This is a genomic window from Streptomyces sp. NBC_01092, from assembly GCF_045039535.1.
Taxonomy (GTDB): Bacteria; Actinomycetota; Actinomycetes; order Streptomycetales; family Streptomycetaceae; genus Streptomyces.
The window spans coordinates 9,172,020-9,229,690 of record NZ_CP108659.1; the positions used below are offsets into that span (position 1 = coordinate 9,172,020).

Sequence of the window (57,671 nt, forward strand, 5' to 3'; positions counted from 1 at the left end):
TACGAGAGCGACCCGCGCCGCTGGGCGGTCCTCGGTGACGACTGTGTCTGGCAGCAGCAGCCGCTGCCGAAGGGCGTCCTCGCGACCTTGACCCGCTTCTACGAGATACCGGCGAGCGGCGCCAAGGGCCCGGTCCGGCTGAGCGCCGTCGTCACGGTGCACCGCACGCCGGAGCAGGCCGACTGGGAGAACGCCGAGGTCCTGGAGGAGATGATGCGCTGCCCCGCGCAACGGCTGCGCGCGGACGAGACCATCACCTCCCTGAACGACGTCCCGAACTCCCTCGGTGACTCCGGCAACGACTACGCCGACGACACCCTCACCGAACTCGGCGCCTACACGGCATCCGACGTCGGCGGCCCCCACCCCTACATCTGGGAACAGACCCGCATCGGCCAGTTCACCCTCGCCGTCTCCGCCAAGGGCGCCAAGGGATGAACCCGCACGGAGTTGTTCGACCGGCTGCGGGATCCGCACTCCGCCGACGCGGGCTTCACCGGACCGCGCCTGGGCACCTGGCACATCATGCGCCCGGCCTTCCTCCAGCAGGCGGGAACCGCGGGCCAGGACTGGCTGTTCGGCACGCCCTTCACCGACCCCGGCAGTGTGTCCCGCACCTTCGGGGCCGCCCATCGCGCGAGATACGGCACGGCACCCGGCCGCTGGTCCCCCGAGGCGTACGACGCCGTGGGGCTGGTCGCGCGCACCCTGGAGAGGCTGGGCGGCGCGGCCGGCATCGAACCGGGGGCCGTGGCCGGGCACCTGTTCGACGCGCCCTACCGGGGACTCGCCAAGACCCTCCGCTTCACCACCGACGGCAACAGGACCCTGGAGCAGGGGCCGCCGTACTACTTCCTGTTCCAGGCGAAGGGGAAGGCGTTCCGCTTCCTGGGACGCAGCGACCAGGTCGGATGAGCGCCCGCCGGCGCCGGCCCCTGCGCCGTCACGGGTACGACACGACCGTGGACGGCACCGTCGAGGTCCCCGACGTCGGTGCCCCCGTGTCGTTGATGACGCACTCGTACTGTCCGTTGCCGCCCAGCGAGACGACGAGCAGGTTGTGGAAGCGCACCCCGGGCCGCACCGGGGCGGCGAAGCCGTGGTGCTGCACGATCGTGGGGTCGACGTTGTAGTAGCAGTAGCTGCCCAGTCCCCAGCCCTCGTGCGACGTCACGCCGTCGCCCACCTTGTAGGCGGCGTAGCCCTTCATCGAGCCGTTCTGGATGGCGGCCTGGTTCGGGGCGTCGTAGGCCTTCTCGTTCTGGAAGAAGACCGTGCGGCCGCGCTCGCCGTTCCACTGCACGTCGTACTTGTTGAAGTGCTCCACGAACAGGCCCGTCGCCAGGACGTCGTCGCCGTTGACGACGACGCCGTAGTCGGCCCTGTTGGTCTCCCAGCCGACGCCCTCGCCGTGGTCGGCACGCCACACCCACGTGTGGTCGACGACGGTGTGCCGGCTGTTGATCACCATGCTGGTGGTCGCCTTGCCCGCGCCGGCGCCGCCGATGCGGACGAACACGTCCTGGACCGTGGTCGGGTTGGCGGAGTGGTCCCTGGACGCGCCCTGCGGCCCGATCTCCAGCAGCGTCGCGGAGTTGACCGGTCCGGCGTCGACCAGGAACCCGGCCAGCCGCACGCCGTCGACGTCGGCGACCTTCACGGCCGTGACGCCGTTGTCCGGGATGAGCGTGGCGTAGCCGAGGCCCAGGACCACGGCGTCGGGCCGGTCGACCTGGATCGGCCGGTCGACGTGGTAGATCCCCGGGGTGAGCAGGAGGTGCAGTCCCTGCGCGAGTGCCTCGTTCAGCGTGGCCGCCGAGACGCCGGGCCGGGCGACGTAGAACTGCGACAGCGGCAGCGAGGTGCCTCTCGGGGTGCCGTTGCCCCAGGTGACGCCGCGGGCGTTGGTCCGCTTCTCCGGGAGGAAGACCCGGAACTCGCTTCCCTGGACGTACAGGAACGGCTTCTCGCGCGAGACCGCTGTGGTGTCGAGCGTGGTGTACGGCGGGTTGGGGAAGCTCTGCGCGGGGGCGCCCTCGACGCCGGAGAACACCATGTTCCACACGCCGTTGAGCCAGCTGCCGATCGCGCTGTCGCGGGTGTACCACTGCTGCTGCGAGTACGGCCCGACCTGGCCGTCGATGCGGCTGTCGGCGATGTAGCCGCCGCTGGCCCAGCCGTAGCCGGTGGGGGAGAGGTTGAGGCCGCCGCGGACATGCATCCGGCGGAACGGCGCCGCCTGCGCGACGGCCCACCGGTTGGTGCCGTTGGCCGGGACCAGGGCCAGGTTCTCCGCCGAACGCCAGAAGTTCTGCGTGGCGTTGCCGTTGAACCAGCCCGCGTCGACCGTGACGTCGCCGTTGATCGTGGTGTCGTCGGGGGACAGGCCCAGGCCCATGATCGAGGTGTAGAAGCCGAGCTGGGCGTTGAGGCCGTTGTAGGTGCCGGGCTTGAACAGCAGCGCGTAGCGGCCGGTGCCGAACTGGGCGGACTCCTGCTGGCGGAACACCTCGTCGAGCCGGGCCTGGATGCCCGGGGTCGACGGGTCGAAGACGAGGACGTTCGGGCCGAGGTCGCCGCCGCCGGGCAGGGCGCGCGGCTTCCTGCGGGCGGACGGAGCCGCAGCGGACGGCGTGGCCACGCCGAGGACGGCCGGTGTGGCCGCGGCCGCGGCGCCCAGCAGCGTACGGCGGCCGATCGAGGGCGGCCGGGAGTGCGGGGAGGAAGCAGGCATGGGGCGGCTCTCCTTGTTCAGGAAGTGAACATGGTGGGGTTTGGGAGCGCTCTCTCGCCGGTGAATGGTTCAGCTGTAAAACGAAGGAGTCAAGAGTTAGGACCAGAGTCCGGTGACTGTGTCAAAAGCCTTGACGCGGACGCTCCTTAGGGCTTAACTCACGCTCTAAATTAAGCAGGAGTACTCCCGGAAGGGACACCAGGAGCCATGCGCACAACGCGAGCCGCGGCCGTAGCTGCCGTCACCATGTCTCTCGCCCTGGCCGCAACGGCCTGCGGAGGCGGTTCGTCGACCGATGGCGGGGGGTCCAACGAGTCGCCGAAGACCCTCACCTATTGGGCCTCCAACCAGGGCGCCAGTATCGAGGTCGACAAGAAGGTCCTCCAGCCCGAGCTCGACAAGTTCGAGAAGCAGACCGGCATCGAGGTGAAGCTGGAGGTTGTGCCCTGGTCGGATCTGCTCAACCGGATCCTGACCGCGACCACCTCCGGCCAGGGCCCCGACGTCCTCAACATCGGCAACACCTGGAGCGCCTCCCTCCAGGCCACCGGGGCACTGCTGCCGTGGGACGCCGGGAACTTCGACAAGATCGGCGGCAAGGACCGGTTCGTCGACTCCGCGCTCGGCTCGACCGGCGCCGAGGGCCAGGACCCCGCCGCGGTGCCGCTGTACTCGATGTCGTACGCGCTCTACTACAACAAGAAGATGTTCGCCGACGCGGGCATCTCCAAGCCGCCGGCCACCTGGGACGAGCTCGTCGCCGACGGCAAGAAGCTGTCCAAGGGCGGCAAGTGGGGCCTGGGCGTGGAGGGCTCGAACCCTTCCGAGAACATCCACCACGCCGTCGTCTTCGCCAAGCAGCACGGCGCCGACTTCTTCACGGCCGACGGCAAGCCCGACTTCACCTCCGACAAGGCCGTCGAGGGCGTCAAGCAGTTCGTCGACCTGATGGCCAACGACAAGATCATCGCCCCGGGCAACGCCGAGTACGCGCAGAACCAGTCCGTCAGCGACTTCGCCAAGGGCAAGACGGCGATGCTGCTGTGGCAGTCCGCCTCCGCCAACCTCAAGTCGCAGGGGATGAGCGAGGACGCCTACGGCATCGCCCCCGTGCCCGTGCAGTCCGGCACCCCCGGCACCGGCACGAGCGTCAACTCCATGGTCATGGGCATCAACCTGGCCGTCTTCAAGAACACCGACAACATCGACGGCGCCACGAAGTTCGTGAAGTTCCTGACGAGCGACGACGAGCAGAAGATCCTCAACGAGGCCTACAGCTCGATCCCACCGGTCAAGGGCGCGCAGTCGGAGCAGTCCTTCAACACCCCCGCGAACGCGGTACTCAAGGACACCCTCGCGGGCAGCGCCATCGCCGCCCCGCAGGTCGCCGACGAGTCCCAGTTCGAGACGGCGGTCGGTACGGCCATCAAGGAGCTGTGGGCCGACGCCGCCGCCGGACGCCCGGTGACCACCGACTCGGTGAAGGCGGCCCTGGAGAAGGCCCAGCAGCAGATGCCGACGAAGTGAGCACGATGACGACCACGGTGCCGCCGGAGGCCGCCGTGCGGAAGACCTCCCCCGGGACGGCGAGCGGTCCGCGCCGCCGCCCCGGGCGGATCCGCCGCATCGGACTGCCTTACCTGCTCCTCCTGCCCGCCCTGCTCCTCGAACTCCTGGTCCACCTGGTGCCGATGGTGATCGGCATCGTGATGAGCTTCAAGGAGCTCACGCAGTTCTACATCCGCGACTGGACCACCGCGCCCTGGAACGGCATCGACAACTACAAGATGTCGGTGGACTTCAACGCCCCCGTCGGGGAGGCCCTGCTCCACTCGTTCCTGGTCACGGTCGCCTTCACGCTGCTGTCGGTCGGCCTGTGCTGGCTGATCGGCACGGCCGCGGCGATCTACATGCAGGACACCTTCCGCGGCCGGGGTCTGCTGCGCGCGCTGTTCCTGGTGCCGTACGCACTGCCCGTCTACACGGCCGTCATCACTTGGGTCTTCATGTTCCAGCACGACAACGGCCTGGTGAACCACGTCCTGCACGACCAGCTCGGCCTCACCGACAAGCCCTCCTTCTGGCTCATCGGCGACAACAGCTTCATCGCGCTGCTCACGGTGTCGGTGTGGAAGGGCTGGCCGTTCGCCTTCCTCATCGTCATGGCGGGCCTGCAGAACATCCCGAAGGAGCTGTACGAGGCCGCCGCGCTCGACGGCGCCGGCATGTGGCAGCAGATCCGCCGCATCACCCTGCCGTCGCTGCGCCCGGTCAACCAGGTCCTCGTCCTGGTGCTGTTCCTGTGGACGTTCAACGACTTCAACACGCCGTATGTCCTGTTCGGCAAGACCGCCCCGGAGGCCGCGGATCTCATCTCCGTGCACATCTACCAGGCCAGCTTCGTCACCTGGAACTTCGGCTCCGGCTCCGCCATGTCCGTGCTCCTGCTGCTGTTCCTGCTCGTCGTGACGGGCGTGTACCTCTGGCTCACCTCGCGCGGACGGAGGACCGCAGATGCCTGACCCGTCCATGGCGCCACCGCGCAACTCGCCCATGGCGCCGCCGCGTTCCTTCCTGTGGTCCCGGCGCATCTTCCTCACCCTGCTCACGGGCTTCGTGCTGGTGCCCGTGTACGTCATGATCTCCAGCTCGCTCAAGCCGCTCGCGGACGTCACGGGCAAGTTCCGCTGGCTGCCCAGCAGCCTGACCATCCGGCCGTACATCGACATCTGGTCGACGGTCCCGCTCGCGAGGTACTTCGTGAACTCGCTGATCGTGGCGGGCGCGGCGACGGTCTGCTCGGTGGTGATCGCGGTCTTCGCGGCGTACGCGGTCAGCCGCTACAACTTCCGCGGCAAGCGCGTCTTCACCGTCACCGTCCTGTCCACGCAGATGTTCCCGGGCATCCTCTTCCTGCTCCCGCTGTTCCTCATCTACGTCAACATCGGCAACGCCACCGGCATCGCCCTGTTCGGCTCACGCGGCGGCCTGATCCTGACGTACCTGACCTTCTCGCTGCCGTTCTCGATCTGGATGCTGATCGGGTACTTCGACTCGGTGCCGCGCGACCTGGACGAGGCGGCGCTGGTCGACGGCTGCGGACCGCTCGGGGCGCTGTTCCGGGTGGTTGTGCCGGCCGCGATCCCCGGCATCGTCGCGGTCGCCGTCTACGCCTTCATGACGGCCTGGGGCGAAGTGCTCTTCGCATCCGTCATGACCAACGACACCACCCGCACCCTCGCGGTGGGCCTCCAGGGCTACTCCACGCTCAACGACGTGTACTGGAACCAGATCATGGCCGCCTCGCTCGTCGTCAGCGTGCCCGTGGTGGCGGGCTTCCTCCTGCTCCAGCGCTATCTGGTCGCCGGCCTGACGGCGGGCGCCGTGAAGTGACGGGCCGCCTTCCAGTGACCAACACCCCCCATTCCGAAGGGATTTCTGTGTCCGACCGTATCGACCTCGCCGCACTCCCGAACGACTTCCTGTGGGGCACGGCCACAGCGGCGTACCAGATCGAGGGAGCGGTGGCGCAGGACGGCCGTTCCCCGTCGATCTGGGACACCTTCTCGCACACGCCCGGCAAGATCGCGGGCGGCGACAACGGCGACGTCGCCTGCGACCACTACCATCGCTGGCGCGAGGACATCGGGTTGATGCGCCAACTGGGCACGAACGCCTACCGGTTGTCGGTCGCGTGGCCGCGGGTGGTGCCGGGCGGCGACGGACCGGTCAACCCCAAGGGCCTCGCCTTCTACGACGAGCTGGTCGACGGCCTGCTGGAGGCGGGCATCACCCCGTCCGTCACCCTCTACCACTGGGACCTCCCGCAGGCGCTCCAGGACCGGGGCGGCTGGCCCGAACGCGAGACCGCCGAGCACTTCGCGCAGTACGCCTCGGCGGTCGCCGCCCGGCTCGGCGATCGCGTCACCCAGTTCGCCACGCTCAACGAGCCGTCCTGCTCGGCCTGGATCGGCCACCTGGAAGGCAAGATGGCGCCCGGCCTGACCGACCTCACGGCCGCCGTCCGCGCCTCCTACCACCTCCTCCTCGGCCACGGCCTCGCCACACAGGCGATCCGCGCGGCCGCGCCCGGCGCCGAGGTCGGCATCGTCAACAACCTGTCGACGGTGTACGCGGCCGGCGACCGCCTCGAGGACGAGGCCGCCGCGCGCCGCCAGGACGGCCACGTCAACCGCTGGTGGCTCGACCCGGTGCACGGCCGCGGCTTCCCGGCCGACATGGTCGAGACATACGGCGTCGACCTCCCCGAGCGCGACGGCGACCTGGAGACCATCGCGGCCCCGCTGGACTGGCTCGGCCTGAACTACTACTTCCCGGCGTACGTAGTCGACGACCCCGAGGGCCCGGCGCCCCACGCCCGCGCGATCCGCCGCCCGGACGTACCGCGCACCGGCATGGACTGGGAGATCGACGCGAGCGGCATCGAGACGCTGCTGCTGCGCCTGACGGACGAGTACGGCGCGCGCAAGATCTACGTCACCGAGAACGGCTCCGCCTTCCCGGACGTCGTACGCCCCGACGGCACGGTCGACGACCCGGAGCGCCAGGACTACCTGGTCCAGCACCTGGCGGCCTGCGCCTCCGCCGCCCGCAAGGGCGCCCCGCTGGCCGGGTACTTCGCCTGGTCGCTGCTCGACAACTTCGAGTGGGCGTACGGCTATGCGAAGCGGTTCGGGCTGGTCCATGTCGACTACGACACGCAGGTGCGGACGATCAAGGGCACGGGGCGCCGCTACGCGGACATCGTCCGAGCCCATCGAAGCCAGGCACGCCGGGCCGCCTGACGCCGACCGCGGTGGGCGTGGGGGCGGGAGCCCACGCCCACCGCACCGGGACGGCCCGGGCTCTCCCTCGGCCTGCCGTGCGTCAGGCCAGTGCCGCCGGCCCCGGTACGAAGTCCGGGTCCACCTGGGCGGCCATGTCCTGGCCCGTCCTGGCGTCCGCCCAGGCGCGGGCGTTGCGCAGGTGGAACTCGACCGCGTGGCGGTGGGCCGTCGGCCAGTCCTTGGGGTGGGCGTCGACCGCCTCGCGCAGGACGTTCAGGGCGTGGACGTTGGGGGACTCCAACTCGCCCTGTTCCCGGCCCTGTTCGGCCGCGCGGATCCAGGAGGAGTGGTGCAGGTGGGTGAGGAGGTCGTCGCCGACCTTCTCCTTGAGGAAGAGCAGGTCGTCCTCGCCGGTCACCTTGTTGCCGACCACCGCGACGCGGATGCCGAACTCGCGGGCGTGGTCGCGGTACTGGCGGTACACCGAGACGCCCTTGCGCGTGGGCTCCGCCACCAGGAACGTTATGTCGAAGCGGGTGAACAGGCCCGACGCGAAGGCGTCCGCGCCCGCCGTCATGTCGACCACCACATACTCGCCGGGGCCGTCGACGAGGTGGCCGAGGTAGAGCTCGACCCCGGCGAGCTTGGAGTGATAGCAGGCGACCCCGAGGTCGCTCTCGTCGAACTCGCCCGTCACCATCAGCGGCACCTCGCCCACGCGATGGACGTGCCGTGCGTGCAGCTCGTCGTCGCCGAGGAGGGTCAGGAGGCGGGAGCCGCGGCCCGGCGGGGTGGTCTTGATCATGGTGTCGGCGGAGGGGATCCGCGGGTTCGTGCCGCGCAGGAGTTCCTTGATGTCCCGCACGTGGGCGCCCAGCGGCGGGACGTCCAGGGTGGGGCCGGTGTGGCCCAGGGCCTCGGCTAGGTGCTGGTTGATGTCGCCGTCGATGGCCAGCACGGGCGCACCGGAGCGGGCCAGATGGCGGGCGAAGAGCGCGGACAGCGTCGTCTTGCCGCTGCCGCCCTTGCCGACGAACGCGATACGCATCAGCGGCCGGTTTCCAGGGCAACGGTACCCTTGTTGAAAATGGATGCCATGTGGCCAGGTTCACCTCGGCTTGCGATCGCTGTCAAATTGCTTGAGCTGTACGGGGGTTGCGGGGGTCCCGGGGAGCTCCAGGGGGGCGTCGTGATCAGTGCTTGTGCTTAATGCATATGATGTGCAAGTGCACGACTACAGCATCAGGGCGGCGGGCCCGAACGACCTCGACGGTGCGCGAGCCCTGATGCTCGACACCGTCTACCAGGACTTCGGCACCGGCTATGTGCCCCGCTGGCACGCGGACATCATCGACCCTGCCGCCGCCTACCTCGCCCCGGCCCGCCACACCCTCCTCGTCGCGCTCGACCCGCGCGACAACGGTGTCGTCGCCACCGCCGCCCTCGACTCGCGCGGCCCTGCCCACCCGCCGAACCCGCGTGACCTCGCCGAGCGCTATCCCTCCGGCGCGACTGCGCAGCTGCGCCGCGTCTATGTCCGTGCCGAGCACCGTCGGCGCGGCCTCGCCCGGCGGCTCGTCGCGGAGCTGCTCGCCTTCGCGGCGGCCGACGGCGGCTACCGGGCCGTCTATCTGCACACCGACCCGGCCGTGCCCGGCGCCGAGAGCTTCTGGCGCTCGCTCGGCAAGGTAGTGCACGACGAACGTGAGGAACCGGGCGGCGGCAACGGCGTCGTCCACTTCGAGATACCGATGGAGCGATAGACCGTGCGACCCCGACTCCGCCCGCTCGTCGCCCTCGCACTGGCACCCGTCCTCGCCGGCTGCTTCGCCTCCAACGGTGGAAGTGAAACCGGCACCGACGACGGTTCCCGCCTGCGCGTCGCCCTCGCCTTCCCGCCCGCCGAGAACCTCTCGCCGTACGGCGCCGACTCCACCATCCTCAGCCGCCTCGGCGTCACCGAGGGCCTGACCGCGCTGGACGCCAACGGCACCGCCACCCCTGCCCTCGCCGCCTCCTGGCGCCAGGAGGACGACCGCACCTGGCTGTTCACCCTGCGCGAGGCCACCTTCCAGGACGGCTCGAAGGTCACCCCGGCCGCCGTCGCCGCCGCCCTCGCCCACGCCGCGCAGGCCAAGCCCGCACCGGCAGCCCTCGCCGGCGTCACCCTCACCGCGAAGGCCCAGGGCGCGGGCGGCGTACGGATCACGACCGGCGCCCCCGACCCGATCCTGCCGCTGCGGCTGTCCAGCCCCTCCCTCGCCGTCCTCTCCGCGAAGGCGTACGAGGAGAAGGGCGACGTCGATCCGGTCGGCACCGCCACCGGACCCTACGAACTCACCAAGGTCATGGGCGCCACCGCCGCCACCCTCGACCGCTACGACGACTACTGGGGCGGGCGCGCCCAGGCCACCGGCATCGACGTGAAGTTCGTCGCCGACGGCACCGCACGCGCGAGCGCCCTGCGCACCGACCAGGTCGACCTCGCCGAGGCGATCCCCGTCGCCCAGGCCGCCACCCTCGACAAGGCCACCCGCGAGGCGACCGCCACGACCCGCACCACGAGCCTGCTCCTCAACAGCGGCAAGGGCCCCTTCAAGGACGCCGCGCTGCGGGCCGCCGCCCGCCAGGCCGTCGACGCCTCCGCGCTCGCCAAGGACGTCTACGAGGGGTACGCCGACGCGGGCGCCGGCATCTACGGGCCCGCCGTCACCTGGGCCGCGGGCAAGCGGACCGGGCCGGTCGGGCGGGCCGGGGCGGGGAAGCCCGACGGCGCGCGCATCACCCTCGCCACGTACGACAACCGGCCCGAACTCCCCGAAGTCGCCCAGGTGCTGAAGCAGCAGCTGGACAAGGCCGGGTTCGACGTGACGCTGGAGGTGCGCGAGTACTCGCGGCTGGAGAGCGACGCGCTGGCCGGCAAGTTCGACGCGTTCGTGCTCGCCCGCAACACCCTCGTCGACACCGGCGACCCCGTCTCCGTCCTCGCCAGCGACTACACCTGCGACGGCGGCTACAACATCGCCCGGCTGTGCGACAAGGACGTCGACCGTGCCGTGGCCAAGGCCGAGCGCACGACCGACACCGCCGGGCGGCAGGACGCCGCGATGGCCGCAGAGGCCCGCATCCTGGGCACCGACGCCGTCGTACCGCTGGTCCACCAGCGCATCATCACCGGCGTCGGCACCGCCGTCAGCGGCGCGCTCCTCGACCCGTACGAGCGCACCCTCGTCGGCATCGGCACCCGGCGCTGATCCGTGCGGCACAGCGCGGCCACGTTGCTGTGGCGGGCCGGGATCGCCGTCGCCCTCATCACCGCCATCGGCGTACTGCCCTGGCTGTCGCACACCGACCCGGCGCTGACCGTCCTCAAGGCCCGCTCCGCGGACCGGGACCCCACGCCCGAGGTGCTGGCCGACATCCGTGCCCAACTCGGCCTGGACCAGGGCCCGTTCCCTCTGCTCGGGGACTGGCTGGGCGGGCTGTGGCGCGGGGACGCCGGCCGGTCGTGGATCTCCGGCAGCGAGGTCACGCCCGTCGTGCTCCAAGCCCTCGGGGTGTCCCTGCTGCTGATGGCGGTGGCCGTCGCGGTCGCCGCCGTCACCGCCGCGCTGATCTGCGCCCGCACCCTGTGGCTCGGGGCGCACCGGCGGCTCGACGGGCGGCGGGCGGGAGGCAGTGGCTCCGCCGTCCTGGCCGCACTGCCCGAGTTCCTCACCGCGTCCGTCCTTGCCACCGTCGTCGGCGTGCAGCTCGGCTGGCTGCCCGCGCTCGGCTGGTACGGCTTCCGGTGGACGGTCCTGCCCGCCCTCGCCCTCGGTCTGCCCGCCGGGGCCGTCCTCGGCCGGCTCCTCGACGACCTGCTGCCCGGCGCCTTCGCCGAGCCCTGGGCACTGGCGGGCACCGCACGCGGACTGCCCGGCCGCACCCTCGCCCGGCAGGCCCTGCGCCGCTGCCTGCCCGGACTGCTGCCCAACACCGGCCTGTTCGTCGTGGGCATCACCGGCGGCGCGGTCACCGTCGAGCAGATCTTCGACATCCCCGGCCTCGGCCGCACCACCCTCCAGGCCGCCCTCGCCCAGGACCTGCCCGTCCTCCAGGCCGGCACGCTCGCCCTCGTCCTGCTCGCCGCCCTCGCCGCCGGCGGGGCCCACCTCCTCACCCGCCTGCTGATCGGCCCAGCTCTGCGCGACGGCGCGCTGCCGTCCCTGCACCGGCCGACACCGCCCGCCCGCGGGATCCTGCCCTTCGTGTACGGCGGTCTGCTCGTCGCCGTCATCGCCCTCGGCCTGCCCCGCGACCCGCTGTCCCTCGACACGGCCGAACGACTCGCGGCGCCTTCCCCGGCCCACCCGTTCGGCACCGACGCCCTCGGCCGGGACGTCCTCGCCCGGGTCGCGCACGGCGCCCTCGACACGCTGCTGCTCGCCCTCACGATCACCATCGTCACCCTGCTCACCGGGCTGGCGCTCGGCCTGCTGCCGCGGCTGTCCGGGCCGCTCGTCGACACCGTCACGGCGCTGCCGCCGGTCCTCGTCGCCCTGCTCGTCACCGCGACCGTCGGCAGTGGAACCGCCACGCCCGCACTCGCCGTGGCCGCCGTCGCCTGGACGCCGCTCGCCGCCCACACCTCCGCGCTGCTACGGCAGGAACGCGCCGCGCTCCACCTGACCGCGACCCGCGCCCTGGGCGCCGGCCCCTGGTACCTGCTGCGCCACGAACTGCTGCCCGCCGTCGTGCCGCCCGTCACCCGGCACGCCTTGCTCCGCCTGCCCGGCATCGCCCTCGCGCTCGCGTCGCTCGCCTTCCTCGGCCTGGGCGCCCAGCCGCCCTCCCCGGAGTGGGGTCTGCTCCTCGCCGAGAACCAGCCCTACGCCGAGCGCGCCCCCTGGGCGGTCCTCGCCCCCGCCGCCGTACTCGCCCTGCTGGGCGCGCTGGCGGTGACGGTGGCCGGGGGTGTGCGGCGTCGTACGCGCAGGACCGAGCCGGTCGTTCCGGTGCCCGAACGGCAGCCGGAACCAAGGCAGTTGGTGGCCACCCGATGACGCGTCCGCCGGTGCCGGGTCTCCGCAGGGCGGCTCCCGACCGGCCGCGCCTCTCCCCGCTGCTCCGCCTCCTCATCCTCACCCAACTCGCCTTCAACGTCGGGTTCTTCATCGTCCTGCCCTTCCTCGCCGGGCACCTGGGACAGGCCGTCGGCATGGCGGGATGGCTGGTCGGGTTAGTGCTGGGGCTGCGGACGTTCAGCCAGCAGGGGCTGTTCGTGGTGGGCGGGGCGCTGGCCGATCGGTACGGCATCCGGCCGGTCGTGCTCACGGGGTGCGTGCTGCGGATCGCCGGGTTCGTCTGGCTGGGGTACGCGCGGGAGACGGCGGCGGTCGTCGGGGCGGTGCTGCTGATCGGGTTCGCCGCCGCGCTGTTCTCGCCGGCCGTGGAGTCCGAGGTCGCCCGCCAGGCCGTGCTGTGGGAGGAGTCGGGCGGCGGCTCCCGCACCCGGGTACTCGCGCTGCTGACGGTGGCCGGACAGGCGGGCGCGTTCGTCGGACCGCTGCTCGGCGCGCTGCTGCTGTCGGTGGACTTCCGCACGGTCTGCCTCGCCGGCGCCGGGATCTTCGTCCTCGTCCTCGCCGGGCACGCGTGGCTGCTGCCGCAGCACATACCCGGGCAGGGCGGTGTCCGGCTGCGCGGCGGCCTGGGGAAGCTGCTGCGCAACCGCCGCTTCCTCGCCCTGTGCTGCGCGTACGGCGCCTATCTGCTCGCCTACAACCAGCTCTACCTCGCACTCCCCGACGAGGTGGAGCGCGCCACGGGGTCCCAGGCCGCGCTGGCCTGGCTGTTCGCCCTGTCCTCGCTGCTGGTGGTGATCGCCCAGCTGCCCGTCACCCGCTGGGTGGGGGAGCGGCTCACCCTGCGCCGGTCCATGGTGGCCGGTCTGCTGCTCATCGCGGCGGGCTTCGCGGTCGTGGCCGCGGCACGCCCGGCCGACCGGACGGGCACGGCGGGCCTGCTGCCCGCGGCCGGCTTCGTCGTCCTGCTCACCCTGGGCCAGATGCTCGTCGTCCCGGTCGCCCGCGCCTGGGTCCCCGACCTCGCCGAGGAGGGCCGACTCGGCCTCTACACCGGCGCGTTGTCCTCGATCTCCGGGCTGATCGTCCTCATCGGCAGCTCGGCGACCGGCACCCTGCTCGACACCGGCCTGCCCGCCGCAGTCCCCTGGCTGGTGCTGGCGGCCGTACCCCTGGCGGCGATCGGGGCGCTGCCGCGCAGGTAGGGGTGCGGTGGGCGCCCTGAAGGGGCGCGGGGCTGTATCAATGTGCGGCTCCGCCGCGTGGGCGCCACCAGCCACGACGGTGCCGCAGCCGATCGACGGCCAATCGCGGCACTCGCTCTCGCACCGGAGCGCGACATCGACGAAGCCGCGCGAACTGTCGATCTCACCTCGCCGGACCGGGCCACCGCCGTCTGTCGGATACCGCTCGACGGCCGACCGCGCTCAGGACGCGACCAACTCCCGCACCTCCGCCACCCGCGCCTGCCGCACGCGCGACGGCCGATTCCGGTACAGCCACGCGATGTCCCGGCCGAACGACCAGACCAGGGCCGCGAGAGCCGCCCCGGTGACCGCGAACGTCGCCGCGTACGGGAAGTAGCCGGACGCGGCCAGCAGCAGGAACACGCCCTGCAGGGCGGCGACCGTCTTGCGGGCCGTGCTCGGCGGGAGCGGGGCGTTCAGCCAGGGCCAGACGCGGGCGGCGGCGACGAAGCCGTAGCGCATGGCGCCGATGAGGAGGACCCAGGGGCCCAGCGACATCGAGACGTACACGCTCAGCACCAGGATCAGGAACGCGTCGACCTCCATGTCGAAGCGTGCGCCCAGGGCCGTCGACGTGCCCGTGCGGCGGGCCACCTTGCCGTCCACGCCGTCCAGGATCAGGGCCACCGCCGTCAGACCGACGAAGAGCGTGACGGGCGGCGAACTCTCGAAGGAGTCGGCCACGAGAGCCGTGACGCCGCCCACCAGCGTCGCGCGTCCGAGGGTGACCCGGTTGGCCGGGCCGAAGGAGCGCAGCCCCGACCGGTGCAGGGCCAGCGAGAGCAGCGCCCAGGTGGCGACGGCGAAGACGAGGCCGGTCAGCCAGCCCGCCGGCCCGAGGCCGATCGCCGAGCCGAGCAGGGCCAGCAACAGGATCTGCACGCCCGCTCCCACAGCGGTCTCCTGCTGGACCAGCCTCGCGTCGTAAGTGTTGTTCAGGGCCACCGCGCATTCCTCCGGCCAGATGACAGAGTCGATCAAGGCCGCGTACTGTGCGCGACCTGTGCACACCTCCGTACGTGCACAGCTTCACGATCGTTCAGGAGGATCCCGATGAACCGCGCCGCTCGTGCGTTCTGGCTCCGCTCTCCGGGTGAAGGAGAGATCCGGGAAGCCACCCTTCCGGAGCCGGGCGAGGGCGACGTACTGGTGCGGTCGCTCTACTCGGGAGTCAGCCGGGGCACGGAGACACTCGTGTTCCGCGGCGGGGTCCCGCAGAGCCAGCACGCGGCCATGCGGGCGCCGTTCCAGGAGGGCGATTTCCCCGCCCCGGTGAAGTACGGCTATCTCAGCGTCGGCATGGTCGAGGCAGGGCCGACGGCACTGGTCGGGCGTACGGTCTTCTGCCTGTACCCGCACCAGAGCCGCTACGTCGTCCCCGCGAGCGCCGTCACCGTCGTACCCGATACCGTGCCCGCCGCGCGGGCCGTCCTCGCCGGCACCGTCGAGACCGCCGTCAACGCCCTCTGGGACGCGGCGCCCCTGGTCGGCGACCGGATCGCCGTGGTCGGCGGCGGCATGATCGGCTGCTCGGTGGCCGCCCTGCTCGCCCGCTTCCCCGGCGTACGGCTCCAGTTGGTGGACGCCGATCCCGGCCGGGCCGCGGTCGCCGAGGCCCTCGGCGTCGGATTCGCCGCGCCCGGGGACGCGCTCGGCGAGTGCGACCTGGTCGTCCACGCCAGCGCCACCGAGCAGGGCCTCGCCCGCTCGCTCGAACTGCTCAAGGACGAGGGCACGGTCCTCGAACTCAGCTGGTACGGCGACCGGCAGATCGGCCTCCCGCTCGGCGAGGCCTTCCATTCCCGGCGGCTCGTCATCCGCAGCAGCCAGGTCGGCACCGTCTCCCCGGCCCGCCGCGCCAGCCGTACCTATGCCGACCGGCTCGCCCTCGCCCTCGACCTGCTCGCCGACCCCGCCCTCGACGCCCTCGTCACGGGGGAGAGCGCTTTCGAGGAGCTGCCCGAGGTGATGCCGAAACTCGCCTCCGGGGAGATCCCGGCCCTGTGCCACCGTGTCAGGTACGCGGACACCCCCTGAGGGACTCGTGCATTGCCTCCACGACAAGAGCGCCTGACCTGAGAAAAGAGTGAGAGGCGGCTGAACACGGGGAAGCCAAGAGCCGTACTACACGACATCCCCGGCAGCGATCAGCGGGGGATGAGGAGTGCACCGCACCTGGAGGGTCGTCCGTTGTTCAGCATCACCGTCCGCGATCACATCATGATCGCCCACAGCTTCCGCGGCGACGTCTTCGGACCCGCGCAGCGCCTGCATGGAGCGACGTTCCTGGTGGACGCAACGTTCCGGCGCGAGCAGCTGGACGACGACAACATCGTCGTCGACATCGGTCTGGCCACACGGGAACTGGGTGCCGTCGTCGGTGACCTGAACTACAGAAACCTCGACAACGAACCCGACTTCGCCGGGATCAACACCTCCACCGAGTTCCTCGCCAAGGTCATCGCCGACCGGCTCGCCGAGCGGATCGAGAAGGGTGCGCTGGGCGAAGGCGCCAAGGGTCTGGCGGGTCTCACCGTCACGCTGCACGAGTCGCATGTCGCGTGGGCGAGTTATGAGCGTGCGCTGTGACCGACGTGACGCTGGAAAAGAACATGACCCCGCCGAACCCGGAAAAGTTCACGCTCGGCTATGTGCCCGTGCAGCACTCCGTCCTGAAGAACGCCGAGATCATCCCCATGTCCCTGCGCTCCGTGCACTTCGTCATGCCGGGCGGCGTCGACGACCTGGCCGCGCCGAGCGGCGGCAACGCCTACGACCGGCGGGTGTGTCTGGACCTGCCCGGCTTCGGCTGGCAGGTGCACAAGCACACCGTGGACGGCAGCTGGCCCCGCCCCGGCGCCGAGGCCCGTGCGGAACTCGCCCGTACGCTGCGGGAGTTCCCGGACGGGACGGTCGTCCTGCTGGACGGGCTGGTCGCGTGCGGCGTGCCCGAGATCATCGTGCCGGAGGCGGAGCGGCTGCGGCTCGCGGTCCTGGTCCACCTCCCGCTCGGCGACGAGACGGGTCTTGAGCCCGCCGCGGCGGCGGAGCTGGACGCCCTGGAACGCACGGTGCTGCGGGCGGTCGACGCGGTGATCGCCACCAGCGACTGGGCGGTGCGCCGCCTCGTCTCCCACCACGGCCTCGCCCCCGAGCGTGTCCATGTCGCCGCCCCCGGCGCCGACATCGCGCCCCTCGCGGCGGGTACCGACGGTGTGTCCCGCCTGCTGTGCGTGGCCGCCGTGACACCCCGCAAGGGACAGCACCGGCTGGTCGAGGCGCTGGCGGCGGTCACCGACCTGCCGTGGAGCTGCGTGTGCGTCGGCGGGTTGAACCAGGACCCCGAGTACGTCGCCGAACTGCGGTCCCTGATAGCGAAGCACGGCCTTCAGGACCGGCTGATCCTGGCGGGCCCACAGGCCGGCGCCGAGCTGGACGCCAGCTACAACACCGCCGACCTCATGGTGCTCACCTCCTACGCCGAGACGTACGGCATGGCGGTGACCGAGGCGCTGGCGCGCGGTATCCCGGTGCTGGCGACGGACGTCGGCGGACTGCCGGAGGCGGTGGGCCGGGCGCCCGACGGCGGTGTCCCCGGCATCCTCGTCCCGCCGGAGAACCCGGCCGCGATCGCCGTCGAACTGCGCGGCTGGTTCGGCGAGGCGGACGTACGACGCCGGCTGAAGGCGGCGGCCCGCGGACGCCGGGCCGCCCTGAACGGCTGGGCCGGCACGGCCCGCAGCCTGGCCACGGTACTGGGCCGACTGCCGAACGAACCCCGGAGGGCGGCATGAGGAAGACGGCGACGGCACAGAGCGGCGGGCCGATTCCGACCCAGCCGGGGCCGCACAGCGAAATCGTTTCGGCGGAGGTTGACATGGGTGGCGCGTCCGTACCGTCGGCGGCCGATGCCGACGCCGTGATCCTCGGGGCCGGCCCCACGCTTCGGCCCGGTGAGCGAGCCACCGTGCGACTGCGGGACGCCGGGCCGGACGACCCGCCGCGCTACGCGCCCGAGTGGCTCGAACTGCGCGAGGGCGCCGATGCCGCCGCGCGGGCGCACGACCTGCTCGACCCGCTGCGGATCCGGCTCGCCAACCTGCCGGGACGGGCCGGCGGACTGGTCATCCACGACGTGGGCTGCGGCACCGGCTCCATGGGCCGCTGGCTCGCGCCCCACCTGGACGGCGCCCAGCACTGGGTCCTGCACGACCGCGACCCCTACCTCCTGCACTTCGCGGCCGTCGCCTCCCCGCGCTCCTCCGCCGACGGCAGCCGGGTCACCGTCGAGACGCGCCGCGGCGACATAGGCCGGCTCACCCCGGACGCCCTCCAAGGCGCCTCGCTGGTGACGGCGTCCGCCCTGCTCGACGTCCTCACTCGCGAGGAGATCGACACCCTCGCCGCCGCCTGCACGGGCGCGGGCTGCCCGGCGCTGCTGACGCTGTCCGTCGCGGGCCGCGTCGAACTCACCCCCTCCGACCCGCTGGACGCCGAGATCGCCGAGGCGTTCAACGCCCACCAGCGGCGCTCGGGTCTGCTCGGCCCGGACTCGATCACCGCGGCGGCGGAGGCCTTCTCCGAGCACGGCGCGACCGTGCAGGTCCACCCGAGCCCCTGGCGGCTCGGCCCCGGCGAGTCCGCGCTCACCGCCCAGTGGCTGCGCGGCTGGGTCGGCGCGGCGGTCGAGCACCGTCCCGAACTGCGTGAGCGCGCCGACCGCTACCTCAGCGAACGCCTCGCCGCCTGCCAGGCCGGCGAACTGCGCGTCGTGGTCCACCACAGCGACCTGCTCGCGCTGAGCCGGCCGACGGGCGGCGCGTCATGAGCGTGGAGACGGTGGCGCGGGCCCGCGCCGAGCGCCGGGGCCTCAAGCCGCGCAGCCGTCGAGCCGACCGCAAGGGCGAGGCGGCCGCACGGGGCGAGCGGAACGGAATCGCGGAGCGCGCGGGCCTGACCGGAGCCGAGGGAACAGGGGCCACGGCGCTGCGATCGACCGTGCCCGTCCCGACGGTACGCCGGGACGCCTCCGTCTCCCCGGCCCGCACCGGCGTGACCGTCACCGAGCAGCGCCCCGCGGCGGCCGACACCGAGCCGGCCCGCCCCCGGGGCACCTTCCGGGCCCTCCTCGCCCTCCTCAACTCCCCGGCCGTGCGTACCCACCTGGGCACGGCCGTCGGCGTCGTCATCCTCGGCGTGCTGTTCTGGCGGCTCGGCACCGGAGTGTTCCTCGACGGGCTGCGGCGCATCGACGGGGCGGCGCTGGCCGCGGGGCTCGCGATCGGGGTCGTCACCACCGTCTTCAGCGCCTGGCGTTGGCAGTTGGTGGCGCGGGGCCTGGGGATCCGGCTGCCGCTGTGGCCCGCCGTCGCCGACTACTACCGTGCCCTGTTCCTCAACGCCGCCCTCCCCGGCGGCGTCCTCGGCGATGTGCACCGGGCCGTGCGGCACGGGCAGAGCGCCGGAGACATGGGGCGTGCGGTCCGCGCGGTCGTGCTGGAGCGCACGGCCGGCCAGGTCGCCCTCGCCGGCGTCGGCGCCGTCGTGCTGCTGACCATGCCGTCGCCGGTGCTGGACCAGGCCCGCGACATCACCCCGCTCATCCTGTTCGCCGGGGTGGGCGCACTCGCCGTCGTGGCCGCCGTACGCATGAACCGGGCGCCGTCGCGTCGCGACCGGACCCGCCCGACGGCGCTGCGCACGACCCTCGACGAGGCCAGGGAAGCCCTGCTGTCCCGGCGTAACGGCCCCGGCGTCGCCGTCTCCTCGGTCGTCGTGCTGGCCGGGCACCTCGGGATGTTCGTGCTCGCCGCCCGGGTCGCCGGGTCCGACGCCTCCGTGGCCGCCCTGCTGCCGCTCGCCGTCCTCGCGCTGCTCGCGATGGGACTGCCCCTCAACGTCGGCGGCTGGGGCCCCCGAGAGGGAGTCACCGCCTGGGCGTTCGGCGCCGCGGGACTGGGCGCGACCACCGGATTCACGGTCTCCGTCGTGTACGGCGTGCTCAGCTTCGTGGCCGCTGCGCCCGGCCTCGTCGTCCTCGTCGCCCGCTGGTACACCGGCCTGCGCGGTTCCGGATCCGCCGGGACCATGGCGGACCCGGAACCCAGCGGCTATTTTCGTGCGTCTCCCGTGTCCGCTACGGAATCGTCCGCGGAGGTCAGCAGTGACACATACGCGCCGAAGGAATCCGCGAGGCTCGCCAGCAGCCGCTTCCCCTTTTCCGCGGAACCCAGCGAAGGACGGCCAATGACCCCCGAATCGGTATAGCCGGACATACCGAGGGTCAACAGATGACGTCGGTCGTCCGCCACGAAATCGGAAGTCTCATAACCGGGTCGGAGAAATTCGGGATGAGCGTGCAGAAGGATGGAGGTCTCGATTTCCCCCGCGTGCATGTCGGTGAGCAGAGAGGTCTCCACCCCGGCTCGCTCCCGCGCCGCCTCCCAGTCCTCCGGGGCCGGGAACAGCGCCATCCGCTCACCACGCGCGGAGGACTCCTGAACGACGTTGCCCAGTACGTAGTTTCCGCCGTGTCCGTTGACCAGCACCAGGGCGTCGACGCCCGACCGGCGAAGCGAAGCCGCAATGTCCCGTATCACCGCATGAAGGGTCACGGAGGAGATGCTCACGGTCCCCGGCCAGGCCGCGTGTTCGTGCGAGCAGGAGATCGTCACCGGCGGAAGGAGGTGCACCGGGTACGCGGCGGCGATCTCGCGCGCGATGGCGCAGGCCACGAGCGTGTCGGTCGCCAGCGGAAGGAACGGACCGTGCTGCTCGAAGCTTCCGACGGGCAGGACCGCCACCTGTCGTGAGACGTCCGCTCCTCGCGTCCGTACGTCTTCGGTGGTGTCCGTCGGCACCAGCGAGTGTGCCGCCGGCCGCGTTTGCGAACCACTCATCTTTTCACGGCCTTTCGTCTCTGCTTAGGATCTGAAGAATCATGACAGAAAAAATTGGCGTCCTCGGCAAGAAGTCCGCGCAGCGGACTCAGCGTTCCGGTGTGGAACGCGTGGTGAATGCCCCGCTGCCCACCGTGTACGGGGAATTCCGCGCGATCGGATACATGGACCACGACCGCGGCGACGAGCAAGTGGCCCTGGTTTACGGCGAGATCGGCACCGACGACGTCCTCACCCGGCTGCACTCCGAGTGCCTGACCGGCGACGCGTTCGGCTCCCAGCACTGCGAGTGCGGCGACCAGCTGGCCTCCGCGCTGCGCGCCGTCGTCGCGGCGGGCTCGGGCATCGTCGTCTATCTGCGCGGCCACGAGGGCCGTGGGATCGGCCTGCTCGCCAAACTGCGCGCGATGGCCCTCCAGGCGGAGGGCCTGGACACCGTCGAGGCCAACCTCGCACTCGGCCTGCCGGTGGACGCCCGCGACTACGGCGTCGCCGCCGGGATCCTGCACGACCTGGGCGTGGCGAGCGTACGCCTGCTGTCGAACAACCCGCGCAAGCGCGAGGCGCTGCTGCGGCACGGCATCCAGGTGGCCGAGCAGGTCCCGCTGCTGATCCCGCCCTGCGAGGACAACATCACCTATCTGCGCACCAAGCGGGAGCGTCTCGACCACCACCTGCCCCATCTGGACGCGGTCGCGCACCTGTCCTGATTGCCGCAAGGCCCGTCCGGACAGGAAGAGGGAATGACCGACGACGTCCTCTTCCTGACCGGAGAACAGGTCTCGCGCCTGCTCGACCTCGACGCGGCGATCGCCTCGCAGCGCGCGGCCTTCACGGCGCTCGGCGCCGACGCGGCCGACCTGCCCGGGAAGATCATGCACCCGAGCCGCTTCGACGACAGCGTCGTCTTCGCGTATGTCTCCCGGCTGTCCGCGGACACCGGGGCCGTCGCGAAGATCGGCAGCGTCAACCCGGGCAACGCGGCATCCGGCCTGCCGACCGTCCACGCGGTCATCACCGTGCTCGACCCGGTGACGGGCCGTCTGGCCGCCGTCATGGACGGCACGGCGATCACGACCCTGCGCACCGCGGCCGCGAGCGCCGTGGCGATCGACGCCCTGTCCACCCCCGGCAGCGCGGACCTCGCCCTCCTCGGCTCCGGCACCCAGGCCCTCGCCCACGCCCGGGCCGTCGCCAGGGTGCGCGAGCTGAAGTCCGTACGGCTGTGGAGCCCGACCGCACGCAATCGTCTCCGTGCCGCGGAGCAGCTCACGGCCGAACTGGGCCTTGCCGTCCAGGCCGTCGGCACCGCGCAGGAGGCCGTGACGGGGGCGTCGCTGGTCGTCGCCTGCACGCTCAGCACAACACCCGTCGTGCGGGGGGAGTGGCTTGCCCCCGGGTGCACGGTGGTCAGCGTCGGGTCGTTCGAGCCCGGGCGCCGGGAGGTGGACGCGCAGGTGCTGCTGCGCGCCGCGAGCGTCGTCGTCGACGAGCCGGCCACCGCGGCCGAGCACGCCGGGCCCGTGGTGGACGCCCTGCGGGCAGGGGTGTTGGCCCCCGAGGACCTGGTCGGGTTGGGCGCCGTACTCACCGGGCAGAGCTTCCCGAGATCCGGACCCGAGGACATCGTCTACTACAACACCGTCGGCCTCGGCATCCAGGACGCGGCAGCCGCCTGGGCCGTGTTCGAGGCGGCCAGGAAGGCGGGCCGGTGACAGTGCGCGCGACGACAGGAGCCACGACCGTGGGAGGCCGCCCGTGAACACGCACGCGAACGTCGTCGTCATCGGAGGCGGTGTGATGGGCACCAGCATCGCCTACCACCTGGCCCGCGCGGGCGTACGGGACGTCGTCCTCGTCGAGCGGGACGAACTGGCCTCCGGCTCCACCTCGAAAGCGGCCGGCGGAGTGCGCGCACAGTTCTCCGACGAGCTCAACATCCAACTGGGGGCGCGCAGCCTCCAGGCGTTCGCCCGGTTCGCGATGGAGACCGGGTACGACATCGGGCTGCACCGGGTCGGCTATCTGTTCCTGCTGTCGACCCCGCAGGAGGTCGCTGGCTTCGAGGCGGGCGTCCGGCTCCAGAACTCCCTCGGCGTGCCGAGCCGGATGATCGACCCCGCCGAGGCCCAGCGGCTGTCCCCGCTGATCACCACCGACGGACTGCTGGCGGCCGCGTTCTCCCCCGACGACGGCCACTGCACCCCCGAATCCGTCGTCCACGGCTACGCGGCCGCGGCCCGCGCGTACGGGGCGCGGATCTTACGCCACAACCAAGTCACCGGCATCGAACTGCACGGCGACCGCATCACCGCCGTGGCGACGACCATAGGCCGGATCACCACCGACACGGTGATCTGCGCGGCCGGCCCCTGGTCGCGGGCGATCGGGGCGATGGTCGGCGTGGACCTGCCGGTGGTGCCGCTGCGCCGCCAGGTCGCGGTCACCGAAGCCGTCCACGGACTGCCGCCGCACCTGCCCATGACCATCGACTTCACCTCCAGCCTCTACTTCCACTCCGAGGGCCCGGGGCTCCTGCTCGGCATGTCCGACCCCGACGAGCGGCCCGGCTTCGCCACCGACACCCACGACCGCTGGATCCCCCGCCTGACCGAGGCCATGGAGCGCCGCGCCCCCGCCCTGCTCGACCTGCGCCGCACCGGAGGCTGGGCGGGCCTGTACGAGGTCACGCCGGACCACAACGCGCTGATCGGCGAGGCGACTTCCGTGTCCCGTTTCCTCTACGCGACCGGCTTCTCCGGCCACGGCTTCCTCCAGGGGCCGGCCGTCGGCGAGGTCGTCCGTGACCTGTACCTCGGCCGCGTACCCTTCGTCGACGTCAGCCCCTTGAGCGCCGGCCGGTTCGCGGCCGACGCCCCGCGCCCGGAGGTCAACCGCGTATGACCGAGCTCCATCTGTGGCTGCGCCACGAGGTCCGTTCCACCGAGCGACGCACGCCGATCGTGCCGTCGGACGCCCGCCGGCTCGTCGAGCGCGGGGTGACACTGACCGTCGAGGAGTCCGCGCAGCGGATCTTCCCCGTCGAGGAGTACGAGGCGGCCGGCTGCCGCACCGCGCCCGCCGGGTCATGGGTGTCGGCGCCCGCGACGGCCGTGGTGATCGGGCTGAAGGAACTCCCGGACCGGCCGGGCGAGCTGACGCACCGCCACGTCTTCTTCGGGCACGCCTACAAGCGCCAGCCCGGCGCCGAGACCCTGCTCAGGCGCTTCGCGGCCGGGGGCGGGACGCTGCTCGACCTGGAGTACCTGGTGGACGACGACGGCCGCCGCCTCGCCGCCTTCGGCTTCTGGGCCGGCTATCTCGGTGCCGCCCTGGCCGTCCTGCAGCACCGCGGACGGCTCGCCGCGCCCCTGACGCCCATGGCGAAGGACGAGCTCGACGCACTCCTGCGACCGGCCGCGGGTGACGAGGAGTTCACCGCGCTGGTGATCGGCGCCCTGGGGCGCAGCGGACGGGGCGCGCGGCTCGGGTTCCTGACCGCCGGGGTCGAGGCGACGCCCTGGGACCTCGCCGAGACCAGCGCGCTGGACCGCGGGGCCCTGCTGGCACACGACGTGCTGGTCAACGCGGTCCTCGCCACCACACCCGGCCCGCCGTTCCTGCGCGAGGCCGACCTCGACGACCCCGCCCGCCGGCTGCGCACCCTGTGCGACGTCACCGTCGACGTGGGCTCGCCCCTGAACGTCCTGCCGATCTACGACCGCACCACCGACTGGACCGATCCGGTACGCCGGCTGCGCAAGGAACCTCCGCTCGACCTCATCGCCATCGACAACCTGCCCTCCCTGCTGCCCCGCGAGTCCAGCGCCGACTTCTCCTCGGCGCTGCTGCCGCAGCTGCTTCAGTTCGAGACGGGCGGGCCGTGGGGGCGCTGCAAGGACCGGTTCCACCAGGCATGCCGTGAACTCGGCATCGGCGAAGGGGAGTTCCGTCATGTCTGACAGATCCGCACGCGTGCCCGCGAGCGGCACCGTCCACTGGGTCGGCGCCGGGCTGTCCACCGGCAGCGGGCTGGCCCGGCTGTGCGACACGGCCGACGGTGTACGGCTGTGGCACCGTACCCGGGACCGCGCCGCCGACGCCCTGGCCCGGCTCGGGCTCACCGGGCGGGCCGAGCCGCGCGCCTACACGCTCGACGCGCTCACGGCCGAACTGGCGCCCGGCGACGTCGTCGTGTCGATGCTGCCCGCGCCGGAGCATGCCGGAATCCTGGCGGCCTGCGTCGGGCGACAAGCCCACTTCGCCTGCTCCAGCTATGTGTCGGACGAGGTCCTCGACCAGGTGCCCGCGGCCACCGCGGCCGGGCTCGTCGTGCTCACCGAGGCCGGGCTCGACCCCGGCATCGACCACCTCTTCGCCCACTGCCTGATCGGCCGCGCCCGGGAGGCCGTCGGCGACGACACCGGGGCCTCGTACAGCCTCACCTCCTACTGCGGCGGTGTCCCCGCCGTCCCGAACGACTTCAGGTACCGCTTCAGCTGGGCGCCCGCCGGAGTCCTCAACGCCCTGCGCTCGCCGGCCCGTTACCTCGACGAGGGTGCCGAGACCGTGGCCGAGCGGCCGTGGGAGGCGACGCGGCGGCACATCGTCGACGGGGAGGTGTTCGAGGTCTACCCCAACCGCGACAGCGTCCCGTTCGTCGAGCAGTACGGGCTGCCGGCCGCCTGGAAGCCCCTGACCTTCGTGCGCGGCACCCTGCGTCTGAACGGCTGGCTGCGTGCCTGGGACGCCGTGTTCGAGGAGCTGAAGGACGGCGACGACGCCCGGATCGCCGCCCTGGCCGGGGAGCTGGCGGCGGCCCACCCGACCACGGACGCCGACCGTGACCGCGTCGTCCTCGCCGTGTCGCTGGACGTGCACGGCGCCTCGGGGCAGTCGTGGTCCGGCAGCTATCTGCTCGACCTGGTGGGGGACGAGGAGGAGAGCGCGATGGCCCGCTGTGTCTCGCGCCCCCTCGCCCTCGGCGTCCGCCACATCCTGGACGGCTCCTTGCCGGCGGGCCTGAACCGGGCCGCCGAGACGGCGGCCCGCTCGGAGGAGTGGCTGCGTGAACTCGCACTGGAGGGAGTGGAGTTCACCCTGCGCGTGGACTGCTGACGGGCTAGGCCTCCGTGCGAGCCTCGTTCACCAGCCGCTTGAGGTCCTGGAACATCGTGTGCGAGGTCTTGGGCCGCACCTGCGTCATGAACTGCACCGTCAGGTCGTGGCGCGGGTCGACCCAGAACGTGGTGGTCGCCGCGCCGGTCCAGCCGTAGGCGCCGAGCACGGTGGGGGCCTTCGTGCGGGCCGGGTCGATCACGACGGAGACGCCCAGGCCGAAGCCGATGCCGTCGTTGCCGGGCTCGTCGTGGGCGGGGCGGCTGCCGAAGGAGCGCAGGTCGGCGCCGCCCGGGAGCTGGTTGGACGTCATCAGGTCCACGGTCTCGGGCGCCAGCAGCCGGGTGCCGTCGAGTTCGCCGCGGCGGCGCAGCAGCTCCATGAAGCGATGGACGTCGTGCGCGGAGGCCGCCAGACCGCCGCTGCCGGACAGGAAGCGGGGGCGGCCGCGCAGCGGGAGGCCGGGGATCGGCTCGATGCCGCCGGCCTCGGTCTCCCCGTACAACTCGGCGAGCCGGACCGCCTGTTCGTCGCTCACCTGGAACCCGGCGTCGGTCATCCCGAGCGGGCCGCAGATCCGCTCGGCGAAGAACTCGTCGAGCGGCTGCCCGGACACCACCTCGATGACCCGGCCCAGGACGTTGGTGGCCACCGAGTAGTTCCACTGCGTGCCCGGCTCGTACTGGAGCGGCAGGCTCGCGTACACGTCGACCGTGCCGGCCAGGTCGGAGCCCGGCAGCACCGCCGAATCCAGGTTGGCGTCGCGGTACAGGGCGTCGACGGGGTGTGCGCGGTAGAAGGCGAAGGTCAGCCCGGCGGTGTGGGTCATCAGATGCCGGACGGTTATCGGCCCGTCGGCGGGGCGCGTCACCAGGTCGGCGCCGGATCCGCTGACGTACACCCGGGGCTCGGCGAAGCCCGGCAGGTGGCGGCCGACCGGGTCGTCGAGGGACAGCTTGCCCTCCTCGACCAGCAGCAGCGCGGCGACCGACGTGACCGGCTTGGTCATGGAGTAGATCCGCCACAGCGTGTCGGGCTCGACGGGCAGCCCGGCCGCGCGGTCCCGGTGGCCGTGCGTGGTGAGGTGGGCGACGCGTCCACCGCGGGCGACGGCCACCAGGTAGCCGGGCAGCCGCCCCTCGTCGACGTAGTGGGCGAGGTACTGGTCGAGGCGGTCCAGCGCCTTCGCGTCCAGCCCGACCTCACCCGGGTCGACCTCTTGTGTCAGCAGTGCCATGGCTCTCCTCCGCATGCATACGACGAGGGTGCGCTCCGGCATACCCCGCAGGAACGGCCTCTGATCTCATCGTTGCGCAGGAACACGTGTACGGTCCTTCGAATGGCCATGATCGTTCATGGTCGCGTCCTGCCGCCCCGGCAGCGCACGGCCCGCCGCCGCCCCCGCCAGCGCGAGGGCCGCCAGTACGGCCAGCGGCAGCCCAGGGCCACCGCCGGTCTCCAGGAGTGCGGTCGCGGCGGCCACGCCCAGCACCGGTCCGACGTTCATCGCGGTCTGCTGGAGCCCGCCCGCCACTCCGGCCGACTCGACGGCGGCCTCCCGTACGACCACATGCGTCGTCGCCACCATCACCGTGCCGAACCCGGCCCCCACCAGCGCGAACGCCATGCACAGGAGCGGGACGGACGACGTGCGGGACAGGGTGAGGATGCCGAGCGCGAGGAGTGTCATCGCCGTCACGGTCGTACGCCGGGCACCGACCCGGCGCAGCAGCACCGCGCACGTCGGTGCCGCCGCCACCATCAGCGCGGCCAGCGGCAGGCTGACCAGAGCACTGCGGAACGGGTCCAGAGCGAGGGTGTCCTGCAACAGGAACGTGCCGGTGAACAGCGCGCCCGACAGCGCCGCCGAAGCGGCCACCAGCATGCCGAGCGCCGAGCCGACGGCAGCGGATCCGATCACGCCCGGCGGCAGCAGCGGGCTCGCGGTGCGGCGCTCGTGCCGGACGAAGGCGGCGCCGGTGACCGTGGCCGTCGCGGCGGTCCAGCCCCAGCCCGGCAGTGCGACGAGGGCGTGCACCAGGCAGGCCAGGGTGATCGCGAGCAGGAGCGCTCCGGGCAGGTCGAGGGGGACGGGTGAGGCCGGGCGCGGGGGCCGTAGGGTGAGGGCGAGCCCACCGAGGACGAGCGCGGGGACGACGTTCAGCAGGAACACCACCCGCCAGCCAGGCCCCGCCACCAGCGCACCGCCGAGCACGGGTCCGACCGCGGCCGACACACCGATCGCCGCCGTCCGTATCGCGATCGGCGTCCGCAGCCGGTCGGGCGGGAACGCGGCCCGCAGCATCCCGAGCGTGGCCGGTTGCAGCAGCGCCCCGAACACCCCCTGCACCACCCTCAGCCCGATCACCCAGCCGACACCGGGCGCCAGGGCGATCCCCGCCGACACGGCTCCGAAGCCGAGCATGCCGATGCCGAAGAGACGGTGGTGGCCGTGCCGGTCGCCGAGCCGTCCGGCGAACACCAACAGGCTCGCCACCGCGATGAGATAACCGGTGCTGGTCCACTGGACCTGGGCGAACGAGGCGCCGAGGTCGCGTTGCACGCTGGGCTGGGCGACGGTCAGCACGGTGCCGTCGAGCGCGACGATCACCGCTCCGACGACGCTGCTCGCGAGGGTGAGACGCGGGTTCACTCGCCCTCCGGACCGAGGTGGGCGTCCAGGACCGAACGCAGCACGGGCGCGAAGTCGTCGGTGCCCGTGGCGAGTTGGAGGCTGCCCCAGCCCCACAGCTGGGCGATGCCGTGCAGGCCCGCCCACAGCCCGCCCGCGACCAGACGCGCGTCAGCGTCCGGGCGTACTCGGCCCACCAGTTCCACCAGACGGCCGAAGAGCGGAAGGCTGGTGTCCCGCAACCCCAAGTGGCCGCTCTCCAGCAGATCATGACGGAACATCAGCTCGTACATCCCGCGATTGCCCAGCGCGAACTCCAGGTACACGCGCCCCAACTCGGCGAGCTGCGCCCGCGGACGCGCGTCGCCGACCAGCGCCGCCCGCGCCCCCAGATCGTCGAAGCCGCGGCGTGCGATGGCCGAGAGGAGCTCCAGGTGAGTGGGGAAGTAGCGGCGCGGCGCGCCGTGCGAGACGCCGGCCCGGCGGGCGATCTCGCGCAGGGTGAGCGCCTGGACGCCCTCCCGCGCCACGAGATCGACGCCGACGTCGACCAGCCGGGTGCGCAGTCCCGGGTCGGATTGCCTCGATGCGTGCATAGACACTGTCTACCAGGCTGACGTAGACACTGTCTACGAGGGAATGCCAGGCATGCTCGCCAGGGTTGATGCAGACATGACTCAGGACGCCACCCACAACGCACTGCTCGCGCTCCTCGCCCAGAGCCACGGCGGGGTGCTGGTCACCCTGAAGCGCGACGGCCGGCCGCAGCTGTCGAACGTCAGCCACGCCTACTACCCCGACGAGCGGATCATCCGCGTCTCGATCACCGACGACCGCGCCAAGACCCGCAATCTGCGCCGCGACCCGAGGGCGTCGTACCACGTCACGACCCCCGACCGCTGGGCCTACGCGGTCGCCGAGGGCACGGCCGACCTGTCGCCGGTCGCACGCGATCCCTACGACGCCACGGTCGAGGAACTCGTCCGCCTCTACCGGGACGTCCAGGGCGAGCACCCCGACTGGGACGACTACCGCGCCGCTATGGTCCGCGACGGGCGGCTCGTGCTGCGGCTGCGGGTGGAGCGGGCGTACGGCATCCCGAAGAGCGCCGGCCGAGGGTGAGCCTTGGTGTGCGACAAGGGCCTAGGCCGCGGGTCGCAGGGCTCATGACCGATGGTCACGACGGACGTGGGCTGCCTAGGCTGCCGAGTGGATCAACGCCGATCAGGACGCCACACGGAGGGTCACCATGCCGGTCGACGGCCGCAGTCACATCCGCATCGCCCGCCCGTCCCGCGACCTCGCCGCGGCGGAGCGCTTCTGGGCCGAGGGCCTCGGACTCGCCGTCGTATGGCGGGCGGTGGGCGGCCCGGAACCCGGCGAGCACGACCTGCTGATGCTCGGCCGGCCCGACGCCGACTGGCACCTGGAACTGGTCCACGAACCCGCCCACCCCGTCGAGCCCCGGCCGACCGAGGAGGACCTCCTCGTCATCTACGTCGACGGCCCCGTGCCGGACGACCTGGTGGCCCGGCTGGAGGAACACGGCGGCAAGCGGGTCCGGTCGCCCAACCCGTACTGGAACGAGTGGGGCGTCACGATCGAGGACCCGGACGGGTACCGGCTGGTGCTGTGCAGGCGCGGTTGGTCCAACGCCTAGGCCGGTGATCGGCACTCGATGGCTGATGAGTAAAGGCCCTGGTCCCTGACATCTGTCAGGGACCAGGGCCTTTCGGGCTTGCCTAGGGTGCGAGGCGATGAGTGCGGGACCCCTTCCCGCCGGCCGACCCGCCAAGGCATCGAAAGGAACGTCATGCGCAAGAGGACCGCGGCACTCGCCGCTGCCGGGGCACTCGCCCTCGTGGCCACCACCTCGCAGAGCGCCGCTGCCGCCGGGCACGGCCGCGGTTGGTACGGGGTGTGGGCGGACGGCGTCAACGTCCGCGACATGAACCAGGGCAACTGCGCGACCTCACCGAGCACCTCGAACTGCCCTGCCGTCGTCGGCCAGATCAACTCCTGGGACGAGGTGTTCGTGTACTGCCAGATCCCGGGCCAGAATGTCGGCGGCAACCCGTACTGGGTGATGGTCGCGCCGCGAGGCTGGTCCCAGTACGGGATCATGTCCAGCTACTACATCGAGAACAGCAGCAACTGGATCGACGGCCTGCCCGGCCCGGAGGGCTGCGCGATCTAGGCCCTGTCACCCGCGAGCGGGGTGGCCGGGTCGCCGTTCCGCGTCGCGGTCGCCTCCTTCACCCAGGACTCCAGGCACATCACGAACTCGGTGGCATGGTCGGCCCAGTTGAGGTCGGACATCGCCGCCTCCCAGCCCCGGGCGGCCGCGCGACGGCGCATGACCCGGTCGCTGCGCAGGTGCCGTACGGCCATGGCGGCCGTGGCCGGATCCTCGTAGGGGACGACGAGACCGCAGCCGTAGCGTTCGACCAGCTCGGCGGCGAGCGGGGTGGGTGTGGTGACCACGGGGACGCCGTGCGCCATGTACTCCACCGCCTTGGTGGGCCGTGAATGACGGTAGTTGGGCTGGTCCCGCAGCAGGGAGAGACCGGCCAGGCTGCCGGAGAGCAGGCCGAGGGCATGGTCGTTGGGCAGATACCCGTGCCAGCGCAGTACGCCGTCCCGGTCGGCCTCGGTCAGCGGCCCCCGCATGTCGGGGTCCGCCGCGCCGATCACCTCGACGTGGATGTCGGGCGCCAGCAGCCGTGCCGTTTCGATCAGTTCGAGCGCACCCCGCGCCCGCGACAGATGGCCGAGGTAGACGACCCGGTCGTCGCCCGGCGGCTCGGGCGGCTCCGGCGGCACCGTCGCGAGATTGGCCACGACGGGATGCGCCCGGCGGAATCGCCGCTGGTAGGCGTCCTCGGCGAGGAGCAGCCGCAGATGCCGCTCCGCCAGCCGCTCCGCAGCCCGTACGGCAAGCCGCAGCGGCGGCCGCAGCGGCCGGGGCAGCCAGCGCTTCATCACCAGCGCCGCCGCCGTGTCCTCGTGCACGTCCCAGACGGTGACCGGAACACGTCCCTCGCGCCGCCAACGGCGCAGTGTGCCGGGCAGGGCGAGCAGCAGCTCGGGGTCGTGCAGCAGGACGACGTCGGCCTGGGGTCCGCGCTCGGCGAGCACGGCGCGGGCCGCGCGCAGCGCCAGCCTGCGGTCCCGGCCGGCCGCCCGGGGCAGGTCGACTCCCTCGACGTACGGCCGCGGTGACGCCTCCCGTGCCGCGAAGGGTGCGGCGTACACGATCCGGTGGCCGTGCTCGCGCAGGGCGGCGATCTGCCGGTGCAGGATCCGCGCGTCCTCGGGGTGGTGGACGACGGTGACGACGAGTATCCGCATCAGAGCACGCACCTTTCGACTGCCCCGAGAGCGATGGAGAACAACGACCAGGACGTCAAAGGACCTCGACCCCGGGACGGAAGATCCGCCCGCGGGTGTCGAACAGGAGCCGGGCCGCGTCGCCCAGGGCCGGCAGGTCGTAGGCCGAGTGGTCCTGGAGCAGGACCGTCAGGTCGTGCTCGCGCACTGCCGCCATGACGTCGGTGACACGCGGGATGCTCTCCCCGTCCACGGACCACAGCCGCACATGCGGATCGTGGAAGGAGACCTCGGCCTCCCGCTCCCGCAGCAGCCGCGCCACCGGCACCGCCGGCGACTCCCGCTGGTCCGCGACGTCCGGCTTGTAGGTGACCCCGAGCAGCAGCACCCGCGACCCGTGCAGCGGCCGCCCGGCGTGGTTGAGGAGATCCTGAGCGCGACGCACCACGTACTCCGGCATCCGCCGGTTGATCTCCTGGGCGAGCTCCACGAACCGGAACTCGTATCCGAGGGACGAACGCACCTTGTACGACAGGTAGTTGGGGTCGATCGGGATGCAGTGCCCGCCGACGCCGGGGGAGGGCCGGAACGCCTGGAAACCGAACGGCTTGGTGCCGGCGCAGCGGATCGCGTCCCACAGGTCGACATGCAACTCGTGGCTGATCACGGCCAGTTCGTTGACCAGGGCGATGTTCACGTGCCGGTAGGTGTTCTCCAGCAGCTTGGCCATCTCGGCCTCGCGGGTGCCCTTCGCCTGGACGACGGTGTCGACGAGCTTGCCGTAGAAGGCGACCGCGCGCGCCGCGCACGACGGGGTGCAGCCGCCGACGACCTTCGGTGTGGTGCGCAGGCCGTGGGCGGTGTTGCCGGGGTCGATGCGCTCGGGTGAGAACGCCAGCGCGAAGTCCACGCCGGCCCGCAGCCCCGACTCCTCCAGGAGCGGGCGTACGACCTCCTCGGTCGTCCCGGGGTACGTGGTCGACTCCAGGACGACCAGCTGTCCGGGCCGCAGCCGGCGCGCGACCGACTTCGTGGCCGAGGTGACCGCGCCGAGGTCGGGCCCACCGTCCTTGCCGAGCGGCGTCGGCACACAGATGACGATCGCCTGTGCACGGGCCAGGCCCGCGTCGTCCGTGGACGCCACGAACCCGGCCGACCGCATCCGGCGGACGTCCTCGTCGGAGACGTCGTCGACATGGGAGTGCCCGGTGTTGAGCGCCTCCACGACCCGTGGGTCGCGGTCAAGGCCCAGGACTCGCAGGCCGATCGACGCGGCCTCACGCGCCAGCGGCAGTCCGACATAGCCGAGCCCGATCACCGCGAGTTCCACGTGGTCGGCCCGTTCTGGCTCTCCGAGCGGTGCACTCTCCCGGAGCGGTGGTCTTTCCCCGAGCGCTTCGCTCGCTTCCCCGAGCTGTCCGGTCTGTCCGGTCTGTTCGGCCTGCATAGGGACTCACCCCGCATCAAGGCTGCCAAGGGCGCGGTACGCCTCACGGGTTGTGGCGGCGACCCGCTTCCAGGTGCGGTCACGCGCGACTCTCGCGCGGGCGGCTGCTCCCCACTCAGCACGCCGGTTTCGACTGTAAAGGAGTATTTCCAGCTCATCAGCCCAGGAATGTGGTGATTCAGGCTGGATTAGCCTCCCGTTCACCTCCGGTTCGACCAGTTCTCTGAGCGCGGGGAGATCGCTCGCGACCACCGGAACACCGCTCGCCATCGCCTCGACCGGCTTCAGCGGAGTCACCAGATGGCACACCCGCTCGTCGGTGCGCGGCACCGCGAACACGTCCAACACGGCGTGAAAATCCCGGACTTGTGAATGCGGCACGCGGCCGGTGAACAGGACGGCCCCGTCGTCGGCGAGGCCGAGCCGGGCGGCCAGCCGCTCCAGCGCCGGGCGCTGCGGCCCGTCGCCGACGATCAACAGTCGCAGCGGCACACCACGCCGGCGCAGCTCTTCACCCGCATGGAGCAATGTTTCGATGCCCTCGTGCGGTGCGAGGGTGCCGATCGTGCCGACGACGAACTCCTCCGGAGCGATGCCGAGCCGGGCCCGCATCGGCGCCCCGTCCGGCGGCGGAGCCAGGAAGGCGTCGTCCACGGCGTTCGGCACGATCAGCACCCGCTCCCGCGGCACCCCACGGCCCACGATCTCCGCCTTCATCGCCTCACCCAGCGTCAGCACCAGATCGGCCTCGCGCATGCAGTGCGTCTCCAGGGCGCGTCGCGTCCGGTACGTCTCGTCGTCCCGGCCGCGGCCCGGCGCCTGGGTCAGCCACGTCTCCTCCAGGAAGCCGCGCACCTCGTAGACCACCGGCAGCCCGTAGGTCTCCCGCAGGGCGAGTGCCACGCGCCCGTTGCCGTGGTCGCTCGCGGCATGCAGCACCGCGGGCCGCAGCCGGTCCACCAGGCGGGCGGCCAGTTCGGCGTTGCAGGCCAGCGCGGCGGCCTGTCCGTACGGCAGCCACGGCGGCAGCAGCCGGTGCTGCGGCACCCCGCCCACGTGCTGCTTGGGGCGGGCGTCCAGCACCCCACCCGTCACCGGGAAGCCGATCCGGGTCACGACGTGCGGGTCGAGGCCGGCCGCCAGCTGGGCCTCGGCGAGCTTCTGCGTGCGCACGGTGTAGCCGGCGTGCCGGAACGGCAGCCCGTTGGTGACCAGATGAAGCACGCGTCCGGGCACGGGTCGATACGGCAGGCCGGCCGGCGCGGGCACCCGAGCGGCGGAAGGCACCGCCACCGGCCCCGCACTCCGGGCGCGCACCGCCAGCCGCTCCTCCAGCGGCCGCAATCCACGCCGGGCGGGCCCCGGCAGCAGGCGTACGGCGAGCAGCGCGGCCCGCAGCGGATCCTGGCGCAGTTCGCCAACGGCCACCGAGGCAGCCAGACTGAGGGCAAGTAGGACTTTTCGGGACATATCGCCACGATATTCCCGACCGTCGAGCAATGGCCCGCGGGCGGCCACTGTCCCCACGGCACCGGAGGCAACCATGAACGGCTGCGTACTCCATGTGGTCGGCACCCGGCCGAACTTCGTCAAGGCCGCGCCGGTCGTCACCGCTCTCGGCGCGGCGGGCTGCCAGCAGGTGCTCGTCCACACCGGACAGCACTACGACGAGCGGATGTCGGACATCTTCTTCCGGCAACTGGGCCTGCCCGAACCCGACACCGACCTCGGCGTCGGCTCCGGCAGCCACGCCCGGCAGACCGCCGACCTCCTGGTGGCCCTGGAGGGTGAACTGACCGCCCGCGCACCTGCCCTCGTCACGGTGTACGGCGACGTGAACTCGACGCTTGCGGCAGCGCTCGTCGCCGCCAAACTCGGCATCCCCGTGGCGCACGTCGAGGCCGGCCTGCGCAGCTTCGACATGACGATGCCGGAGGAGGTCAACCGGCGTCTGGTCGACCAGCTCGCGCAGCTGCTGTTCGCCACCAGCCCCGAGGCGGTCGGCCACCTCGCCCGCGAGGGAGTCGCCGCCGAGCGGGTGCACCTGGTCGGCAACCCGATGATCGACACCCTGCTCACCCATGTGGACCAGTTCGACCCGGCGAGTGCCAGGAAGTCACTCGGACTGCCCGAGCGCTACGGCGTCGTCACCCTGCACCGGCCCGCCAACGTGGACGATCCGGAGGCCGCCGCGGCCGCCGCCCGCGTCCTGGCCGAGTCCGCCCGCCATCTCGACCTCGCCGTACCACTGCACCCGCGCGGCCGGGCGGCGCTGGAGGCCGCGGGCCTCGCGGACGCGCCCGGCATCCACCTCCTCGACCCGCTCGGCTACGTCGAGTTCATGAGTCTGGTGCGCGGAGCCGCCGCCGTGATCACCGACTCGGGCGGCGTACAGGAGGAGACGACCGTCCTCGGCGTCCCGTGTCTGACCCTGCGCACCACCACCGAACGCCCGGTCACCGTCACCCACGGCACCAACCGGCTCGTGCGGCACGGAGAACTGGTGCCCGCGCTGCGCAAGCTGCTGGACGGCGGGGGAGCGGCGCCCGCCGAGGGACCGCCCCTGTGGGACGGCCGGGCAGGCGTCAGGATCGCCCGCGTGATCACCACGTGGCTGGAGCGCCATGGCTGACGGCACCCGGATCCGGGTCGGCGAGCGCACCCCCAGGGCGTACTGGGAGGCCCGCCACGCCGAGCACGACGAGCTCGCCTCCGGCGGACACATCGGGCTCGACCGCCCCGGCAACGAACTCTTCTACGCCCAGCGGCTCGGCACGCTGCTCACCCTCGTCGGCGACCTCTCCAGCCCCGCCGCCCCGCTGTTCGTGCTGGACGCCGGCTGCGGCAAGGGCTACTTCGCCCGGGCCCTGGCCCGCTGCGGCCACCGGGTCGACGCCTTCGACGCCAGCCGCACGGCCGTCGACCACGCCCGCGCCGAGGGCGGCGGCCCGCGCTACGCCGTCGCCACGCTCGACGAGTGGCGAACCGCATGGCCGTACGACATCGTCTCTTGCGTGGACGTCCTGTTCCACCTGCTCGACGACCAGGACTGGGCGGCCGGGCTGCGCAATCTCGCCTCCCTCGTCCGCGTCGCCGGCCGACTGATCGTCACCGACGAGGACACCGCCCACCGCACACCCCGCGGCGCCTACATCGTGCACCGCCCGCTCACCGCCTACCGCGCCGAACTGGAGCCGCTCGGTCTGCGGCACACCCTCTCCAGGCCGTACGGCTTCCGGGAGAACCGGGTCGGCTTCCACGTCTTCACGAGGACCCGCTGATGCGCCTGACCGATCTGCTCCATCCGCACCTCGACCACGTCACGACGGTGGTGGACGCGACCGGCGGCGGCCTGCGTCTGGAGCCCTACCTGCACCTGCCGCCGGGCGTCACCCTGCGCGACGACGACGAAAGCCCCATCTCTGAGGGCGAGTTGGCCCTCCTCTCCTACGGACCCCACGCCGCTCTGCACGGCAGCGAGGACGCCTGTCGCGCCGTACTGGCCCGGATGCGGCCCGGTGCGCGCGGGCTGATCGTGTTCGGGCACGGCGGATCCGAACTCCCCTACCACCGGCTCCTCGACCATCTGGTCGCCCACCGCTGCCAGGTCCTGCGCGCCGCCCCCCTCGACTACGTCCATCTGCATGCGGGCGCGGTCATCGCCCGCACCGACGAACTCCTGCCGCCGCACGACTTCTTCGGCCGGCCCGTCCCGTCCGACGGCTATGTCACCGCGCTGCGGATCGCCGACGAGTACGTCTTCGCCGACCTCGCCTCCCGCTCCCTGCGCGCCCGGCTCCTTGACCTCGAAACGGCCGCCGAGGAGGCGGAACGCACCCGGGAGGCGACCGGGCAGGACGGCCTCGCCGACCGGCTCGGCGCCGCCGTACGGGAGAAGGAACAGATCGCCGCCGCGCTCAGGGCCGCCCGGGACCGGGTCGAGGTGCTGCAGGCGCGCGTGGCCATGCTGGAGGGGTCGACCTCGCTGCGAGTGGGCAAGGCGCTGGTCACGGCCGCGCGCTCGCCGAAGCGGGGCGCGGCCCGGCTGCCCGGGGAGTTGTACGGACTGTGGCGCGGACGCCGGCAGGCCGCCGGGCGGGCGCCCGATGGAGCGCCGAAACCCCAGGCCGAGCCGGAGGCCCCCGTCGACGGCCGCCAGCACCTCGCCCATCGCGCCCTGACCGCGGCGCCCCGCGACCGGCTCGTCGTCGCCGGGGTGCTCACCCCCGACACCGCCGCGGACTTCGCGGCGGACGTGGTGGTCAACCGGCTGCTGCCGCACGACGGACGGCTGCTCGTGGAGCGCACCGACCCCGACGTGCTCGTCGTGCAGCTCAGCGCCTGCACCGGCGACGGACCCTGGTGGCTCACCGGCACCGGACTCGCCCCCGACCTGGACCGCACCCTCGCCGAACTCATCGCCGAGCAACGGGTGTCGGGCCGCTCGGCCGTGCTGTGGCGGGACGGCCCCGCCGGCGCCGCACCCGGCCTCGTCCGGCTCGCCTGGGACGCCGTCGTCGACGCCGACACCGGCGTACGGCTCACCCGGCTCGACCCGGCCGCCGAGGGCAGGGAACGGCTGCGCGAGGTCTTCCGCGCCGACAGCACACGCGTACGGCTGTCGCAGCTCGCGCGGCTGACCGGCGCCCCGGACCCGCTGGACGAGCGGCGCGTCGCCGTGCTGGCCGCGCCCCGGGACCGTACCGACATCGCCCGGCTCGTCGGCCAGGTGCTCGGCCAGCTGCACCGGCCGGTCGAGGTCGTCGTACCCGATCCGGCGGGCCTCGACGAACTCACCGCCGCCGGGGTGACGGTACGCCGGGGACAGCCCCTGGCGCCCTGGGTCACCGACTGGACGGACCTCACCGAGGAGCGGCCGGACACCCTGCTGCTCGACCTGATGTGCGCCCAGGAGTGGTCCGGCGCCGACGCGGTGGGCCACACGCCGACCGCCGACGACTACGTCTTCGTACCGTCGCTGCGGCCGCTGCTGGCACGCCGGTCGCTGCACCTGTCCGGTACGTCGCCGGACAGCTGGGCGGGCCGAGGACACCGACTGTTCGCCGTACGCGGGAAGGAGCCGTCATGAGCCGCACGCTGCGGGCGCTCGTCTACGGCGACGTGGACCTCAACCTCATCGACGGCTCCGCCGTCTGGGCCCAGTCGACGGTGCAGGCGCTGTCCCGGGCGGGCTGCGAGAGCCGCCTCGTCCTCAAGGCCCCCGTCCGCACCGGCCGGCTGACCGATCCGCTGGCCGAGCTGCCCCGGGTGGGCCTGGTGTCCCCGCACGAGGAGCGGCTGCTGCCGGGGCTCGCCGACCGGCCCATGTCGCCGGTGCAGGCCGCGTCGGTGCTCGCCCGGCTCGACGAGGAGGAGCCCTGCGACCTGCTGGTGCTGCGCGGCCGGCGGCTGGTCACCCGGATCGTCACCGACGGGATGTTCGACGGGCGGATCTGGGCCTACCTCACCGACATCCCGCAGTCGGCCGCCGAGATGACCGAGGCGGCCCGCGCGGACCTCGTCCGCATCGCCGAGGCCTCGCACCGACTGCTGTGCCAGACCGAGGAGTTGCGCTGCTTCCTGGAGACCTGGGTGCCCGAGGCGTGCGGCAAGTCCGTGCTCAGCCCGCCCGCCGTGCCCGAGCCCGGCTTCCCGGTGCCCGACCGGGACGGGCCGCACAAGCCGCTGCGGCTCGTCTACACCGGCAAGTTCGCACCCCGCTGGAACACCCTGCCCATGACCCGGCTGCCGCAGCTGCTCGCCGAGCGGGGCGTCCCCGCCGAACTGCACACCGTCGGCGACAAGATCCACGACGACCCGGGCCACCCCGACTTCCAGGCCGACATGGCGCGGGCCCTGGCCGGCACTCCCGGCGTCCAGCACCACGGCGGACAGTCGCGCGAGGAGGCCATGCGCATCGCCGCGGACTGCGACGTCGGCCTCGGCTGGCGCGACCCGGTCCTCGACTCCAGCCTCGAACTGTCCACCAAGGTCCTGGAGTTCGGGGCGCTGGGCCTGCCCGTGGTCCTCAACCGCACCCCGGCGCACGAGGCGCTGCTCGGCACCGACTACCCGCTGTTCGTGCCCGGACGTGCCGGGCCGGACGACGCCGCCGAAGCCGTGGCACGCGTCGTCCGCGAGCCGCAGTCACGGCGGCTGGCCGCCGAGCGCTGCCGTGCGGCCGCCCGCGAGTACACCCTGGACGGAGCGTCCGCCCGCTGGCGCGCCCACCTCGACCGGGCCTTCCCCGCCGCACCCACCGGAGTGACGGACCGCCGGCGGCCCCTGCGCGTGGGCGTCGCCGGGCACGACCTGAAGTTCCTCACCCGGCTGCTCGACCACTTCCGTTCACTGCCCGGCCTGGAGGTACGGGTCGACGCCTGGCCGGCGCTCGCCCGCCACGACCCGGACGTCAGCCGTGAACTCGCCGACTGGGCGGACGTGGTGGTCGTGGAGTGGTGCGGCCCGGCCGCCGTCTGGTACAGCCGCCACAAGCGGCGCGGCAGCCGGCTGATCGTACGGCTGCACCGCTTCGAGCTGGACGCGGGGTGGCCCCGGCAGGTCGACATCGACGCCGTCGACCGGGTGGTGTGCGTCAGCCCGTACTACGCCCGCCGCACCCGCCGGCTCACCGGCTGGCCCGCCTCGAAGGTCGTGGTCGTGCCCAACTGGGTCGACACCGACCAGCTCGACCGGCCGAAGGCGCCGGGCGCGCACCACCGCCTCGGCATGATCGGCATCGCGCCCAGCCGCAAACGCCTCGACCTCGGCCTGGACGTACTGGAGGCGCTGCGCGCCCACGACCGGCGCTGGCATCTGTCGGTCAAGTCCAAGCCGCCCTGGGAGTACTGGTGGATCTGGAACAAGCCCGAGGAGCGCGCGCACTACGAGGAAGTGCTGCGCCGGATGCAGACCTCACCGCTGCTCGAAGGAGCCGTCGTCTTCGACTCGTTCGGGCCGGACGTGGCGGGCTGGCTGCGCCGGGTCGGGCATGTGCTGTCCACCAGCGACGACGAGAGCTTCCACCTCGCGCCCGCCGAGGGCATGGCCTCCGGTGCGGTGCCTTCGCTGCTGCCGTGGCCCGGCGCGGACGAGATCTATGACGGGCGGTGGATCCATGACAGCCCTGAGGCGATGGCGGAGGCGATCGCCGTCCTTGAGGAGGAGGACTGGCGTGCGGCCGGGGAGCTGGCTCGGGCGCAGGTGAGGGAGGGGTTCTCGCTGGATCGGGTGGCTGGGACCTGGACGGAGTTGTTGTGCGCGCCGGCGGGAGGGTAGTGACTCTCGCGCGGGCCGGTGGGGGCTGATCGCGCAGTTCCCCGCGCCCCTGAAAGGGGCGCGCCACCGCGGCTGGTTGTTCGGTGCCCGGTCCCCGGAGCCGTCATGGCGTCCGGGGACCGGTGTCGGTCAGGCCGCGACCTTCGCCGGCTGCGGGGCCTGCCCGGCCGCCCGCTCGCCGAGCTGCTCCGTCGGGACCTTCGCCGTCTCGCGGGCGGACAGCGCGGCCACGACCGGCGGCACGCACAGGGCCGCCGTGAACAGAGCCACCGCCGACCAGTCGTCGCCGTTCGGGCCCGCGATCTGCGCGGCGAACGTGACCGCGAAACCGGCGACCGCGAAACCGATCTGCGTGCCGATGGCCATGCCGGACAGCCGGACCCGGGTGGAGAACATCTCGCCGTAGAAGGACGGCCAGACGCCGTTCGCCGCGCTGTAGACCACACCGAACGTGACGATGCCCAGCAGCAGGATCAGCGGGTAGGAGCCGGTGGAGATCGCCCACAGGTACCCGCACATCATCACCGCGCTGCCCGCCGCACCGATCAGATACACCGGGCGCCGGCCGATCCGGTCCGACAGCGTGGCCCACAGCGGGATCGCGCCGAGCGCGACCAGGTTGGCGAGGGCGCCCACCCACAGCATGGCGGACCTGTCCATCCCGACCGCGTCGCTCGTGGCGTACGACAGCGCCCACACCGTGAAGATCGTGCTGACCGAGGCGACCAGCGCACCCGCGATCACCCGCAGCACGTCCGCCCAGTGCTCGCGCATCAGCACCGCGAGCGGCAGCTTGACGACGCCCTCGGTGGCGGCCTGCTGCTCGAAGGCCGGCGTCTCGTCGAGTGTGCGGCGGATGACATAGCCGACGACGGCGACCGCGACGCTCATCCAGAACGGGACCCGCCAGCCCCACGACATCAGCTGCTCCTCGGGCAGCGCCGCGATCGGGATGAAGACCAGCGTGGCCAGCAGCTGCCCGCCCTGTGTGCCGCTCAGCGTGAAGCTGGTGAAGAAGCCGCGCCGATGCGGTGGCGCGTGTTCCAGGGTCATCGAGTTGGCGCTGGCCTGCTCGCCGGCCGCCGAGATGCCCTGGAGCACCCGGCACAGCACCAGCAGGACCGGTGCGAGGGTGCCGACCTGGTCGCGGGTGGGCAGACAGCCGATCAGGAACGTCGACACGCCCATCAGGATCAGCGTGAAGACCATGATCTTCTTACGGCCCATCCGGTCGCCGAAGTGACCGAGGAACAGCGCGCCGACCGGCCGGGCGGCGTAGGCCACGCCGAACGTGGCCAGCGACAGCAGGGTGGCCGTCGCCGGGTCGGACTCGTCGAAGAAGACCTCCGGGAAGATCAGCGCGGCCGCGCTGCCGTAGATGAAGAAGTCGTAGTACTCCAGGGCGCTGCCGATCCAGGCGGCCGTGGCCGCCTTCTTCGGCTGTCCGACGGGGGTGTCGGGGACGGGGACGGACACGGCGGCTCCTTCGAGGGGACTCCAACGTAAGCGGAGTGAGCGGGAACGAGGGGAGCGTGAGCGGGCCGGATCCCGGGGTGCTGGATCGGCTAATTAACTCACTGGGTAGTTAGTGGCGATGGCTAGGGATGTTGCGCCCACGTTTCCCGGGTGTCAAGAGGTGTCGCCGTACGACTTGGTTCGGCCGCTTCAGTCCGCGGCGCGCTCCGCGGTGAGGTAGGCGATCACCATGTCGCCGAGCATCGTGCGGTAGTGCTCGCGCCGGGCCGGATCCACCAGGTCGCGGCCGAACAGGGCGCCGAAGGTGTGCCGGTTGGAGACCCGGAAGAAGCAGTAGGAGCTGATCATCGCGTGCAGGTCGACGGCGTCGACGTCGGCGGTGAACAGCCCTGACTCCTGCCCCGACTCCAGGATCCGGCGGATCACGTCCAGGGCGGGCGAGCCGATCCTGCCCAGCTTCTCGGAGGCGGCGATGTGCTCGGCCCCGTGGATGTTCTCGATGCTGACCAGGCGGATGAAGTCGGGGTGTGCCTCGTGGTGGTCGAAGGTCAGCTCGGCCAGCCGGCGGATCGCGGCGACCGGGTCCAGATGCTCGACGTCGAGCTGCTGCTCGGCCTCCCGGATCGCGCTGTACGCCCGCTCCAGCACGGCCGTGAACAGCTGCTCCTTGCCGCCGAAGTAGTAGTAGATCATCCGCTTCGTGGTGCGGGTGCGGGCGGCGATCTCGTCCACGCGGGCGCCGTCGTATCCGGCGCGGGCGAACTCCTGCGTGGCGACGTCGAGGATCTCGGCCTGGGTGCGGGCGGCGTCACGGATCCGCCCGTTCGTGCGTGCCGGCTCTTCGACGCTGGTCATCGGCTTCCTTCGGCGAGGGGCGAGTGCGCCCCCGTGGCCCACCCGCGTGCCGGTGATTCTAGAAGCCCGCTCGCTTCGTGTGCCGGGACAGGCCTTCACAAGCTCCGGTGCGCCTGCTATTACTAACTCACCAGTTCGTACATTAGTGAGCCGCTCAGGAGGTCCCCCGGTGGCCAAGGACGCCAAGGACTCGTATCTCGTCGGGTTGATCGGTTCCGGCATCGGTCCCTCGCTCAGCCCGGCGCTGCACGAGCGGGAGGCCGACCGGCAGGGCCTGCGTTATCTGTACCGGCTCATCGACATCGACGCGCTGGGAGTCCCGCCGGAAGCGGTGGGCGATCTGCTGCGGGCCGCCCGTGACCTGGGCTTCGACGGGCTCAACATCACGCATCCGTGCAAGCAGCTCGTCATCGAGCACCTGGACGCGCTCGCCCCGCAGGCCGAGGCGCTGGGCGCGGTGAACACCGTCGTCTTCGCCGGCGGCCGGGCCGTCGGCCACAACACGGACGTCACCGGATTCGCCGCCTCCTTCGCGCGCGGGCTGCCCGACGTGCCGCTGGAACGGGTCGTGCAGCTGGGCGCCGGAGGCGCGGGCGCGGCCGTCGCGCACGCCATGCTGACGCTGGGCGCCGAGCGGGTCACCGTCGTCGACGCGCTGGGCGACCGGGCCGCGGGCCTCGCGGGGGCGTTGAATCGGCATTTCGGTGCGGGGCGGGCCGCCGTGGCGGCGCCGGATCAGTTGGCTCGGCTGCTGGCCGGCGCGGACGGTGTCGTGCACGCCACGCCGACGGGGATGGCCGCGCACCCTGGCCTGCCCTTTCCCGCGGAGTTGCTGCACGCCGGGTTGTGGGTCGCCGAAGTGGTCTATCGGCCGCTGGAGACGGAGTTGCTGCGGGCCGCTCGTGCGGTTGGCTGCGCCGCTTTGGACGGGGGTGGGATGGCCGTGTTTCAGGCCGCGGACGCGTTTCGGCTGTTCACGGGGCGTGAGCCGGACACTGTGCGGATGCTCGCGGACATGGCCGGCGTTGTCGAGAGCTCGGTGGGCAAGGCCGTCTGACAGCTGCCGGCCGTCTGTGGCTGGTCGCTCCCCCAAGCTCTCGGCTTCGCTCGAGCAGGGGGGACCCCCATCGCGGCGGAGCCGCATATCGATACAGGCCCGCGCCCCCTGACGGGGCGCTGTAGTGCCCGGCGTCTTGAAGGAGCAGGTCCATGCGTACATCCATCGCCACCGTCTCCCTCAGTGGATCCCTCACCGAGAAGCTCACGGCTGCCTCCCGGGCCGGGTTCGACGGGGTCGAGATCTTTGAGAACGACCTGCTCGCGAGCCCTCTCGCGCCCGAGGAGATCCGGGCGCGCTGCGCCGACCTCGGCCTGAGCATCGACCTCTACCAGCCGATGCGGGACATCGAGGCCGTGCCCGCCGAGGAGTTCGCCCGCAATCTGCGGCGCGCCCGGCACAAGTTCGAGCTGATGCGCAGGCTCGGCGCCGACACCGTCCTCGTCTGCTCCAGCGTCCATCCGCTCGCCGTGGACGACGACGCGCTCGCCGCGTACCACCTGCGTCAACTCGCCGACCTGGCGCAGGAGTTCGGCATCCGGGTGGCCTACGAGGCGCTGGCCTGGGGGCGGCACGTCAACACGTACGCCCACGCCTGGCGCATCGTCGAGGCCGCCGACCATCCCGCGCTCGGCACCTGCCTGGACAGCTTCCACATCCTCTCCCGGGGATCCGACCCCAAGGGCATCCAGGAGATCCCCGGCGAGAAGATCTTCTTCCTCCAGCTCGCCGACGCCCCGCTGCTCGCGATGGACGTCCTCCAGTGGAGCCGCCACTACCGCTGCTTCCCCGGGCAGGGCGGCTTCGACGTCGCCGGACTCGTCCGCCACGTCCTGCACACGGGATACGACGGCCCGCTCTCCCTTGAGGTCTTCAACGACGTCTTCCGCCAGTCCGACGCCGGCCCGACAGCCGTCGACGCCCACCGCTCGCTGCTCGTGCTCCAGGAGACGGTCGGCGTCGCCACCCCGCCCGCGCCCGTCGTCCCCACCGGCGTCGCCTTCGCCGAACTTCTCACGCCCGACGCCGAACCGGTCGCCGCCGTACTCGGCGCCCTCGGCTTCGCCCGCACCGCACGCCACCGGACCAAGCCGGTCGACCTCTGGCAGCAGGGCGAGGCCCGCGTCCTGGTCAACACCGCGGGCGCCGCCCTCCCCCACTCTCGGCTTCGCTCGAGCGGGGGGACCCCCACCGACGGCATCGGACTCGCCGCGATCGGCCTCGAATCACCGGACCCGACCGGAGCCGCCCGCCGCGCCGAGGCGCTCCTCGCGCCCGTCCTGCCGCGCCGGCGCACCGCCGAGGACGCCCCGCTCGACGCGGTCGCCGCACCCGACGGCACGGAACTGTTCTTCTGCACGACGGACCGCCCCCAACAGCCCAACTGGCGTGCCGACTTCGTGGACGCCGCCCACGAACCCGCGGCCGCGGGCGTCCACCGCATCGACCACCTCGCCCTCACCCAGCCCTGGCACCACTACGACGAGGCGACCCTCTTCCACCGCAGCGTCCTCGGGCTGCACGCCCAGGAGAGCGTGGACGTCGCCGACCCGTACGGCCTGATGCGCAGCCGGGCCGTCACCAACGCCGACGGCAGCGTCCGCATCGCCCTCGGCGTGGGCGCCGCACCGACGGACGACACCGTGCACGCCCAGCACATCGCGCTGGCCACGGACGACGTCGTCGCCACGGCCCGCCGCTTCCTCCGGGCGGGCGGACGGCTGCTGCGGATCCCCGCCAACTACTACGACGACCTGGCGGCACGGCACGAGTTCGCCGACGGCGAGCTGGAGACGTACCGCGAGCTCGGCATCCTCTACGACCGTGACGCGCACGGCGAGTTCCGGCACTGCTACACCATGACCGTCGGCCGCGTCTTCTTCGAACTCGTGCAGCGGGACGGCTACCGGGGCTATGGCGCGCAGAACGCGCCGGTGCGGCTGGCCGCGCAGCACACCGCGCGGGCGGTCACTGGCGGCTGACGGTGCGGGTCACACCTGCGACGACCGTGGTGGCCAGGATCCAGCCGATGAGGACGAGCGTGTACGCCAGGGCCTGCTGCCAGCCTTGCGGGGCGAACGCCGGTTCCTGTCCGAAGGAGATCACCGGCAACAGCAGGTCCAGGGTGTAGAAGAACGGGTTGAACTGCGGGGCCTCGTCCGCCTTGAGCGCCGGCGGCGTGTGCAGCGCGAACGCGACCGAGCCGACGGCGAGCAGCGACAGCAGCCAGCCGAGCGCACGCATCGGCCGGAAGCCGTAGCCGACGGTCGCGTCCTGGACGTGGCCCCAAAGGCGGCCGTACCAGGGAAGTGTCGTGCGGTGGTGGCGCTGCTTGGCGAGCTGGACCCGGCGGGCGGCGTCGTCGTCGCCGGTACGGCGGTAGGCGGCGGTCAGCTGCTCGTACCCGTGCGGGTCGAACGTGTCCTCGTCGCGCTCCAGCATCGGCAGCCGAAGCCCGGGTGGCACATGCGGGGTCAGGGACGTGTAGGTGAGGTCGAGGAGGCGGACCTGATCCGGGAGCATCTCCGGGTCCAGGTTGAGGTGTTCTATCTGCGAGCGGCGAAGGTTGAGCCTGCCCCGCATCGGCTCGCCCCCGCGCAGCCACACCTCGCCGATGACACAGCTGCTCGCCCGCAGCGCGGTGCCGTCGGGGTTGGACAGCCTGCTGTACAGCAGGTCCAGCCGGCCGGGTATGCGGGCGCCGCGCAGGTCGATGCGGCCGTGCGCGGCGAGGCGTCTGCCGAGGACGTTGGCGCCCACTTCGAGAGCCTCGGCGTTGAGGACGAAGGCGCCGGGGTGGCGCAGCTCGGCGTCCTCCAGCCGCAGCGAGCCGCTGACGGAGGCGCCGTTGAGGCGGACCTCGCCCTGGGTGCGCAGCCGCGAGGCGCACAGGTCCTCCCCGACGGTCACCTGGTGCAGTTGGAGGGCCGGACGCTCGGTTCCCTCGGGCGCGGTGACCTCGGCGCGCTCCAGATACAGCGCCCCGGCGATCTGCGCCCCACCGAGCCTCACCGGTCCGGTGAACCGGCAGTCCGTCAGCCGCAGTCCGCCGTCGACCCGGACTCGCGCGGACGCCAGCCCGGGCAGCCGGGACCCGGTCAGATTGAGGTACTTCAGCGACGCCCCGGAGAGATCGGGAACTTCGTCGAAGTGGCAGTGACTCAGGCGTACGACGCTCTCGACCGTCGCGTACCGCAGGTCCAGCACGCCGGTGATCCGCGCGCCCGCCACCTTGAGGGCGGCCACCTCACCGCTCACCTCTGGTCCGTCGAGCAGCAGAGCCTTCAACACCGCGGCTCTGACCGTGCGTTGGTCTCCCCAGTCGGTGCCCAGCGCGGCGGTCTCGTCCTGCGTCGTGCGGAAGTCCACGGCCGCGCCCCGGGGAAACGCCTGCCACACCTCGGCTTCGGCCGCCGTCAGCTCGTTGATCTCCATCAGCCGGGACTCTGTCGCCGGCCGCCCGACCTGTCAACTCACCTCTGACGGTTCAGGAAGGACCGTTCGTCGGCCGCACCGCCCGCCAGGGCGCGAACGCGCTCGCCCCGCGCGGCAGCAGCGCCGCCAGCTCCGGGCAGTGCCGCTGGATCACGGAGTTCATGCCGCCCCGCTCCACCCAGTCGATGCCCAGCGGCGTGTACACCTCGGGCCGGTAGTCGACGGTGAGGAACCGGTCGGACTGCAGACGCCGGCTCGCCATCAGGATGAACACCCGGAACGCGGTGTCGCTGAAGCCGAACCCGGCCGGCGGGTTCTCCCCGAGCAGCCCCACGACGGTGTCGATCTCGTCGACCGAGCGGTAGACCTCCTTCAGCCCGGCCAGCGTCTGCGCGTTCTCCGTCAGCTCCTCGAAGGAGCGGATGCGCGGCTGGTGCAGCCCTTCGCGGAAGTCGTTGTAGCGGGGCACGCCACGCCGCCGCGTCCGCACCAGGTCCACCACCGAGAGGTCGATGATCTCGCCCTCGCGCTCGAACTGCTGGAGCGAGCGCGGGAAGTTGTGCAGGGTGATCGCGCCGGGGTGGGCGATGCCGAACGAGTACAGCGTGTTCGCCAGCCCCGTCTTGCGGATTCGTGCCTCGGCCGCGCCGCCCTGGATGTCCAGGAAGCCGACCGTCTCCAGGCGCTGCCCGAAGTGGTGCTCGCGCAGCTCGAACTCGTCGGGGATGAGCGGGTGCATGCGGTAGACGGTGACGAAGTCCTCGGTGAGGGAGTACGGCGCCGTGTGGTGGTCCGGCAGCGTCTTCGGGATGCCGGTGAGCGAGTGGGCCTCGAACAGCCACAGGCCCAGCTGGTTCAGCCAGTTCCTCGGCGGGCCCTGCCAGTTGGTGTGCAGGGCGATGTCGATCGCCTCGGTCGCGAGGATCGCCGGGGTCCATTCCACCGTGTGGATCTTCGCGATCAGCGCCGAGACGACCAGGCGGGCCGTCTGGTAGATCCGCTCCTCGCCCATCGTCGGATACTCGGCGCGCAGCGCGGCGCACACGGCGTTGTGCTCCCGCGCGAACAACGTGTGCATGGCGCTCAGCCCCATCCACCAGCTGTCGCTGAAGCCCGTCAGCGGGATCCCGCCGTTGGCCCCGGACGGCAAGTGCCCGTCCTCCAGCCGGAGTTCGGCGCGCCCCTCGGCCTCGCGCAGCAAGCGGGCGGTCTCCTCGTCGGCGCCGTACACCTCCGAGCCGTCCCACCAGTGCGAGGCGGTGTTGCCGAAGAGGATCGGCGGCCGGCCCGGCACCTCGATGCCCTCGTTCTCCGCGAACCGCATCACCCGCTCGCCCGGCCCGCCCGGCGTGTTGTGCCACGGCCGGCTGCCGGGCGGCAACGGCACCTCGACGCTGAGCTCGCCGGGCTTGTGGCGGCGGTGGTTGACCCAGTCGTGCACCTGGAACTGGATCCAGGCCGCGGCCAGCACGTTCAGCGAGGTCGCGGGCAGGAAGCTCTCGCGGTACAGGAGCCGTCGGCTCACCGTCACCGGGTTCGGGGTGTCGAAGAGGTCGGGCCGGTGGTCGGGCCTCAGATTGCGGCCGAAGGCCGAGCCGACGGCACCCATCCGCGGGTCGGACAGATCGTTGTACGTGCCGTCGTACGACCGCTCGCCGCGCAGTCGCTCCGGGATCGGCTCAGGCACCCGCTGGGCGCGCGGCGGCGCCTCGCGCGGCTCGGTGTCGATCAGGTTCAGCCTGCGCAGCACCCTGCGCAGGAACACCAGGTTCAGCAGGCTGAGTTGCACCGGCAGCCGGTGCCAGGGCACATACCGGTTCAGCAGCGCGAACGCCGCCTGCACCGGGCGGCCCAGCACCCTGCCCCGGGCCGGCTCCTCGGTGACGAACCGCAGCCCGAGCCGGTGGGCGCTCGACGCCTGGTAGGCGGTCTTGCGGGCCCGGTTGAGATGGCCGAGCGGGCGGAAGTCCTCGGTCGTGTACCAGGGGTTGAAGGCGAGGTCCTCGATCCGGCGGGCGGTCGCGTGTGCCTCGGCGCTGTCCAGGTCCTGGCTGGGGATGGTCAGCCGGGCGATCGCGATCGCGGGCGACACACCGTCCTTCCACTCCACCGAGGTGTCCTCGACGGGAGTGCGCCGCTCGTCGACGAACCGCTGCACGCACAGGTCGTACGCGACGTCGCTCCGCGCCAGCCGGCGCGCGAACTCACCGTGCAGGAAATCCGCGTCGCCGCGGTCCGGCGTCGGCGCGGGCGGGCTGCCGGGCGCCGGGCGCAGCAGGAACCGCACCGGCCCGGCCGCCCCCCACAGGATCGCGCCCCGGCTCCAATACGTCTCGTCGGCGAGGGAGTCGACGGTGTGCCGCGTCGCCGCCCGCACATTGCGCCGCATGCGGTCCGCCGTCCGCAGCCCCACGGCCAGCGGCAGCTTCACGAACAGTCCGAACGCCTTCTGCAACGGACTGCGGGCGCCCGCCATCGCCTTGGCGAAGGCCACGAACTCCCGGGCGTCGGCTGCGTGCGAGACCGGATGGCTGGTCGCCAGCAGATCGTGGCTCTCCTCCTGCGCCACCCGCACCCTGACGGCCGCCCCGCGCAGATCGGGCGAGCCGTCGCCCTGCCGGATCCCGCTCGCGTTGGACAGCCGGACGGTCGCCGGATACTCGGCGCCCGGCTGGGCGAAGCCGACGCGCAGGGCCGCCGGGAGGTCGTCGTGGAAACGCAGCCGCGCGTTCTCCACGGCCACCGGCGCCTTGGCGTGGAAGGCCCGGGCGACCTCGCCGCCCCCGGCCCGCCGATTCCTGACCTGTACCGCCATCAGCTCACGGGCCAGCCGCTCGAACACCAGCCGTTCCGCCCGAGGACTGCCGCCTTCGTACCGTTCGTAGCGCTGCTCGTGCTGCCCTGACTCGGCCATCGGAGGTCTTCCTTCGTACGACTGCGTACGGATCCGTACGGGTACGGGGGCCAGCACGCTACCGACGGCCCACGGCACCCGCAGCGAAGGTTCGCGCCGATGTGCTCCCGCATGTTCCCGATGTGAACCATCATGTGGAGAGCGGTACTTGGGCATGTCAGGCGATGGCGCGGAGGCGGGCGGGCACCGGTTGCCGGTCCCGCCACACCCCAGCATCCCAGCAACCCCACCCGGCCGCATCCGCAGTGGCCGGGGGACGCCGTCGTTCAGGGCCTGGTGTTCCACTCCGCGATCACGGGTCGGCCGTGTTCGGTCGACAGGCGGCTCACCGTGCCCGTCGCCAGCTGGAACAGCCGCCCGTCCGCCGGGGCCAGCCCCAGTCGGCGGGCCGTGACGACGCGCAGGAAGTGGCCGTGCGCCACGAGGACCACATCGCCGTCCGGCAGTGCCGCCGCCACCCGGGACAGCACCCGGTCGGCACGCGCTCCCACCTCGGCCGGCGACTCACCCGGGTGAGCGTCCGGTCCGGGTGCCACTCCGTCGGTCCACAGGTACCAGTCGGGGCGGGTGCGATGTATCTCGACGGTGGTGACGCCCTCGTAGCCGCCGTAGTCCCACTCGTGCAGATCGGGGTCCGGTACGGCCCCCGTCACGCCCGCCAGTTCGGCCGTGCGGACCGCGCGGCGCAGCGGGCTGGTCAGCGCCATCGAGAAGGTCCGGCCGGACAGCAGCGGAGCCAGCGACTTGGCCTGTTCCTCGCCGTCCTGGGTGAGGGGCAGGTCGGTGAAGCCGGTGTGCTGTCCCGACCTGCTCCACCGCGTCTCACCGTGGCGAACCAGTAGGAGATCCCCCACGGCTCGCTACTCCTTCGACTCGACGGCGTGCCCGCCGAACTGGTTGCGCAGCGCCGCGATCATCTTCATCTGCGGGGAGTCGTCCTGGCGGGAGGCGAACCGCGCGAACAGGGAGGCGGTGATCGCGGGCAGCGGCACCGCGTTGTCGATGGCGGCCTCGACGGTCCACCGGCCCTCACCGGAGTCCTGCGCGAAGCCCTTCAGCTTCAGCAGGTGCTCGTCCTCGTCCAGGGCGTTCACCGCGAGGTCCAGCAGCCAGGACCGGATGACCGTGCCCTCCTGCCAGGAGCGGAACACCTCGCGGACGTTGTCCACCGAGTTGACCTTCTCAAGGAGCTCCCAGCCCTCGGAGTAGGCCTGCATCATGGCGTACTCGATGCCGTTGTGGACCATCTTCGAGAAGTGCCCGGCGCCGACCCGGCCGGCGTGGACATAGCCGTACGGCCCCTCCGGCTTGAGCGCCTCGAAGATCGGCTTCAGCGGCTCCACGTGCGCCTTGTCGCCGCCGACCATCAGCGCGTAGCCGTTCTGCAGGCCCCACACGCCGCCGGAGACACCCGCGTCGACGAAGCCGATGCCCTTGATGCCGAGCTCGGCCGCGTGCTTCTCGTCGTCCGTCCAGCGCGAGTTGCCGCCGTCGACCACCGTGTCGCCCGGGGACAGCAGGTCCTTGAGCTCGTCGATGACGGTCTGGGTGGCGGTACCGGCCGGGACCATCACCCAGATGATGCGCGGCCCGTCGAGCTGCTGGACCAGCTCTTCGAGGCTCTTGACGTCGGAGACGTCGGGATTGCGGTCGTAGCCGATGACGGTGTGGCCGGCGCGGCGGATCCGCTCGCGCATGTTGCCGCCCATCTTGCCGAGACCGATGAGACCGAGCTGCATGTCAGTTCACTTCCTTGAGTTCACGGTAGGCGGCCACGAGGGCGGCGGTGGAGGCATCGAGACCGGGGACGTCGGCGCCCTCGGTGAGGGCGGGCTCGACCCGCTTGGCGAGGACCTTGCCGAGCTCCACGCCCCACTGGTCGAAGGAGTCGATGTTCCAGATCGCGCCCTGGACGAACACCTTGTGCTCGTAGAGGGCGACCAGCTGGCCGAGGACCGACGGGGTCAGCTCACGGGCGAGGATCGTGGTGGTGGGGTGGTTGCCGAGGAACGTGCGGTGCGGGACCTGCTCCTCGGGCACGCCCTCCGCGCGCACCTCGTCCGCGGTCTTGCCGAACGCGAGCGCCTGGCCCTGGGCGAAGAGGTTCGCCATCAACAGGTCGTGCTGCGCCTTGAGTTCGTCGCTCAGCTCGGCGACCGGCCGGGCGAAGCCGATCAGGTCGGCGGGGATCAGCCGGGTGCCCTGGTGGATCAGCTGGTAGTAGGCGTGCTGCCCGTTGGTACCGGGCGTGCCCCACACCACCGGCCCGGTCTCCCAGCCCACGGTGTGTCCGTCGCGGTCCACCGACTTGCCGTTGGACTCCATGTCGAGCTGCTGCAGATACGCCGTGAACTTCGACAGGTAGTGGCTGTACGGCAGCACCGCGTGCGACTCGGCGCCGAAGAAGTTGCCGTACCAGATGCCCAACAAGCCCAGGATCAGCGGGGCGTTGGCCTCGGCGGGAGCGCTCCTGAAGTGCTCGTCGACGATGCGGAAGCCGTCGAGCATCTCCCGGAAGCGCTCCGGGCCGATGGCGATCATCAGGGACAGGCCGATCGCCGAGTCGTACGAGTAGCGCCCGCCGACCCAGTCCCAGAACTCGAACATGTTGTCCGGGTCGATGCCGAAGTCCGTCACCTTCTCGGCGTTGGTCGACAGCGCGACGAAGTGCCGGGCCACCGCCTTGTCTCCCCCACTCTCGGCTTCGCTCGAGCGGGAGGGACCCCCATCTCCGAGCCCGGCCAGCAGCCAGGACCGGGCCGAGGTGGCGTTGGTGATCGTCTCGATCGTGGTGAACGTCTTCGACGCGACGATGAACAGCGTCTCGGCCGGGTCCAGGTCCCGCACCGCCTCGTGCAGGTCGGCGCCGTCGACGTTCGAGACGAACCGGAACGTCAACTCCCGTGCCGTGAAGGGGCGCAGCGCGTCGTACGCCATGGCGGGACCGAGGTCGGAGCCGCCGATCCCGATGTTGACGACGTTGCGGATACGGCGGCCGGTGTGGCCGGTCCACTCACCGGAGCGGACACGGTCGGCGAAGGCGCCCATCTTGTCGAGAACGGCGTGCACCTTCGGCACCACGTTCTCGCCGTCCACCTCGACGACCGCGTCCCGCGGTGCCCGCAGCGCGGTGTGCAGCACCGCCCGGTCCTCGGTGACATTGATCTTCTCGCCGCGGAACATCGCGTCACGCAGCCCGAACACGTCGGTGACGGCGGCCAGTTCGCGCAGCATGGCGAGGGTCTCGTCGTTGAGCAGGTGCTTGGAGTAGTCGATGCGCAGATCGCCCACGCGCACGACGTACCGCTGCGCACGGGACGGATCCGCGGCGAACAGCTCACGCAGCCGGGGCCGCTGCAGGACGTCCGCGCGGTGGTCCTCCAGGGCCGCCCACTCGGGACGCCGGATGAGCTTGGGGGTCTCAGACATGAGAGGACGTCTCCTTGGTGGCCTCGCCCCGCAGGGCGATGGCGTACATCTCGTCCGCGTCGAGGCGCCTGAGCTCCTCGGCGATGAGTTCGGAGGTGGTGCGGACCTTCAGCGCGAGGGTGCGCGGCGGCTGGTCCGGCAGGGTCAGCGTGGCCAGCGGGCCCTCGGGACGGTCGATGACGATCTCGCCGTTCTCGGTGCCCAGACGCACGCCGGTGACGACCGGTCCGGCGGTGACGACGCGCTCGGCGATGACGTGGAGGCGAGCCTCCAGCCAGCGGGCCAGCAGCTCGGCGGCCGGGTTGTCGGCCTCGGCCTCCACGGTCGCCGAGATGATCGGCACCCGTGCCTGGTCCAGGGCCGCGGCGAGCATGGAACGCCAGGGCGTGAGCCGGGTCCAGGCGAGGTCGGTGTCGCCCGGCGCGTAGGAGCGGGCGCGCACCTCCAGGTCCGACAGCGGCGTCTCGGTGGTGTACAGATCGGTGATCCGGCGCTGGGCGAGCGCGCCCAGCGGGTCCTTGGAGGGGTTCTCCGGCGCGTCCACCGGCCACCACACGACGACCGGCGCGTCCGGCAGCAGCAGCGGCAGCACCACCGAGTCGGCGTGGTCGGACACCTCGCCGTACAGCCGCAGCACGACCGTCTCGCCGGTGCCGGCGTCGGCGCCCACCCGGACCTCGGCGTCCAGGTGGGACCGGGTGCGGTCGCGCGGCGTGCGGGCGTGCCGCTTGATCACGACCAGGGTGCGCGCGGGGTGCTCGTGCGAGGCCTCCTCGGCGGCCTTGATCGAGTCGTAGGCGTTCTCCTCGTCCGTGACGATCACCATCGTCAGGACCATGCCCACGGCCGGCGTACCGATCGCGCGGCGGCCCTGCACCAGCGCCTTGTTGATCTTGCTTGCCGTGGTGTCGCTCAGGTCGATCTTCATGGCCTGCGCCAGCTCCGTCCGTCTCGTGCGAGCATCTCGTCGGCTTCCTCGGGTCCCCAGCTCCCGGACGCGTATCGCGCCGGCCTGCCGTGCGTGTCCCAGTACTCCTCGATCGGGTCGAGGATCTTCCAGGACTCTTCCACTTCCTGGTGACGGGGGAACAAATTGGCGTCCCCGAGGAGGACATCCAGGATGAGCCGCTCGTACGCCTCGGGGCTGGACTCCGTGAACGACTCGCCGTACGCGAAGTCCATCGTCACGTCCCGGATCTCCATCGAGGTGCCCGGCACCTTGGAGCCGAACCGCACGGTCACGCCCTCGTCCGGCTGGACGCGGATGACGATCGCGTTCTGGCCGAGCTCCTCCGTGGCGGTGGAGTCGAACGGGGAGTGCGGCGCCCGCTGGAACACGACCGCGATCTCCGTCACCCGACGCCCGAGCCGCTTGCCGGTGCGCAGATAGAACGGCACGCCCGCCCAGCGCCGGTTGTCGACGTTGAGCCGGACGGCGGCGTAGGTGTCGGTCTTCGACTTCGCGTCGATCCCGTCCTCGTCGAGGTAGCCGGGCACCTTCTCGCCGCCCTGCCAGGCGCCTGCGTACTGCCCGCGCACGGTGTGCCTGCCCAGGTCCTCCGGCAGCTTCACCGCCCTGAGCACCTTCAGCTTCTCGGTGAGCAGCGAGGCCGCGTCGAAGGCGGCCGGCTCCTCCATGGCGGTCAGCGCCATCAGCTGGAGCAGGTGGTTCTGGATGACGTCACGGGCCGACCCGATGCCGTCGTAGTAGCCCGCACGGCCGCCGATGCCGATGTCCTCGGCCATCGTGATCTGCACATGGTCGACGTACGACCGGTTCCAGATCGGCTCGAACATCTGGTTCGCGAACCGCAGCGCCAGGATGTTCTGGACGGTCTCCTTGCCGAGGTAGTGGTCGATCCGGAAGACCTGCTCCGGGTCGAACACGTCGTGCACGATCGCGTTCAGCTCATGGGCGCTTCCGAGGTCGCGGCCGAACGGCTTCTCGATGACCGCCCGCCGCCAGGACCCTTCGGGGGCGTCCGCGAGGCCGTGCTTCTTCAGCTGCTGCACGACCTTCGGGAAGAGCTTCGGCGGTACGGAGAGGTAGAAGGCGTAGTTGCCGCTGGTGCCGCGCGCCTTGTCCAGCTCCTCGACGGTCCCACGCAGCTGGTCGAACGCCGCGTCGTCGTCGAAGTCGCCCGGGATGAACCGCATCCCCTCGGCGAGCTGGTGCCACACCTCCTCACGGAACTCGGTACGGGCGTGCTCGCGCACCGAGTCGTGCACGATCTGCGCGAAGTCCTCGTCCTCCCAGTCCCGGCGGGCGAACCCGACCAGCGAGAAGCCCGGCGGCAGCATGCCGCGGTTGGCGAGGTCGTACACGGCCGGCATCAGCTTCTTGCGGGACAGGTCGCCCGTCACCCCGAAGATGACGAGCCCGGACGGGCCCGCGATCCGGGGCAGACGGCGGTCGCGTGCGTCGCGCAGGGGGTTGTCCCAGTCGGGGGTGTCCTGGTCGGAGGTCATTCCGCGTCAGCTCCCTTGCTGCCGAGCGACTTCTTGACGGCGTCCAACAGGTCCTGCCACGCCACCTCGAACTTGGCGACGCCCTCGTCCTCCAACCGGGTGACGACGTCGTCGTACGAGATCCCGAGCGCGTCGACGGCGGCCAGGTCGGCGCGGGCCTGCGCGTAGCCGCTCGTCACCGTGTCGCCGGTGATCTCGCCGCCGTCGGCGGTGGCGTCGAGGGTGGCCTCGGGCATCGTGTTGACGGTGCCGGGCGCCACCAGCTCGTCGACGTACAGGGTCTTCTTGTACGCCGGGTCCTTCACGCCGGTCGAGGCCCACAGGGGGCGCTGCTTGTTGGCCCTGGCGCCGGTGAGCGCGATCCAGCGGTCACCGCCCCGTGTCGAGCTGTCGGCAGAGCCGAACACATCCTCGTACGCCTCGTAGGCGAGGCGCGCGTTGGCGAGCGCCGACCGGCCCCTGAGCGTGAGCGCCTCGTCCGTGCCGATCGCCGTCAGCCGCTTGTCGATGTCGGCGTCGACGCGGGAGACGAAGAAGGACGCCACGGAGTGGATGCCGGACAGGTCGAGGCCGTGCGCGGCGGCCTTCTCCAGACCGGCCAGGTAGGCGTCCATGACCTCGCGGTAGCGCTCCAGGGAGAAGATCAGCGTGACGTTGACGCTGATGCCGAAGCCGATGACCTCGGTGATCGCGGGGAGGCCGGCCCTGGTCGCCGGGATCTTGATCATCACGTTCGGGCGGTCGACGAGCCAGGCGAGCTGCTTGGCCTCGGCGATGGTGGCCGCCGTGTCGTGGGCGAGGCGGGGGTCGACCTCGATGGAGACCCGGCCGTCCCGGCCGCCGGTGGCGTCGAACACGGGCCGCAGGATGTCGGCGGCGGCACGGACGTCGGCCGTCGTCATCATGCGCACGGCCTCGTCGACCGTGACGCCCCGCACCGCGAGGTCGGCGAGCTGCTCCTCATAGCCCTCACCGGAGCCGATCGCGGCCTGGAAGATGGACGGGTTGGTGGTGACGCCGACGACGTTCTTGTGCGCGATCAGCTCGGCGAGGTTGCCGGACTCGATCCGCTTGCGCGACAGGTCGTCCAGCCAGATCGAGACGCCCTCGTCGGAGAGGCGCTTCAGGGCTCCCGCGGTCGCGGTCGCTTCGGTGCTCACAGTGATCATCTTCTTTCTGGCGGTCGGATCAACCACGCGCGGCGGCCAGCGATTCCCTGGCGGCGGCGGCGACGTTCTCAGGGGTGAAGCCGTACTCGGCGAACAGGGTCCCGGCGTCGGCGGAGGCGCCGAAGTGCTCCAGGGAGACGATGCGTCCGGCGTCGCCCACGAAGCGGTACCAGGTGAGTCCGATCCCGGCCTCGACGGCGACCCGCGCCTTCACGGCCGGCGGCAGAACGCTCTCGCGGTACTCGCGCGGCTGCTGCTCGAACCACTCCACGGACGGCATCGACACCACCCGGGTACCGATCCCGTCGGCCTCCAACCGCTCGCGCGCG

At 71.9% G+C, this 57,671-nt stretch carries 49 protein-coding genes and 1 pseudogene (2 of these 50 cut by a window edge); 29 read left to right on the forward strand and 21 right to left on the reverse strand.

All coding sequences use genetic code 11. From position 1 onward, the window contains the following. Both OG254_RS41495 and OG254_RS41500 read left to right on the forward strand, forming a co-directional pair. Positions 1–438 carry the 3' portion of a hypothetical protein gene (locus tag OG254_RS41495; RefSeq protein WP_405592633.1) on the forward strand. Its footprint begins 114 nt before the window's first position, so the window shows 438 of its 552 coding nt (coding positions 115–552); its start codon lies off the left edge, out of view; its stop codon occupies positions 436–438. Positions 439–450: 12 nt separating this feature from the next. Beyond that, on the forward strand, positions 451–915 hold the full coding sequence (locus OG254_RS41500) for a hypothetical protein (protein ID WP_405592635.1): 465 nt from the start codon (positions 451–453) through the stop codon (positions 913–915). A gap of 28 nt (positions 916–943) precedes the next feature. Here the strand turns inward: OG254_RS41500 and OG254_RS41505 are convergent, their stop codons facing one another. Next, the gene (locus OG254_RS41505; RefSeq protein WP_405592637.1) at positions 944–2,734 is read right to left on the reverse strand and encodes a coagulation factor 5/8 type domain-containing protein; all 1,791 of its coding nucleotides are present in this window, start codon (positions 2,732–2,734) and stop codon (positions 944–946) included. Positions 2,735–2,941: 207 nt separating this feature from the next. Between OG254_RS41505 and OG254_RS41510 the strand changes: the two genes are divergently transcribed. Genes OG254_RS41510 through OG254_RS41525 form a run of 4 tightly spaced genes read left to right on the forward strand, consistent with a single transcriptional unit; the run spans position 2,942 to position 7,539 of the window. After that, entirely contained in the window at positions 2,942–4,261 is a 1,320-nt protein-coding gene (locus OG254_RS41510; RefSeq protein ID WP_405592639.1) for an ABC transporter substrate-binding protein, read from the forward strand. Between the two features lie 5 nt (positions 4,262–4,266). Continuing rightward, positions 4,267–5,256 carry a carbohydrate ABC transporter permease gene (locus OG254_RS41515; protein WP_405595505.1) on the forward strand — a complete coding sequence of 330 codons (990 nt, stop codon included), beginning with the start codon at positions 4,267–4,269 and terminating at the stop codon, positions 5,254–5,256. 31 nt (positions 5,257–5,287) lie between these two features. Continuing rightward, on the forward strand, positions 5,288–6,127 hold the full coding sequence (locus OG254_RS41520; RefSeq protein WP_351192696.1) for a carbohydrate ABC transporter permease: 840 nt from the start codon (positions 5,288–5,290) through the stop codon (positions 6,125–6,127). 47 nt (positions 6,128–6,174) lie between these two features. Beyond that, positions 6,175–7,539: a GH1 family beta-glucosidase gene (locus tag OG254_RS41525; RefSeq protein WP_405592641.1), complete on the forward strand. Its 1,365-nt coding sequence runs from the start codon at positions 6,175–6,177 to the stop codon at positions 7,537–7,539. An 82-nt stretch (positions 7,540–7,621) separates the two neighbouring features. On the opposite strand, the gene OG254_RS41530 is transcribed toward OG254_RS41525, so the two are convergent. Next, the gene (locus OG254_RS41530; RefSeq protein ID WP_405592643.1) at positions 7,622–8,569 is read right to left on the reverse strand and encodes an ATP-binding protein; all 948 of its coding nucleotides are present in this window, start codon (positions 8,567–8,569) and stop codon (positions 7,622–7,624) included. 178 nt (positions 8,570–8,747) lie between these two features. Here OG254_RS41530 and OG254_RS41535 point away from each other — a divergent pair, with 178 nt between their 5' ends. Genes OG254_RS41535 through OG254_RS41550 form a run of 4 tightly spaced genes read left to right on the forward strand, consistent with a single transcriptional unit; the run spans position 8,748 to position 13,792 of the window. Further along, positions 8,748–9,284, forward strand: a complete 537-nt coding sequence (locus OG254_RS41535) for a GNAT family N-acetyltransferase (protein WP_405592645.1) — start codon at positions 8,748–8,750, stop codon at positions 9,282–9,284. 3 nt (positions 9,285–9,287) lie between these two features. After that, on the forward strand, positions 9,288–10,775 hold the full coding sequence (locus OG254_RS41540) for an ABC transporter substrate-binding protein (protein WP_405592647.1): 1,488 nt from the start codon (positions 9,288–9,290) through the stop codon (positions 10,773–10,775). Positions 10,776–10,778: 3 nt separating this feature from the next. Next, a complete protein-coding gene (locus OG254_RS41545; protein ID WP_405592649.1) occupies positions 10,779–12,566 on the forward strand; it encodes an ABC transporter permease subunit in 1,788 nt (595 codons plus the stop codon). Continuing rightward, on the forward strand, positions 12,563–13,792 hold the full coding sequence (locus OG254_RS41550) for an MDR family MFS transporter (protein ID WP_405592651.1): 1,230 nt from the start codon (positions 12,563–12,565) through the stop codon (positions 13,790–13,792). The genes OG254_RS41545 and OG254_RS41550 overlap by 4 nt, the downstream gene beginning before the upstream one ends. Positions 13,793–14,014: 222 nt before the next feature. On the opposite strand, the gene OG254_RS41555 is transcribed toward OG254_RS41550, so the two are convergent. Next, positions 14,015–14,779: a CDP-alcohol phosphatidyltransferase family protein gene (locus tag OG254_RS41555; protein ID WP_405595508.1), complete on the reverse strand. Its 765-nt coding sequence runs from the start codon at positions 14,777–14,779 to the stop codon at positions 14,015–14,017. A gap of 108 nt (positions 14,780–14,887) precedes the next feature. Here OG254_RS41555 and OG254_RS41560 point away from each other — a divergent pair, with 108 nt between their 5' ends. The 5 genes and pseudogenes from OG254_RS41560 to OG254_RS41580 all read left to right on the forward strand — a co-directional run. After that, entirely contained in the window at positions 14,888–15,871 is a 984-nt protein-coding gene (locus tag OG254_RS41560) for a zinc-binding alcohol dehydrogenase (RefSeq protein WP_405592653.1), read from the forward strand. A 153-nt stretch (positions 15,872–16,024) separates the two neighbouring features. Continuing rightward, the gene (locus OG254_RS41565; protein WP_107908117.1) at positions 16,025–16,423 is read left to right on the forward strand and encodes a 6-carboxytetrahydropterin synthase; all 399 of its coding nucleotides are present in this window, start codon (positions 16,025–16,027) and stop codon (positions 16,421–16,423) included. Between the two features lie 23 nt (positions 16,424–16,446). Then, positions 16,447–17,628: a glycosyltransferase family 4 protein gene (locus OG254_RS41570; protein WP_405595510.1), complete on the forward strand. Its 1,182-nt coding sequence runs from the start codon at positions 16,447–16,449 to the stop codon at positions 17,626–17,628. Beyond that, positions 17,625–18,662 (forward strand): class I SAM-dependent methyltransferase, encoded by a 1,038-nt coding sequence (locus OG254_RS41575; RefSeq protein ID WP_405592655.1) that lies wholly within the window; start codon positions 17,625–17,627, stop codon positions 18,660–18,662. The genes OG254_RS41570 and OG254_RS41575 overlap by 4 nt, the downstream gene beginning before the upstream one ends. Beyond that, positions 18,659–19,798 (forward strand): annotated as a pseudogene (locus tag OG254_RS41580) (lysylphosphatidylglycerol synthase transmembrane domain-containing protein); the annotation flags it as partial. The gene OG254_RS41575 and the pseudogene OG254_RS41580, both read left to right, overlap by 4 nt. 146 nt (positions 19,799–19,944) lie before the next feature. Here the strand turns inward: OG254_RS41580 and OG254_RS41585 are convergent. Further along, complete coding sequence (locus OG254_RS41585) at positions 19,945–20,733, reverse strand: creatininase family protein (protein WP_351192543.1); 789 nt, start codon at positions 20,731–20,733, stop codon at positions 19,945–19,947. A gap of 41 nt (positions 20,734–20,774) precedes the next feature. Between OG254_RS41585 and ribA the strand changes: the two genes are divergently transcribed. Genes ribA through OG254_RS41610 form a run of 5 tightly spaced genes read left to right on the forward strand, consistent with a single transcriptional unit; the run spans position 20,775 to position 25,851 of the window. Next, positions 20,775–21,443 (forward strand): GTP cyclohydrolase II, encoded by a 669-nt coding sequence (ribA, locus tag OG254_RS41590; protein ID WP_351192541.1) that lies wholly within the window; start codon positions 20,775–20,777, stop codon positions 21,441–21,443. Positions 21,444–21,476: 33 nt separating this feature from the next. Then, positions 21,477–22,448 (forward strand): ornithine cyclodeaminase family protein, encoded by a 972-nt coding sequence (locus OG254_RS41595; RefSeq protein WP_405592658.1) that lies wholly within the window; start codon positions 21,477–21,479, stop codon positions 22,446–22,448. Positions 22,449–22,491: 43 nt separating this feature from the next. Then, entirely contained in the window at positions 22,492–23,637 is a 1,146-nt protein-coding gene (locus tag OG254_RS41600; protein ID WP_405592660.1) for an NAD(P)/FAD-dependent oxidoreductase, read from the forward strand. After that, a complete protein-coding gene (locus OG254_RS41605) occupies positions 23,634–24,695 on the forward strand; it encodes a saccharopine dehydrogenase (RefSeq protein WP_405592662.1) in 1,062 nt (353 codons plus the stop codon). The genes OG254_RS41600 and OG254_RS41605 overlap by 4 nt, the downstream gene beginning before the upstream one ends. Then, on the forward strand, positions 24,688–25,851 hold the full coding sequence (locus OG254_RS41610) for a saccharopine dehydrogenase family protein (protein ID WP_405592664.1): 1,164 nt from the start codon (positions 24,688–24,690) through the stop codon (positions 25,849–25,851). Before OG254_RS41605 ends, OG254_RS41610 begins: the two co-directional genes overlap by 8 nt. Before the next feature lie 4 nt (positions 25,852–25,855). Here OG254_RS41610 and OG254_RS41615 read toward each other — a convergent pair whose 3' ends face one another. The 3 genes from OG254_RS41615 to OG254_RS41625 form a co-directional block, all read right to left on the reverse strand. Next, a complete protein-coding gene (locus OG254_RS41615; protein WP_405592666.1) occupies positions 25,856–27,088 on the reverse strand; it encodes a serine hydrolase domain-containing protein in 1,233 nt (410 codons plus the stop codon). Positions 27,089–27,154: 66 nt separating this feature from the next. Next, entirely contained in the window at positions 27,155–28,504 is a 1,350-nt protein-coding gene (locus OG254_RS41620) for an MFS transporter (RefSeq protein WP_405592668.1), read from the reverse strand. Then, on the reverse strand, positions 28,501–29,079 hold the full coding sequence (locus tag OG254_RS41625) for a TetR/AcrR family transcriptional regulator (RefSeq protein ID WP_405592670.1): 579 nt from the start codon (positions 29,077–29,079) through the stop codon (positions 28,501–28,503). The genes OG254_RS41620 and OG254_RS41625 overlap by 4 nt, the downstream gene beginning before the upstream one ends. 76 nt (positions 29,080–29,155) lie before the next feature. On the opposite strand from OG254_RS41625, the gene OG254_RS41630 reads away from it, so the two are divergent. The 3 genes from OG254_RS41630 (at position 29,156) to OG254_RS41640 (ending at position 30,680) form a co-directional block, all read left to right on the forward strand. Beyond that, positions 29,156–29,605 carry a PPOX class F420-dependent oxidoreductase gene (locus OG254_RS41630; RefSeq protein ID WP_405592672.1) on the forward strand — a complete coding sequence of 150 codons (450 nt, stop codon included), beginning with the start codon at positions 29,156–29,158 and terminating at the stop codon, positions 29,603–29,605. Positions 29,606–29,732: 127 nt separating this feature from the next. Next, the gene (locus tag OG254_RS41635) at positions 29,733–30,143 is read left to right on the forward strand and encodes a VOC family protein (RefSeq protein WP_405592674.1); all 411 of its coding nucleotides are present in this window, start codon (positions 29,733–29,735) and stop codon (positions 30,141–30,143) included. Between the two features lie 153 nt (positions 30,144–30,296). Next, the gene (locus OG254_RS41640) at positions 30,297–30,680 is read left to right on the forward strand and encodes a hypothetical protein (protein WP_351192519.1); all 384 of its coding nucleotides are present in this window, start codon (positions 30,297–30,299) and stop codon (positions 30,678–30,680) included. On the opposite strand, the gene OG254_RS41645 is transcribed toward OG254_RS41640, so the two are convergent. From OG254_RS41645 to OG254_RS41655, 3 genes are read right to left on the reverse strand one after another with little or no spacing between them, the layout of a single operon-like run. Continuing rightward, entirely contained in the window at positions 30,677–31,834 is a 1,158-nt protein-coding gene (locus tag OG254_RS41645; RefSeq protein WP_405592676.1) for a glycosyltransferase, read from the reverse strand. The two genes, OG254_RS41640 and OG254_RS41645, sit on opposite strands and share 4 nt — an antisense overlap. Before the next feature lie 55 nt (positions 31,835–31,889). Continuing rightward, positions 31,890–33,260: a nucleotide sugar dehydrogenase gene (locus OG254_RS41650; protein ID WP_405592678.1), complete on the reverse strand. Its 1,371-nt coding sequence runs from the start codon at positions 33,258–33,260 to the stop codon at positions 31,890–31,892. Between the two features lie 6 nt (positions 33,261–33,266). Continuing rightward, a complete protein-coding gene (locus tag OG254_RS41655; RefSeq protein ID WP_405592680.1) occupies positions 33,267–34,730 on the reverse strand; it encodes a glycosyltransferase family 4 protein in 1,464 nt (487 codons plus the stop codon). Positions 34,731–34,803: 73 nt separating this feature from the next. On the opposite strand from OG254_RS41655, the gene wecB reads away from it, so the two are divergent. Genes wecB through OG254_RS41675 form a run of 4 tightly spaced genes read left to right on the forward strand, consistent with a single transcriptional unit; the run spans position 34,804 to position 40,538 of the window. Continuing rightward, a complete protein-coding gene (gene wecB / locus OG254_RS41660; protein ID WP_405592682.1) occupies positions 34,804–35,892 on the forward strand; it encodes a non-hydrolyzing UDP-N-acetylglucosamine 2-epimerase in 1,089 nt (362 codons plus the stop codon). Then, entirely contained in the window at positions 35,885–36,541 is a 657-nt protein-coding gene (locus OG254_RS41665) for a class I SAM-dependent methyltransferase (RefSeq protein ID WP_405592684.1), read from the forward strand. The genes wecB and OG254_RS41665 overlap by 8 nt, the downstream gene beginning before the upstream one ends. Further along, positions 36,541–38,349 (forward strand): hypothetical protein, encoded by a 1,809-nt coding sequence (locus OG254_RS41670; RefSeq protein WP_405592686.1) that lies wholly within the window; start codon positions 36,541–36,543, stop codon positions 38,347–38,349. The genes OG254_RS41665 and OG254_RS41670 overlap by 1 nt, the downstream gene beginning before the upstream one ends. Beyond that, complete coding sequence (locus OG254_RS41675) at positions 38,346–40,538, forward strand: glycosyltransferase (RefSeq protein ID WP_405592688.1); 2,193 nt, start codon at positions 38,346–38,348, stop codon at positions 40,536–40,538. The genes OG254_RS41670 and OG254_RS41675 overlap by 4 nt, the downstream gene beginning before the upstream one ends. A 129-nt stretch (positions 40,539–40,667) precedes the next feature. Here OG254_RS41675 and OG254_RS41680 read toward each other — a convergent pair whose 3' ends face one another. Together OG254_RS41680 and OG254_RS41685 are read right to left on the reverse strand one after the other, a co-directional pair. Continuing rightward, entirely contained in the window at positions 40,668–42,014 is a 1,347-nt protein-coding gene (locus OG254_RS41680; RefSeq protein WP_405592690.1) for an MFS transporter, read from the reverse strand. A 189-nt stretch (positions 42,015–42,203) separates the two neighbouring features. Then, a complete protein-coding gene (locus OG254_RS41685) occupies positions 42,204–42,869 on the reverse strand; it encodes a TetR/AcrR family transcriptional regulator (RefSeq protein WP_351192496.1) in 666 nt (221 codons plus the stop codon). Between the two features lie 169 nt (positions 42,870–43,038). On the opposite strand from OG254_RS41685, the gene OG254_RS41690 reads away from it, so the two are divergent. Further along, positions 43,039–43,926, forward strand: coding sequence for a shikimate dehydrogenase (locus OG254_RS41690; protein ID WP_405592693.1), 888 nt, complete (start codon positions 43,039–43,041; stop codon positions 43,924–43,926). Positions 43,927–44,078: 152 nt separating this feature from the next. Then, a complete protein-coding gene (locus OG254_RS41695; RefSeq protein ID WP_405592695.1) occupies positions 44,079–45,908 on the forward strand; it encodes a bifunctional sugar phosphate isomerase/epimerase/4-hydroxyphenylpyruvate dioxygenase family protein in 1,830 nt (609 codons plus the stop codon). On the opposite strand, the gene OG254_RS41700 is transcribed toward OG254_RS41695, so the two are convergent. The 9 genes from OG254_RS41700 to tkt all read right to left on the reverse strand — a co-directional run. Next, complete coding sequence (locus OG254_RS41700; RefSeq protein ID WP_405592697.1) at positions 45,895–47,361, reverse strand: membrane-associated oxidoreductase; 1,467 nt, start codon at positions 47,359–47,361, stop codon at positions 45,895–45,897. The genes OG254_RS41695 and OG254_RS41700 overlap by 14 nt on opposite strands. 52 nt (positions 47,362–47,413) lie before the next feature. Beyond that, complete coding sequence (locus tag OG254_RS41705) at positions 47,414–50,275, reverse strand: peroxidase family protein (protein ID WP_405592699.1); 2,862 nt, start codon at positions 50,273–50,275, stop codon at positions 47,414–47,416. Positions 50,276–50,541: 266 nt separating this feature from the next. Then, a complete protein-coding gene (locus OG254_RS41710; RefSeq protein WP_405592701.1) occupies positions 50,542–51,129 on the reverse strand; it encodes a histidine phosphatase family protein in 588 nt (195 codons plus the stop codon). 6 nt (positions 51,130–51,135) lie between these two features. Next, positions 51,136–52,014: a phosphogluconate dehydrogenase (NAD(+)-dependent, decarboxylating) gene (gene gnd, locus OG254_RS41715; RefSeq protein ID WP_147996645.1), complete on the reverse strand. Its 879-nt coding sequence runs from the start codon at positions 52,012–52,014 to the stop codon at positions 51,136–51,138. 1 nt (position 52,015) lies between these two features. Beyond that, a complete protein-coding gene (gene pgi / locus OG254_RS41720) occupies positions 52,016–53,704 on the reverse strand; it encodes a glucose-6-phosphate isomerase (RefSeq protein ID WP_405592703.1) in 1,689 nt (562 codons plus the stop codon). Further along, positions 53,697–54,632, reverse strand: a complete 936-nt coding sequence (opcA, locus tag OG254_RS41725) for a glucose-6-phosphate dehydrogenase assembly protein OpcA (RefSeq protein WP_405592705.1) — start codon at positions 54,630–54,632, stop codon at positions 53,697–53,699. The genes pgi and opcA overlap by 8 nt, the downstream gene beginning before the upstream one ends. Then, entirely contained in the window at positions 54,629–56,173 is a 1,545-nt protein-coding gene (zwf, locus tag OG254_RS41730) for a glucose-6-phosphate dehydrogenase (protein WP_405592707.1), read from the reverse strand. Before zwf ends, opcA begins: the two co-directional genes overlap by 4 nt. After that, the gene (gene tal, locus OG254_RS41735; protein WP_405592709.1) at positions 56,170–57,342 is read right to left on the reverse strand and encodes a transaldolase; all 1,173 of its coding nucleotides are present in this window, start codon (positions 57,340–57,342) and stop codon (positions 56,170–56,172) included. The genes zwf and tal overlap by 4 nt, the downstream gene beginning before the upstream one ends. A 19-nt stretch (positions 57,343–57,361) precedes the next feature. Further along, positions 57,362–57,671 carry the final stretch of a transketolase gene (gene tkt / locus OG254_RS41740; RefSeq protein ID WP_405592711.1) on the reverse strand. It continues 1,766 nt past the right edge of the window, so 310 of the gene's 2,076 nt are visible here — the last part of the coding sequence; its start codon lies off the right edge, out of view; the stop codon is at positions 57,362–57,364.

Bases quoted from the DNA above. Each gene is read 5' to 3' on its own strand.
- OG254_RS41505 (WP_405592637.1), bottom strand. From the start codon at position 2,734: ATGCCTGCTTCCTCCCCGCACTCCCGGCCGCCCTCGATCGGCCGCCGT.
- OG254_RS41510 (WP_405592639.1), top strand. From the start codon at position 2,942: ATGCGCACAACGCGAGCCGCGGCCGTAGCTGCCGTCACCATGTCTCTC.
- OG254_RS41515 (WP_405595505.1), top strand. From the start codon at position 4,267: ATGACGACCACGGTGCCGCCGGAGGCCGCCGTGCGGAAGACCTCCCCC.
- OG254_RS41520 (WP_351192696.1), top strand. From the start codon at position 5,288: ATGGCGCCGCCGCGTTCCTTCCTGTGGTCCCGGCGCATCTTCCTCACC.
- OG254_RS41530 (WP_405592643.1), bottom strand. From the start codon at position 8,569: ATGCGTATCGCGTTCGTCGGCAAGGGCGGCAGCGGCAAGACGACGCTG.
- OG254_RS41550 (WP_405592651.1), top strand. From the start codon at position 12,563: ATGACGCGTCCGCCGGTGCCGGGTCTCCGCAGGGCGGCTCCCGACCGG.
- OG254_RS41560 (WP_405592653.1), top strand. From the start codon at position 14,888: ATGAACCGCGCCGCTCGTGCGTTCTGGCTCCGCTCTCCGGGTGAAGGA.
- OG254_RS41570 (WP_405595510.1), top strand. From the start codon at position 16,447: ATGACCCCGCCGAACCCGGAAAAGTTCACGCTCGGCTATGTGCCCGTG.
- OG254_RS41575 (WP_405592655.1), top strand. From the start codon at position 17,625: ATGAGGAAGACGGCGACGGCACAGAGCGGCGGGCCGATTCCGACCCAG.
- OG254_RS41585 (WP_351192543.1), bottom strand. From the start codon at position 20,733: ATGAGTGGTTCGCAAACGCGGCCGGCGGCACACTCGCTGGTGCCGACG.
- ribA (WP_351192541.1), top strand. From the start codon at position 20,775: ATGACAGAAAAAATTGGCGTCCTCGGCAAGAAGTCCGCGCAGCGGACT.
- OG254_RS41595 (WP_405592658.1), top strand. From the start codon at position 21,477: ATGACCGACGACGTCCTCTTCCTGACCGGAGAACAGGTCTCGCGCCTG.
- OG254_RS41605 (WP_405592662.1), top strand. From the start codon at position 23,634: ATGACCGAGCTCCATCTGTGGCTGCGCCACGAGGTCCGTTCCACCGAG.
- OG254_RS41610 (WP_405592664.1), top strand. From the start codon at position 24,688: ATGTCTGACAGATCCGCACGCGTGCCCGCGAGCGGCACCGTCCACTGG.
- OG254_RS41615 (WP_405592666.1), bottom strand. From the start codon at position 27,088: ATGGCACTGCTGACACAAGAGGTCGACCCGGGTGAGGTCGGGCTGGAC.
- OG254_RS41625 (WP_405592670.1), bottom strand. From the start codon at position 29,079: ATGCACGCATCGAGGCAATCCGACCCGGGACTGCGCACCCGGCTGGTC.
- OG254_RS41630 (WP_405592672.1), top strand. From the start codon at position 29,156: ATGACTCAGGACGCCACCCACAACGCACTGCTCGCGCTCCTCGCCCAG.
- OG254_RS41635 (WP_405592674.1), top strand. From the start codon at position 29,733: ATGCCGGTCGACGGCCGCAGTCACATCCGCATCGCCCGCCCGTCCCGC.
- OG254_RS41640 (WP_351192519.1), top strand. From the start codon at position 30,297: ATGCGCAAGAGGACCGCGGCACTCGCCGCTGCCGGGGCACTCGCCCTC.
- OG254_RS41645 (WP_405592676.1), bottom strand. From the start codon at position 31,834: ATGCGGATACTCGTCGTCACCGTCGTCCACCACCCCGAGGACGCGCGG.
- OG254_RS41650 (WP_405592678.1), bottom strand. From the start codon at position 33,260: ATGCAGGCCGAACAGACCGGACAGACCGGACAGCTCGGGGAAGCGAGC.
- OG254_RS41655 (WP_405592680.1), bottom strand. From the start codon at position 34,730: ATGTCCCGAAAAGTCCTACTTGCCCTCAGTCTGGCTGCCTCGGTGGCC.
- wecB (WP_405592682.1), top strand. From the start codon at position 34,804: ATGAACGGCTGCGTACTCCATGTGGTCGGCACCCGGCCGAACTTCGTC.
- OG254_RS41665 (WP_405592684.1), top strand. From the start codon at position 35,885: ATGGCTGACGGCACCCGGATCCGGGTCGGCGAGCGCACCCCCAGGGCG.
- OG254_RS41670 (WP_405592686.1), top strand. From the start codon at position 36,541: ATGCGCCTGACCGATCTGCTCCATCCGCACCTCGACCACGTCACGACG.
- OG254_RS41675 (WP_405592688.1), top strand. From the start codon at position 38,346: ATGAGCCGCACGCTGCGGGCGCTCGTCTACGGCGACGTGGACCTCAAC.
- OG254_RS41685 (WP_351192496.1), bottom strand. From the start codon at position 42,869: ATGACCAGCGTCGAAGAGCCGGCACGCACGAACGGGCGGATCCGTGAC.
- OG254_RS41695 (WP_405592695.1), top strand. From the start codon at position 44,079: ATGCGTACATCCATCGCCACCGTCTCCCTCAGTGGATCCCTCACCGAG.
- OG254_RS41700 (WP_405592697.1), bottom strand. From the start codon at position 47,361: ATGGAGATCAACGAGCTGACGGCGGCCGAAGCCGAGGTGTGGCAGGCG.
- OG254_RS41705 (WP_405592699.1), bottom strand. From the start codon at position 50,275: ATGGCCGAGTCAGGGCAGCACGAGCAGCGCTACGAACGGTACGAAGGC.
- gnd (WP_147996645.1), bottom strand. From the start codon at position 52,014: ATGCAGCTCGGTCTCATCGGTCTCGGCAAGATGGGCGGCAACATGCGC.
- pgi (WP_405592703.1), bottom strand. From the start codon at position 53,704: ATGTCTGAGACCCCCAAGCTCATCCGGCGTCCCGAGTGGGCGGCCCTG.
- opcA (WP_405592705.1), bottom strand. From the start codon at position 54,632: ATGAAGATCGACCTGAGCGACACCACGGCAAGCAAGATCAACAAGGCG.
- zwf (WP_405592707.1), bottom strand. From the start codon at position 56,173: ATGACCTCCGACCAGGACACCCCCGACTGGGACAACCCCCTGCGCGAC.
- tal (WP_405592709.1), bottom strand. From the start codon at position 57,342: ATGATCACTGTGAGCACCGAAGCGACCGCGACCGCGGGAGCCCTGAAG.